General features: G+C 68.7%; 48 protein-coding genes. 25 read left to right on the top strand and 23 right to left on the bottom strand.

From position 1 onward, the window contains the following. Positions 1 to 449 precede the first annotated feature (449 nt). The 6 genes from V7Q42_RS15985 to V7Q42_RS15960 all read right to left on the bottom strand — a co-directional run bounded on the left by V7Q42_RS15985 (position 450) and on the right by V7Q42_RS15960 (position 6,684). Positions 450 to 1,382 (bottom strand): DUF3108 domain-containing protein, encoded by a 933-nt coding sequence (locus tag V7Q42_RS15985; RefSeq protein WP_333825098.1) that lies wholly within the window; start codon positions 1,380 to 1,382, stop codon positions 450 to 452. Positions 1,383 to 1,518: 136 nt separating this feature from the next. Beyond that, positions 1,519 to 2,601, bottom strand: coding sequence for an esterase-like activity of phytase family protein (locus tag V7Q42_RS15980; RefSeq protein WP_333825097.1), 1,083 nt, complete (start codon positions 2,599 to 2,601; stop codon positions 1,519 to 1,521). Beyond that, positions 2,598 to 4,484: a cobaltochelatase subunit CobT gene (cobT, locus tag V7Q42_RS15975; RefSeq protein WP_333825096.1), complete on the bottom strand. Its 1,887-nt coding sequence runs from the start codon at positions 4,482 to 4,484 to the stop codon at positions 2,598 to 2,600. Before cobT ends, V7Q42_RS15980 begins: the two co-directional genes overlap by 4 nt. A 26-nt stretch (positions 4,485 to 4,510) precedes the next feature. Continuing rightward, positions 4,511 to 4,870, bottom strand: a complete 360-nt coding sequence (locus V7Q42_RS15970; protein WP_333825095.1) for a GFA family protein — start codon at positions 4,868 to 4,870, stop codon at positions 4,511 to 4,513. 11 nt (positions 4,871 to 4,881) lie between these two features. Further along, the gene (gene cobS, locus V7Q42_RS15965; protein ID WP_333825094.1) at positions 4,882 to 5,868 is read right to left on the bottom strand and encodes a cobaltochelatase subunit CobS; all 987 of its coding nucleotides are present in this window, start codon (positions 5,866 to 5,868) and stop codon (positions 4,882 to 4,884) included. 189 nt (positions 5,869 to 6,057) lie between these two features. Then, positions 6,058 to 6,684, bottom strand: coding sequence for a J domain-containing protein (locus V7Q42_RS15960; RefSeq protein WP_333825093.1), 627 nt, complete (start codon positions 6,682 to 6,684; stop codon positions 6,058 to 6,060). Positions 6,685 to 6,825: 141 nt separating this feature from the next. On the opposite strand from V7Q42_RS15960, the gene V7Q42_RS15955 reads away from it, so the two are divergent. The 3 genes from V7Q42_RS15955 to cysQ all read left to right on the top strand — a co-directional run bounded on the left by V7Q42_RS15955 (position 6,826) and on the right by cysQ (position 9,329). Next, on the top strand, positions 6,826 to 7,086 hold the full coding sequence (locus V7Q42_RS15955; RefSeq protein WP_333825092.1) for a BolA family protein: 261 nt from the start codon (positions 6,826 to 6,828) through the stop codon (positions 7,084 to 7,086). 138 nt (positions 7,087 to 7,224) lie between these two features. Further along, positions 7,225 to 8,415 (top strand): GGDEF domain-containing protein, encoded by a 1,191-nt coding sequence (locus V7Q42_RS15950; RefSeq protein WP_333825091.1) that lies wholly within the window; start codon positions 7,225 to 7,227, stop codon positions 8,413 to 8,415. A 56-nt stretch (positions 8,416 to 8,471) separates the two neighbouring features. Next, the gene (cysQ, locus tag V7Q42_RS15945; RefSeq protein WP_333825090.1) at positions 8,472 to 9,329 is read left to right on the top strand and encodes a 3'(2'),5'-bisphosphate nucleotidase CysQ; all 858 of its coding nucleotides are present in this window, start codon (positions 8,472 to 8,474) and stop codon (positions 9,327 to 9,329) included. 94 nt (positions 9,330 to 9,423) lie between these two features. Here cysQ and V7Q42_RS15940 read toward each other — a convergent pair whose 3' ends face one another. From V7Q42_RS15940 to V7Q42_RS15930, 3 genes are all read right to left on the bottom strand, one after another. After that, entirely contained in the window at positions 9,424 to 9,726 is a 303-nt protein-coding gene (locus tag V7Q42_RS15940; protein ID WP_333825089.1) for a hypothetical protein, read from the bottom strand. A gap of 138 nt (positions 9,727 to 9,864) precedes the next feature. Next, entirely contained in the window at positions 9,865 to 10,983 is a 1,119-nt protein-coding gene (gene aroB, locus V7Q42_RS15935) for a 3-dehydroquinate synthase (RefSeq protein ID WP_333825088.1), read from the bottom strand. Then, on the bottom strand, positions 10,980 to 11,606 hold the full coding sequence (locus V7Q42_RS15930; protein WP_333825087.1) for a shikimate kinase: 627 nt from the start codon (positions 11,604 to 11,606) through the stop codon (positions 10,980 to 10,982). Before V7Q42_RS15930 ends, aroB begins: the two co-directional genes overlap by 4 nt. A gap of 316 nt (positions 11,607 to 11,922) precedes the next feature. Between V7Q42_RS15930 and V7Q42_RS15925 the strand changes: the two genes are divergently transcribed. The 6 genes from V7Q42_RS15925 (at position 11,923) to V7Q42_RS15900 (ending at position 18,706) form a co-directional block, all read left to right on the top strand. After that, the gene (locus V7Q42_RS15925; RefSeq protein ID WP_333825086.1) at positions 11,923 to 12,069 is read left to right on the top strand and encodes a histidine kinase; all 147 of its coding nucleotides are present in this window, start codon (positions 11,923 to 11,925) and stop codon (positions 12,067 to 12,069) included. 4 nt (positions 12,070 to 12,073) lie between these two features. After that, a complete protein-coding gene (locus tag V7Q42_RS15920; protein WP_333825085.1) occupies positions 12,074 to 13,027 on the top strand; it encodes a site-specific tyrosine recombinase XerD in 954 nt (317 codons plus the stop codon). Positions 13,028 to 13,241: 214 nt separating this feature from the next. After that, the gene (locus tag V7Q42_RS15915) at positions 13,242 to 14,195 is read left to right on the top strand and encodes an acetyl-CoA carboxylase carboxyltransferase subunit alpha (protein WP_333825084.1); all 954 of its coding nucleotides are present in this window, start codon (positions 13,242 to 13,244) and stop codon (positions 14,193 to 14,195) included. Positions 14,196 to 14,535: 340 nt separating this feature from the next. Beyond that, positions 14,536 to 15,876: a murein L,D-transpeptidase family protein gene (locus V7Q42_RS15910; RefSeq protein WP_333825083.1), complete on the top strand. Its 1,341-nt coding sequence runs from the start codon at positions 14,536 to 14,538 to the stop codon at positions 15,874 to 15,876. A gap of 168 nt (positions 15,877 to 16,044) precedes the next feature. Next, the gene (locus V7Q42_RS15905) at positions 16,045 to 17,511 is read left to right on the top strand and encodes an oligosaccharide flippase family protein (protein ID WP_333825082.1); all 1,467 of its coding nucleotides are present in this window, start codon (positions 16,045 to 16,047) and stop codon (positions 17,509 to 17,511) included. 268 nt (positions 17,512 to 17,779) lie between these two features. Continuing rightward, positions 17,780 to 18,706 carry a glycosyltransferase family 2 protein gene (locus V7Q42_RS15900; protein WP_333825081.1) on the top strand — a complete coding sequence of 309 codons (927 nt, stop codon included), beginning with the start codon at positions 17,780 to 17,782 and terminating at the stop codon, positions 18,704 to 18,706. A gap of 254 nt (positions 18,707 to 18,960) precedes the next feature. Here V7Q42_RS15900 and secA read toward each other — a convergent pair whose 3' ends face one another. Continuing rightward, positions 18,961 to 21,711, bottom strand: a complete 2,751-nt coding sequence (secA, locus tag V7Q42_RS15895) for a preprotein translocase subunit SecA (protein ID WP_333825080.1) — start codon at positions 21,709 to 21,711, stop codon at positions 18,961 to 18,963. 487 nt (positions 21,712 to 22,198) lie between these two features. On the opposite strand from secA, the gene V7Q42_RS15890 reads away from it, so the two are divergent. Next, positions 22,199 to 23,023: a peptidylprolyl isomerase gene (locus tag V7Q42_RS15890; RefSeq protein WP_333825079.1), complete on the top strand. Its 825-nt coding sequence runs from the start codon at positions 22,199 to 22,201 to the stop codon at positions 23,021 to 23,023. A gap of 60 nt (positions 23,024 to 23,083) precedes the next feature. On the opposite strand, the gene V7Q42_RS15885 is transcribed toward V7Q42_RS15890, so the two are convergent. Beyond that, positions 23,084 to 23,707 (bottom strand): TetR/AcrR family transcriptional regulator, encoded by a 624-nt coding sequence (locus tag V7Q42_RS15885; protein WP_333825078.1) that lies wholly within the window; start codon positions 23,705 to 23,707, stop codon positions 23,084 to 23,086. A gap of 125 nt (positions 23,708 to 23,832) precedes the next feature. Here V7Q42_RS15885 and V7Q42_RS15880 point away from each other — a divergent pair, with 125 nt between their 5' ends. From V7Q42_RS15880 to V7Q42_RS15865, 4 genes are all read left to right on the top strand, one after another. Continuing rightward, a complete protein-coding gene (locus tag V7Q42_RS15880; RefSeq protein WP_333825077.1) occupies positions 23,833 to 24,831 on the top strand; it encodes a DMT family transporter in 999 nt (332 codons plus the stop codon). A gap of 140 nt (positions 24,832 to 24,971) precedes the next feature. After that, on the top strand, positions 24,972 to 26,213 hold the full coding sequence (argJ, locus tag V7Q42_RS15875; RefSeq protein WP_333825076.1) for a bifunctional glutamate N-acetyltransferase/amino-acid acetyltransferase ArgJ: 1,242 nt from the start codon (positions 24,972 to 24,974) through the stop codon (positions 26,211 to 26,213). A gap of 2 nt (positions 26,214 to 26,215) precedes the next feature. Beyond that, positions 26,216 to 26,614 carry a (deoxy)nucleoside triphosphate pyrophosphohydrolase gene (locus tag V7Q42_RS15870; RefSeq protein ID WP_333825075.1) on the top strand — a complete coding sequence of 133 codons (399 nt, stop codon included), beginning with the start codon at positions 26,216 to 26,218 and terminating at the stop codon, positions 26,612 to 26,614. Positions 26,615 to 26,642: 28 nt separating this feature from the next. Continuing rightward, positions 26,643 to 26,846, top strand: coding sequence for a Flp family type IVb pilin (locus tag V7Q42_RS15865; RefSeq protein WP_333825074.1), 204 nt, complete (start codon positions 26,643 to 26,645; stop codon positions 26,844 to 26,846). Positions 26,847 to 26,862: 16 nt separating this feature from the next. Here V7Q42_RS15865 and V7Q42_RS15860 read toward each other — a convergent pair whose 3' ends face one another. Then, entirely contained in the window at positions 26,863 to 27,792 is a 930-nt protein-coding gene (locus V7Q42_RS15860; protein ID WP_333825073.1) for a class I SAM-dependent methyltransferase, read from the bottom strand. A 116-nt stretch (positions 27,793 to 27,908) separates the two neighbouring features. Here V7Q42_RS15860 and V7Q42_RS15855 point away from each other — a divergent pair, with 116 nt between their 5' ends. Genes V7Q42_RS15855 through queG form a run of 5 tightly spaced genes read left to right on the top strand, consistent with a single transcriptional unit; the run spans position 27,909 to position 31,594 of the window. Beyond that, complete coding sequence (locus V7Q42_RS15855) at positions 27,909 to 28,718, top strand: ComF family protein (RefSeq protein ID WP_333825072.1); 810 nt, start codon at positions 27,909 to 27,911, stop codon at positions 28,716 to 28,718. A 50-nt stretch (positions 28,719 to 28,768) separates the two neighbouring features. After that, positions 28,769 to 29,038 (top strand): glutaredoxin 3, encoded by a 270-nt coding sequence (gene grxC, locus V7Q42_RS15850; protein ID WP_333825071.1) that lies wholly within the window; start codon positions 28,769 to 28,771, stop codon positions 29,036 to 29,038. Between the two features lie 31 nt (positions 29,039 to 29,069). After that, complete coding sequence (locus V7Q42_RS15845; RefSeq protein ID WP_333825070.1) at positions 29,070 to 29,918, top strand: carbon-nitrogen hydrolase family protein; 849 nt, start codon at positions 29,070 to 29,072, stop codon at positions 29,916 to 29,918. After that, the gene (locus V7Q42_RS15840) at positions 29,915 to 30,364 is read left to right on the top strand and encodes a DUF1178 family protein (protein WP_333825069.1); all 450 of its coding nucleotides are present in this window, start codon (positions 29,915 to 29,917) and stop codon (positions 30,362 to 30,364) included. The genes V7Q42_RS15845 and V7Q42_RS15840 overlap by 4 nt, the downstream gene beginning before the upstream one ends. 54 nt (positions 30,365 to 30,418) lie before the next feature. Next, positions 30,419 to 31,594 (top strand): tRNA epoxyqueuosine(34) reductase QueG, encoded by a 1,176-nt coding sequence (queG, locus tag V7Q42_RS15835; protein WP_333825068.1) that lies wholly within the window; start codon positions 30,419 to 30,421, stop codon positions 31,592 to 31,594. A 22-nt stretch (positions 31,595 to 31,616) separates the two neighbouring features. Here queG and V7Q42_RS15830 read toward each other — a convergent pair whose 3' ends face one another. The 9 genes from V7Q42_RS15830 to V7Q42_RS15790 all read right to left on the bottom strand — a co-directional run bounded on the left by V7Q42_RS15830 (position 31,617) and on the right by V7Q42_RS15790 (position 41,207). After that, on the bottom strand, positions 31,617 to 31,958 hold the full coding sequence (locus V7Q42_RS15830) for a hypothetical protein (protein WP_333825067.1): 342 nt from the start codon (positions 31,956 to 31,958) through the stop codon (positions 31,617 to 31,619). A gap of 142 nt (positions 31,959 to 32,100) precedes the next feature. After that, positions 32,101 to 33,582, bottom strand: coding sequence for a methyl-accepting chemotaxis protein (locus V7Q42_RS15825; protein WP_333825066.1), 1,482 nt, complete (start codon positions 33,580 to 33,582; stop codon positions 32,101 to 32,103). A 272-nt stretch (positions 33,583 to 33,854) separates the two neighbouring features. Next, on the bottom strand, positions 33,855 to 34,463 hold the full coding sequence (locus tag V7Q42_RS15820; RefSeq protein WP_333825065.1) for a 2-hydroxychromene-2-carboxylate isomerase: 609 nt from the start codon (positions 34,461 to 34,463) through the stop codon (positions 33,855 to 33,857). Between the two features lie 35 nt (positions 34,464 to 34,498). After that, on the bottom strand, positions 34,499 to 35,881 hold the full coding sequence (locus V7Q42_RS15815; protein ID WP_333825064.1) for an MATE family efflux transporter: 1,383 nt from the start codon (positions 35,879 to 35,881) through the stop codon (positions 34,499 to 34,501). A 116-nt stretch (positions 35,882 to 35,997) separates the two neighbouring features. Next, entirely contained in the window at positions 35,998 to 36,819 is an 822-nt protein-coding gene (locus V7Q42_RS15810) for an anti-sigma factor family protein (protein WP_333825063.1), read from the bottom strand. Further along, positions 36,816 to 37,328: a sigma-70 family RNA polymerase sigma factor gene (locus V7Q42_RS15805; RefSeq protein WP_333825062.1), complete on the bottom strand. Its 513-nt coding sequence runs from the start codon at positions 37,326 to 37,328 to the stop codon at positions 36,816 to 36,818. The genes V7Q42_RS15810 and V7Q42_RS15805 overlap by 4 nt, the downstream gene beginning before the upstream one ends. Before the next feature lie 135 nt (positions 37,329 to 37,463). Then, on the bottom strand, positions 37,464 to 37,811 hold the full coding sequence (locus V7Q42_RS15800) for a hypothetical protein (RefSeq protein WP_333825061.1): 348 nt from the start codon (positions 37,809 to 37,811) through the stop codon (positions 37,464 to 37,466). A gap of 23 nt (positions 37,812 to 37,834) precedes the next feature. Further along, the gene (gene gyrB, locus V7Q42_RS15795; RefSeq protein ID WP_333825060.1) at positions 37,835 to 40,273 is read right to left on the bottom strand and encodes a DNA topoisomerase (ATP-hydrolyzing) subunit B; all 2,439 of its coding nucleotides are present in this window, start codon (positions 40,271 to 40,273) and stop codon (positions 37,835 to 37,837) included. Between the two features lie 316 nt (positions 40,274 to 40,589). Continuing rightward, positions 40,590 to 41,207 (bottom strand): LysE family translocator, encoded by a 618-nt coding sequence (locus V7Q42_RS15790; protein ID WP_333825059.1) that lies wholly within the window; start codon positions 41,205 to 41,207, stop codon positions 40,590 to 40,592. A gap of 189 nt (positions 41,208 to 41,396) precedes the next feature. Here V7Q42_RS15790 and V7Q42_RS15785 point away from each other — a divergent pair, with 189 nt between their 5' ends. Beyond that, positions 41,397 to 41,843, top strand: coding sequence for a DUF1036 domain-containing protein (locus tag V7Q42_RS15785; RefSeq protein ID WP_333825058.1), 447 nt, complete (start codon positions 41,397 to 41,399; stop codon positions 41,841 to 41,843). Between the two features lie 60 nt (positions 41,844 to 41,903). Here the strand turns inward: V7Q42_RS15785 and recF are convergent, their stop codons facing one another. Together recF and V7Q42_RS15775 are read right to left on the bottom strand one after the other, a co-directional pair. After that, on the bottom strand, positions 41,904 to 43,052 hold the full coding sequence (gene recF, locus V7Q42_RS15780) for a DNA replication/repair protein RecF (RefSeq protein ID WP_442958217.1): 1,149 nt from the start codon (positions 43,050 to 43,052) through the stop codon (positions 41,904 to 41,906). Positions 43,053 to 43,111: 59 nt separating this feature from the next. Then, positions 43,112 to 43,303, bottom strand: coding sequence for a DUF1192 domain-containing protein (locus tag V7Q42_RS15775; protein WP_333825056.1), 192 nt, complete (start codon positions 43,301 to 43,303; stop codon positions 43,112 to 43,114). Between the two features lie 127 nt (positions 43,304 to 43,430). On the opposite strand from V7Q42_RS15775, the gene V7Q42_RS15770 reads away from it, so the two are divergent. The 5 genes from V7Q42_RS15770 to V7Q42_RS15750 all read left to right on the top strand — a co-directional run bounded on the left by V7Q42_RS15770 (position 43,431) and on the right by V7Q42_RS15750 (position 47,419). Beyond that, entirely contained in the window at positions 43,431 to 43,961 is a 531-nt protein-coding gene (locus V7Q42_RS15770) for a dihydrofolate reductase family protein (protein ID WP_333825055.1), read from the top strand. 89 nt (positions 43,962 to 44,050) lie between these two features. Next, the gene (locus tag V7Q42_RS15765; protein ID WP_333825054.1) at positions 44,051 to 44,527 is read left to right on the top strand and encodes a cupin domain-containing protein; all 477 of its coding nucleotides are present in this window, start codon (positions 44,051 to 44,053) and stop codon (positions 44,525 to 44,527) included. Positions 44,528 to 44,550: 23 nt separating this feature from the next. Beyond that, the gene (locus tag V7Q42_RS15760) at positions 44,551 to 45,549 is read left to right on the top strand and encodes an NAD(P)H-quinone oxidoreductase (protein WP_333825053.1); all 999 of its coding nucleotides are present in this window, start codon (positions 44,551 to 44,553) and stop codon (positions 45,547 to 45,549) included. A 137-nt stretch (positions 45,550 to 45,686) separates the two neighbouring features. Further along, complete coding sequence (locus tag V7Q42_RS15755; protein WP_333825052.1) at positions 45,687 to 46,409, top strand: DUF1013 domain-containing protein; 723 nt, start codon at positions 45,687 to 45,689, stop codon at positions 46,407 to 46,409. Between the two features lie 182 nt (positions 46,410 to 46,591). Next, positions 46,592 to 47,419, top strand: coding sequence for a transglutaminase family protein (locus V7Q42_RS15750; protein ID WP_333825051.1), 828 nt, complete (start codon positions 46,592 to 46,594; stop codon positions 47,417 to 47,419). Positions 47,420 to 47,480 lie beyond the last annotated feature (61 nt).

The raw sequence follows: 47,480 nt of genomic DNA, 5'->3' as shown, positions 1-47,480 counted from the left end.
TAAACGCATCAAATCAACATGATGGTCCAACCGCGCACAGGTCTCATGATACCAGTCTTGCGAAGTTCTGACCGTTTTCCGGGCGGTTCGGTTTCGAAGGTCGGTGCTCCGACGTCCCCTCTCCCCTCGTGGGGGAGGGAGAGGGAGAGGGAGAGGGAGAGGGGTATACGACCTGTCCTCGAACTCTTGCACTTGCGGAGTCTTCCGGAGTGACCGCTCTCTCCGTCTCTCCCCCACAAGGGGGGAGAGGACCGGATGCGAGGGCCTTCGGTGGGCCCACGCCGATCGAGTCGAAAATTCGTGAGCGCGGTATGAGAAATTCGCGGGACGGCTCCCGCGAGACACACGAGAACCGACCCCGCCGAAAGCGAGAAGAGCCGCGGAGCGATCCGCGGCTCTTTTCGCTTTCGGGAGCGGACGAGCAACCCGGAGGGGCTGCCCCGCAATCTTCACTGGGTCCGATCGGCGCCGGCTTCGGCGCGCAGGGCGGCGCGACGCTTCTTGCGAACCGAGCCGGTGGTGGCCGGTTCGGTCGGCGCTTCGGCGGTGCGCAGGCCCTTGACGTCGAACTGGTGGGCGTAGACCTGGAGCAGGCCGACGGGCGTGCCGACGACGACCTTGTAGGGGATCATCACATTCGACCCGCCGGCCGGCACGAACCAGATCGAGAATTCGAGATTGCGCTCGAACTTCTCCTCCTGCGGCGACAGCGGCCGATAGCCGGCGATCGGGCGGTAGTTCACCGCGCAGACCAGCGCCGGGCCGGAATAACCTTCGCGACCCTGCACCTCCATGCGCGAGCCGTAGACCATGCGCAGGTCGTAGCGGACGCGGCCGTCGAAGACGCGGGCGGTGTGGTTGCAGTTGGACGGGTTCATCGCGTCCTTGCCCGGGGGCACGGCGATGACGAAGGCGGCGAGCGGGTCGATGACGCCGCGCTTGTGTTCCGGCTTCAGCGGCACGCGGCGATCCCAACCGGGGAAGCGCAGTTCGGTGGCCGAGACCTGGGTGACGGTGCCGCCGGAGAAGCCCATGTCGACGTGATTGGGCCAGGAGCCGCCGTCGATGGCGAGGCTGTAGCCGCGCGAGGCGATGCCGTCGCCCTGGGCGCGGCCGCTGGCGGAGGCCGAGGCGGTGCGATTGGCGACCACCGTGGCGAGGCCGCTGATGCGGGCGTCGACGGAGGCGCGATAGGAGCCGCCGTCGTCGATGGCGAAATCGAGGCTGCCGCTGCCGACCGGGAAGCCCGCCAGGGTCGCGGAATATCTCGCCTGAACGGTCGCCTCGCCGGCGCCGGCGGTTCCCGGAAGCGCCGCGGCGGCCAGGGCGCCGAGACCGGCCATCACCACACCGCGGCGGAAGGTCCTGCGTTTCGCCGTCATACGCGCGTCTCCACTCCACGACAGACATCGGGCCGCTTTCCCTGGTCGGGAGCATGCGCGGCCCGTCCCTTCCTTCATGATCCGTCAAGCTTAACGAAGAGTTGAGCCGCCGTCGAATTCGAAGTCGAAAGCGGGCTCAGGGCGTGGCCGGATCGCCGGCGCCGAGCAGGCGGAAACGCAGCAGGACGGTACGCTGGAACCAGTTGCCGTTGTCGTCGGAGACGAGGGTCAGGATGGTCGATCCGTCGGGTGCGGTGTCGACGGCGAGACCCTCCATGTTGTCGATCTCCCAGCTCCAGTCGGCCTCGAGCAGGATCTTCGGCACGATGGTGCGGCCGGGGCGGATCTCGGCGGCGGGAACGCGCACCAGACGCATGCCGAGGCCGATCCTCAGGCCGAAGCGGCGCTGGAGGACGAGGAGGTCGCCGTCGGGCAGGAAGGCGGCATCGGTGTTGGCGAAATGGTCGCGGCGAGCGAGGTGGAAGAGGCCCGGGCGTGGGCCGCCGACGATCCACACCGGCTGGTCCGCCTCGCCGGGGCGGGGTTCCTCGGCGACGAGCAGCAGGCTGCCGGCGAGCGGCGTCTTCGGCGGCGCGACGGCCAGCCCCTCGAGCCCGCGATTGCCGCGCAAGTTCCGGATCTCGCGGGGAATGCCGGCCGCCGGGCGGCCGGGTGCGTCGAAAGCGCTGGTCGGATCGTCGCCGGTGAGGGCGTAGGAGGCGACGCGATGACGGCCCTCGTAGCCGACCAGGAGTTCCGATCCGGTCGCGGTGCGGCGGAAGGCCAGGCTCTCGGCGTCGCGCTCCCACTTGGTGCGGAACGGTCTGCCCTCGTCGTCGAGGAGCGGGGCGATGCGCACGTTCTCGACGGAGAGTGGCCGGCCGGCGTCGTCGGTCTTCAGGCGGAAGCCGATCCACATGCCCTCGTCGCTGACCGAGATCAGCTCGCGGCCCGAGTCGCGGCTCAGGAGGGCGGAGAGCGATTGGAAGTCGGGGGTGCGGCTGGTGAGCGCCAACCCGCCGAGGAACTCGAGGTCGCCGAAGCGCCGACGACTCGGTTCGGAGGGGTGGAAGGCGACGATCGGGCGGGCGGAAACGGTCGCGGTTCCGCCGGCGCCCGGGGTCGAGCCGGCGAAGGCGTCGGCGGTGAGCGGCAGGACGACGAGAAGTGCGGCGAAGAGGTGAAGGGCGCGGCCGATCGGGCCGCGCGGCTCGCTCATGCGCTCGCCCGGCGACGCGGGCCGCGCCGGGCTCCACGGAGATCTTCGGCGCCGCGTTCGTCGAAGAGCGAGGCGAGCTGATCGGTCATGGCGCCGGCCAGTTCCTCGGCATCGACGATGGTCACGGCGCGTTTGTAGTAGCGGGTGACGTCGTGGCCGATGCCGATGGCGATGAGTTCGACCGGCGAACGGGTCTCGATCTCCTCGATCACCCGACGCAGGTGGCGCTCGAGGTAGTTGCCGGGGTTGACCGACAGGGTCGAGTCGTCGACGGGCGCGCCGTCGGAGATCATCATCAGGATGCGCCGGCTCTCCGGGCGGCCGAGCAGGCGCTCGTGGGCCCAGGTCAGCGCCTCGCCGTCGATGTTCTCCTTCAGAAGCCCCTCGCGCATCATCAGGCCGAGGTTGCGGCGCGAGCGCCGCCACGGGGCGTCGGCCGCCTTGTAGACGATGTGGCGCAGGTCGTTGAGGCGGCCGGGAGTGACCGGCTTGCCGGCCTGCATCCAGGCCTCGCGCGATTGGCCGCCCTTCCAGGCGCGGGTGGTGAAGCCGAGGATCTCGACTTTGACGCCGCAGCGCTCGAGGGTGCGGGCGAGGATGTCGACGCAGGTCGCCGCCACGGTGATCGGCCGGCCGCGCATCGAACCGGAATTGTCGATCAGCAGGGTGACGATGGTGTCGCGGAAGTCGGTGTCGCGTTCGCGCTTGAACGATAGGGGCGACATCGGGTCGATGACGACGCGGGTGAGCCGCGCCGTGTCGAGCACGCCCTCTTCCAGGTCGAACATCCAGGAGCGGTTCTGCTGCGCCATCAGTTTGCGCTGCAAGCGGTTGGCGAGGCGCGCCACCGCGCCCTGGAGCGGTGCCAGCTGCTTGTCGAGATAGGCGCGCAGGCGCTCGAGCTCGGGGATGTCACAGAGATCTTCGGCGTGGATCACCTCGTCGAACCGGGTGGTGAAGACCTTGTAGTCGTCGACCGGCGGGCGGTTGGAGAAGGGCTGCTCGGGGCGGCTCGCTTCGGCCGTCGTCTCGGTCTCGGTGACCTCGTCGTCGGAGAGTTCGTCGGAATAGCCGTCGTGGGCCTCGACCTCGCCTTCGTGCGGCTCCTCGCCGGAGCTGTCGGAGGCTGAGCTCTCGGCCTGTTCCGAGCCCTCCTCGCCCTCGGGTTCGCCGGCGGTCTCCTCGTCCTGGCCCTGCTCTTCGTCGCCGCCCTGGTCCTGATCCTGCTCGTCGGGGTCCTCGCCGAGTTCGTCGGCCATGTCGAGGTCGGCGATGAGATCGCGGACGAGATGGGAGAAGGCGCGCTGGTCGCCGATCGAGGTTTCGAGCGTGTCGAGGCGGGCGCCGGCCTTCAGCTCGATCCAGTCGCGCCACATCGACACGAGGTTGGTCGCCGAGGGCGGCGGCGCCATGCCGGTGAGGCGCTCGCGCACCATGAGGGCGAGGGCGTCGGAGAGCGGCGCCTGGGCCTTCTCGGTCACCTCGGCGGCGCGCGCCTTGACGTAGCGCTCCTCCAGCATGGCGGCGAGATTGCCCTTGACGCCGTCCATGCGGCGGGCGCCGACCGCCTCGCAGCGGGCCTGCTCGACCGCCTCGTAGATGGCGCGGGCCTCGTGACCTTCGGGCATGTAGTGTCGGTGGACGCTCGCGTCGTGGACGGCGAGGCGCAAGGCCAGACTGTCCGACTGGCCGCGCAGCACCATGGCTTCGGCGCGCGACAGTTTCCGCGTCGGCTCGGGCAGGCGCACGGTGTGGCCGGTGAGCGCCGCCCGATCGGTGCCGTAGGTCACTTCGAGATCGGGAACCCGCGCGATCGCCCGCACACAGGCGGCGAGAGCCTGCTTGAAGGGTTCGTTGGGCGGGGTCTTGTCCTTCGGGGCCATTCCGCTCGAACTCGCGTCCGCAATTCTCAGAGGGACCGGCCGTCGAAGCGACGGACGGGATGGGCTTCGAGATCGATGCCGTCGATGCAGCGGACGTTGATCGCCACCATCTCGCTACCGTCGGGCTTGGCGCCACGGCCGAAGCTCTCGGTTCCGCAGTCGGTGCAGAAGAGGTGGGCGATGCGCTTCTTGGCGAAGCGATAGTCCTTCAGCTTGTCCGCGCCGGAGAGCAGACGGAAGTCCGCCGCCGGCGCGAAGGCGAGGAGCGACCCGCGCACGGTGCAGATCGAGCAGTTGCAGGAGATCACCTCGTCGATGGCCGCATCGACCTCGAAGCGCACCGCGCCGCAGTGACAGCCGCCACGATGGGTGAGTCGCTCCGCCATCGCTCTCTCCGTCAGCTCAACACGACGTTCAGCGCGCTCTCCGGCAGGTCCTTGCCGAAGCAGCGCTGGTAGAACTCGGCGACCTTCGGCCGCTCGGTCTCGTCGCACTTGTTGAGGAAGGTGACGCGCAGGGCGAAACCGACGTCGCCGAAGATCTCGGCGTTCTCGGCCCAGGTGATGACGGTGCGCGGGCTCATGACCGTCGACAGCTCTCCTTGCACGAAGGCGTTGCGGGTCATGTCGGCGACGCGGACCATCTTGGCGACGATGTCGCGGCCCTCGTCGTTCTGGTAGTGCTTCGCCTTGGACAGGACGATGCCCACCTCCTCGTCGTGCGGCAGATAGTTCAGGGTCGTGACGATCGACCAGCGATCCATCTGCGCCTGATTGATCTGCTGGGTGCCGTGGTAGAGGCCGGAGGTGTCGCCGAGGCCGATGGTGTTGGCCGTCGCGAACAGGCGGAAGGCCGGATGCGGGCGGATGACGCGGTTCTGATCGAGCAGCGTCAGGCGGCCGGACGACTCCAGCACGCGCTGGATGACGAACATCACGTCCGGGCGGCCGGCGTCGTATTCGTCGAAGACCAGGGCGACGTTGTGCTGGTAGGCCCAGGGCAGGATGCCGTCGCGGAATTCGGTCACCTGCATGCCGTCCTTCACGACGATGGCGTCCTTGCCGATCAGGTCGATACGGGAGATGTGGCTGTCGAGGTTGACGCGCACGCAGGGCCAGTTGAGGCGGGCGGCGACCTGCTCGATGTGGGTCGATTTGCCGGTGCCGTGGAAGCCGGTGACCATGACGCGGCGGTTCTTGGCGAAGCCGGCGAGAATGGCGAGGGTGGTGTCGCGATCGAAGAGGTAATCGGGATCGACGTCGGGAACATGGTCCTCGGCGGTGGAATAGGCCGGCACCATCAGATCGCTTTCGAAGCCGAAAGTGTCCTTCACGGAAATCATCCGATCCGGCAGGCCGGCCACGGTCTTCTCGGTCTCGCTCATCTTTCCTCCGTCCCCGCCGGTGGCACGCGGGTACGCGCGCTCCTCATGGACCCGTAGACCGGCGGAGGTCATCGTTTCGAACCGGCGCACACTAGCGGAGCGCACGCCGCCGCACCAGCGGGACGACACCGATCCGGTGATCGACGCACGGCGGCCATGGCGTGGGCGCATGGGTGGTTCGACGGCGGATCAACACAGGCCGGCGGTGCGCAGCAGCTTGTAGGCCTGGATGATCTCCTGGAGGCGTCCCTCGGAGGAGCGATCTCCGCCGTTGGCGTCGGGGTGGTGACGCTTGACCAGGTCCTTGTAACGGGCGCGGATCGCCTGGGCGTCGGCCGCCTCGGGCAGGCCGAGGGTGTCGAGCGCCTTCTTCTCCAGCGGCTTGCGGCGCACCGGTTGGGCGCGGAACTCGGCGCGGAAGCGGGCGGCGCGGCCGAACTGGATGCGCGGGTCGCCGGAGCGGCGGGACCAGTTGCGCGGGATCTCGAAATCCTCGGCGCGGGTCCGCGGTCCGCTCGCGTCCGGGTTCGATCCCATCGCCCAGGTCGGCCGGTGGCCGGTCATCGCATCCTTGTGGAAGGCGGCGACGGTGTCGTCGGCGAGGCCGGAGAAGTAGTTGTAGGCCTTGTTGTAGAGGCGGACGTGGTCGATGCAGAAGTGATGGTACTCGCCCTCGCGGGCGCGGCCCTTCGGTGCCGGATGGGTTCCCGCCGCATCGCAGCCTTCCCAGTCGCAGGTCGGGAAGGTGCGCTTGGCCAGGAGCTCCGGGTCCGGCTTGATGCGAATGCGCTCGAAGATGTCGTTGTCGAACTTCATCGGCGGATAATGGTGTGTGTGAGGTCGCGCCACAAGGCTGGTGCGACGAGGATCGGCTCGGCGCCGAGGATGGTTCCGAAACGCCGAGCGGAGGGTTAATATGAATTCCGATCCCGACCACCACGGAGTTCGAAGCGGCCGATGACCTATTGCCAGCGCATGATCGACAAGCTCACCGCCGCCTTCCAACCGAGCTTCCTCGAGGTGATCGACGAATCCGACCGCCATCACGGTCACGCCGGCCATCACGCCCAGGGCGAGACCCATTTCGTCGTCCAGATCGCTTCGCCGGCCTTCCGCGACACGACCCGCCTGCAGCGCCATCGGATGATCAACGAGGTGCTGAAGCAGGAACTGGCCGAGCGGGTGCACGCGCTCACCATCGAAGCGGATCCCGCCTGAGAACGCGATTTCTCGGGGCAGGACCTCGGTCGGAATCCCCATCCCCACTTAACCTCTCGTTGGGGAAGGGGGTGGCATGTTACCGATCCGATGGACGCGATCGTCGATTCGCCTCCCCCCCCGAGGGCCGAGTTCGTGATGCCGAGAATCGATCTGCCGACGCTGCTGACGGTGTCGACGGCTCTGTTCATCCTGATGGCGGTGATGTTCCTCATCACCTGGCGTCAGGATCGGCGGGCCAACCGCGCGATGCTCCACTGGGCCGGTGCGCACCTGCTCGGCGCGCCGGCTTGCGCGCTTCTGGCGCTGCGCGGCGAGATCTCGAACACTTGGTCGATCGGCGTGGCCAATGCCCTGGTGCTGGCCGCTTTCGGCTCGCTCCTGGCCGGCGCGCTCGCCTTCGAAGAGCGCCGCTTCCGGGTCTTCGCGATCTTCGCGGCGCCGGCGATCTGGATCGCGGCGACGCAGTCGTCGCTGGTCTGGGGGAGCTTCCCGGTTCGGGTGGTCCTGGTCTCGAGCCTCATCTTCCTGCTCGTCGCCGCCTCGGCGGTGGTGATCTGGCATGGGCAGAAGCGTGAGGCGTTGCCGACCCGGCCGATCGTCGCGGTGCTGCTCGCCTTTCTCGCCGTCGGCCATCTGGCGCGACTGATCCTGACGGTCGACAGGCCGGCTTCGGAGAGCTTCGCATCTCTGGGCAGCGGCTGGATCGCCTTCATCGCCATGCAGATCCTGCTCCAGGAAGTGGTGCTCGGCTACGCCCTGCTGTCGATGGTCAAAGAGCGCGGCGAGGCACGCCAACGCGCCGCCGCGGAAATCGATTCGCTCACCCGGGCATTCACCCGCCGCGCCTTCTTCGATCGCGCCACCGCACGGCTGGCGACCGATTCGACGCGTGGGGCGGTGCTGATCTTCGATCTCGATCGCTTCAAGACGATCAACGACACCCACGGCCATCTCGTCGGCGATCGGGTGCTCGCCGATTTCGCCGGCGTGGTGTCGGCGCGGATCGGGCCGAAGGACGTCTTCGGACGGTTCGGTGGCGAGGAGTTCGTGCTGTTCCTCGCCGAGGCCGATTTCGCCGCCGCGTGGCGGGTGGCGGAGGCGGTGCGTCACGATTTCGGCGAGATGAAGATCCGCAACGGCGTTCGCGTCGTCGACGCCACCGTCAGCGTCGGTGTCGCGGCGGTGCCGCTGATCGAGCCGGATCTCGATCGCCTCGTCGCCTCCGCCGACGCCGGCCTCTATGCGGCGAAGCAATCGGGGCGCGATCGGGTCGAGACGGTCGCAGAACCGGTGCGCCGGGTACCGCGGGCCGGACGGGCGGTTTGAAACAGCCGCCGACGGCGTGCTACCGGAGGTCTCCCTCTTCTCGACCGGCCGGCTCCATGACCCTCGATCGCTCTCTCCTCGATTCCCTCGTCGAAACCGCGCTCACCGCCGGGCAGGTGGTGATGGAGGTCTACGCCGGCGATTTCGCCGTCACCACGAAGGGCGATGCGAGCCCGGTGACGGCGGCGGACGAGCGAGCGGAAAAGGTGATCCTCGCCGATCTCGCCCGCCTCCTGCCCGGCGTGCCGGTGGTGGCGGAGGAAGAGGCCGCGGCCGGGCGACTGCCGACGAATCTCGGCGACCGTTTCGTCCTGGTCGATCCGCTCGACGGCACCAGGGAATTCGTCTCGCGCAACGGCGAGTTCACGGTGAACATCGCGGTGGTGGACGCCGGGAAGCCGATCGCCGGGGTGGTCCTGGCGCCGGCGCTCGGCGAGATCTTCGTCGGGGCGCCCGGCGCCGGCGCGCGCGCCGGACGCATCGATGCCGAGGGGCGGATCGTCTGGCGCGACATCGCGGTTCGCACCCCGTCGGCGGACGGGTTGGGGGTGCTCGCCAGCCGCTCTCATGCCGGGCCGGAGACCGAGGAACTGCTGGCGCGTCTGGCGGTGGCGCGGCGCGTCTCGGCCGGATCGTCGCTCAAGTTCTGCCGGGTGGCGGCGGGCGAGGCCGATCTCTATCCGCGCCTCGGCCGGACCATGGAATGGGACACGGCGGCGGGCGACGCGGTGCTGCGCGCCGCCGGCGGTGCGGTCGTCGGTCTCGACGGGCGGCCGCTTCTCTACGGCAAGCGCAACCAGGCGAACGACGTCGACTTCGCCAACCCGTGGTTTCTGGCGGGCGGATCGGCGGCGACGCTGTCGGCGGCAGTGGCCGCAGCGGCGGGCCTCGCGGTGCCGTCGGGCCGGGGGTGAAGCCCGACGGTGGTTTCCTCACGGCCGAGGGAGCCGCCGTTCGATCGGCCGATGCAGGCCGGCGGTTCGAGCTTCCGAAGGTCGTCGGCGCGGGTCAGTCGCAGACGATGTCGTAGCGATAGGTCCGCAGGACCGAGCGCGTCGTCGAGGGGAACGACACCAGACGGCCGCTCCATTTCGCCGGAACTGTGAGGGTCTGGTCGATGTGCTGGGCGCGGATCTTGCCGTCTTCCATATATTCGAGATCGTATTTCGTCCTGCACTGGTAGGCGCGATCTTCCGAATTTCTGACGTCGAGCGTATATCCCGACTCGTTGTAGAAATGATTGAAGAACGGCATCGCGACCGCAGTCGTCGGCAGCAATGCGATCGCGCCGAAAACGAGGAATCTGTTCATCTTCCCCTCCGTCAGACGGTATCTCGGACAAGTGAATTCTTTCGTCTATGGTGATATTTACCATGACGACAGGAGACTCGTAAGTGACAAGGTGTCAGAACCGGTGCGACACCGCATCCGCCGAAAGTCGCTCGGTGGTCACCGCCCGGCGAGTTTCTCGGTGAGGAAGTCGCGGACCTGATCGGGGACGACGTCGTCGGCGACGAAAGCTTCGCCGATGCCGCGGGTGAGGATGAAGGTCAGGCGGCCGCGCTTGACCTTCTTGTCCTGGAAGATCGCCCGCAGCAGCTCGTCGGCCGAGCCGACGCCGCCGGGGATCTCGCCGATCGTGGTCGGCAGGCCGACCGCGGCGAGGTGGGCCTTCACCCGGGCCGCGTCGTCGGGCGAGGCGAGATTCATGCGGGCGGAGAATTCGTGGGCGAGCACCAATCCGATCGCCACCGCCTCGCCGTGGACGAGGCGGTCGGCGTCGTAGTCGCAGGCGGTCTCGAAGGCATGACCGAAGGTGTGGCCGAGATTGAGGAGGGCGCGCGGGCCCTGTTCGGTCTCGTCGATCTTCACCACGTGCGCCTTGGCGCGGCAGGAGGTGGCGATGGCGCCGATGCGCGCCGCGCCGCCGGCGAAGATCTCGGCCGAGGCGGTCTCCAGCCAATGGAAGAACTCGGCGTCGTCGATGAGGCCGTACTTCACCACCTCGGCGTAGCCGGCGCGCAGGTGACGCGGATCGAGCGTGTCGAGGGTGGCGGTGTCGGCGATCACCAGCGAGGGCTGGTGGAACAGGCCGACGAGGTTCTTGCCGTGGCGGGTGTTGATGCCGGTCTTGCCACCGACCGAGCTGTCGACCTGAGAGAGAAGCGTCGTCGGCACCTGGACGAAGCGCATGCCGCGGCGCACGAGCCCGGCGGCGAGGCCGACGAGGTCGCCGATGACGCCGCCGCCGAGGGCGATCAGCAGGTCGCCGCGCTCGAGCCGCGCCGAGAGCACGCCGTCGACGACGCTCTCCAGGGTCTCGAAGCTCTTCGAGCCCTCACCGGGAGTGACGACGATCGAGGAGAAGGCGAGATCGGCATCGGTGAGCGAGCCGGCGAGGGCGTCGAGGTGGTGCTCGGCGACCGTCTCGTCGGTGATCACGCAATAGCGCGCGCCGGGGAAGCGGGCCTTCAGCTCGGCGCCGGCGGAGGCGACGAGACCGGGACCGATGAGGATGTCGTAGGCGCGGCCGGCGAGGTCCACGGGCACCACGGTGGGGGCGGTCATGTCGGGTCTCCGATGACGGCTCGAGTCACGCCGGCGGGGGCCGGCACGGCGGTGAAGTGACGATCGATCGCGGCGAGGATCTCCTCGGCCATGACGTCCTTGGAGACGTCGCGGGAGTTCACGGTCAGATCGGCGAGGGCGTAGACGGGATAGCGCTCGGCGACGAGGCGGCGCAGGGTGCCTTCCGGGTCGGGAGTGTGCAGCATCGGTCGATTGGACTTGGCGCGGACGCGGGTCCACAGCACGTCGGGGTCGGCGGCGATCCACACCGAGACGGCGCGGGAGGCGATGGCCGCGCGGGTCTCGGCGTTCATGAAGGCGCCGCCGCCGGTCGCCAGCACCTGAGGGCCGTCGCCGAGCAGGCGGGCGATGACGCGGCGCTCGCCGTCGCGGAAATAGGTCTCGCCGTGTTCGGCGAAGATCTCCGGGATGGTCTTGGCGGCCGCCTTCTCGATCTCGACGTCGACGTCGGCGAAGGGGATGTCGAGGCGGGCGGCGACACGGCGGCCGATGGTGGTCTTGCCGGCGCCCATCATGCCGACGAAGACGATCGAGCGCGGGCCCAACGCGGAGAGGATCCTCCGGTTGCGGGCGGCTTCGCCGCGTTTCGCCTCGTTCGACATCGATCCGCTTCCATCCTGCGATCCGGTTCCGATCGTCGTCGGCCGGAGCCCGGTTTCCGCCGCGACCCGGCCGAAGTCCCCACCGTGCGTGCGCGGGCCGACCTTTGGCCGAAGCATCCGCCGTCCGTCAAGCATTCCGCGCAAGAATTCGAGGAAACGGGCGAGGGATCGGGCGCGTGCCGACCCGTCGTGCTTGCGCGGCGCGCCGGATCGGGGAAAGGTCTCGGCTCGGCGCCCGTGCTCGCGCGGGCGATTCGTCGAGAGGTCCGCCTCGGTCCGTCGCGGCGGCGACGCACCCACGGAGGTGCCGGAGTTCATGCCGAGCCTGTTCCGTTTCCTCATCGCTCTGGTGGTTCTGGCCGGGCTCGGCTTCGCGGCGATGTACGTCCTCGCCACCTTCGTCGAGCCGAAGCCGCGCGAGATGACCATCCGCGTGCCCCAGGACCGTCTCGATCCGAGGTGAAGCCATGGGCGCGGCGCGGGTCGAGGCCTTCCTCGAGATGATGGCGGCGGAACGGGGCGCCTCGCCGGCGACCCTCGACGGTTACGGCCGCGATCTCGGCGATTTCGCCGCCTTCCTGAAGGCGCGCGGCAAAGCGGTCGAGGCGGCGGATGCGGCCGACGTCGCCGATCACATGGCCGATCTCGCGGCTCGCGGCATGGCGGCCTCGACCCAGGCGCGCCACCTCTCGGCGATCCGCCAGTTCCACCGTTTCCTCTACGGCGAAGGGTTCCGCTCCGACGATCCGACCGGGACGATCGATGCACCGAAGAAGAGGCGGCCTCTGCCGAAGGTGCTCTCCGAGCGCGACGTCGACCTGCTGATCGAGATGGCGAAGCGGGAGGCGGAGGCGAGCCACGACGGCCAGGGCCGGGTGCTGTCGGCGGCGGTGCGGGGGCGGCGGTTGCGGCTCCACGCGTTGCTCGAGACGGTCTATGCGACCGGATTGCGGGTCTCCGAACTGGTGGCGCTGCCGGCGAGCGCGGTGCGCGGCGAGGCGCCGTTCCTGACGGTGCGCGGCAAGGGCTCGAAGGAGCGGCTGGTGCCGCTGTCGACGAAAGCGAGGGCGGCGATGGATGCCCACGTCGCGCACCTGAAGGCGCACGGGCGCTGGACGGCGGGCGAGCGTTGGCTCTTTCCCTCGTGGAGCGAGAGCGGCCACACCACGCGCCAGGCCTTCGCCCGCGATCTCAAGGCGCTGGCGTCGCGGCTGGGACTCCCGGCGGCGGCGGTGAGCCCGCACGTGCTGCGTCACGCCTTCGCCAGTCACATCCTCGCCCACGGCGCCGATCTGCGCGTCGTGCAGCAACTGCTCGGCCACGCCGACATCTCGACGACGCAGATCTACACCCACGTCCTCGACGAGCGGCTGCGCGAGTTGGTCGAGACCCACCACCCGCTCGCCGACACCTCCTCGTGACGGGGGCGGCTCGGGCGGCGCGACGGGGCGTTCGCTTGACATTCGGGGTCGGGCATGGCGATTTGCGCGCGACGAAGCCGGCGCGTCCCGGCGCGACGGACGGCGCGCGTTCCAGGACGGGCGCGAGGTCCGGGCGGGCGGGACGACGAGGCGGAGGAGCCCCATCCCGCGTCGAAGACGGCGAGCGGCCTTCTCCCCGAGGACATCCTGAGACATGCACAGCTATCTCGAATTCGAAAAGCCGGTCGCCGACCTCGAGGGTCAGATCCAGGAACTGCGCGCGCTGGCGGAGAAGGGCGAGGCGGTCGACGTCAAGGACGAGATCGAGAAGCTCGAGGCGAAGTCGGCGCAGGCGCTGACCGACCTCTATCAGAAGCTGACGCCTTGGCAGAAGACGCAAGTCGCCCGCCATCCCGACCGGCCGCATTTCGTCGACTACGTCACCCGACTGGTCGAGGACTTCACGCCGCTCGCCGGCGATCGCGCCTTCGGCGAGGACGCGGCGATCGTCGGCGGCTTCGGGCGCATCGCCGGTCGCCCGGTCGCCGTCATCGGTCACGAGAAGGGGTCCGACACGGCCTCGCGTCTCAAGCACAATTTCGGCATGGCGAAGCCCGAGGGCTATCGCAAGGCGGTGCGCATCATGGAACTGGCCGAGCGCTTCGGCCTGCCGGTCGTCAGTCTGGTCGACACCGCCGGCGCCTATCCGGGCATCGGTGCGGAAGAGCGCGGTCAGGCGGAAGCGATCGCCCGCTCCACAGACGCCTGCCTCGGCCTCGGCGTGCCCAACGTGGCGCTGATCATCGGCGAGGGTGGATCGGGCGGCGCCATCGCCATCGCCGCGACCAACCGCGTCTACATGCTCGAACACGCGATCTATTCGGTGATCTCGCCGGAGGGTGCGGCCTCGATCCTGTGGCGCGACAGCGCCCGGGCCCAGGACGCGGCGACGGGGATGAAGATCACCGCCCAGGATCTCCTCAAGTTCAAGGTGATCGACGGCATCGTGCCGGAACCGGTGGGTGGTGCCCATCGCGCCGTGGAGACGGTGATCGACGCGGCCGGCGAGGTGATCGCCAAGGCGCTCGGCGAACTGGCGCCGCTGTCGGCGGACGAGCTGCGCAACGCGCGTTGGGAGAAGTTCCTGGCGATCGGCCGCACCTTGTGAGGTGCGGAAACGCCGTTGCGGTGCCGATCGTGCCGTTTCGGAGCAGTCGGTCAAGATTTCGGCAACCCGGATACGGCGACCACTACGTAGTGGACGCGGTTTTGCCGCAATGGTCGATTTGAGCTAAATTGAACAGACAGATCCACGCGCCACCTACCTCCGATCGTTCGCCATTCGGTAACCATCGGGCAAGGAGGTTGGAGTAGCGTCGAGAGACGACAGACCGCCGGCGGAGCCGAATTCGCCGGTCGGATGGGGTTCGGATGCTCGCTTCGCCGTCCGGTGAGACCGGATGGACGGAGAAGAGTGGTGACGATCGCGCTTTCACTCGGGTGAGTTCATGGCGTCGAAGACGATGTTGCGGGTCGCGGCGATCACCGGTTTCGGTCTCGCCCTCGCCTCCTGTCAGGACGAGATGCAGTCCACGCTGGGTCCCGGCAAGGCCACGCGTGCGTTGAAGCCGGAAGTGCTGGCGCTCATGCAGGAAAAGGGCATGCGCAAGGAGGATCCGATCCTCGTGCGGGCCTTCAAGCAGGAGAAGCAGCTCGAGATCTGGAAGCGCGACAAGACCGGCCGCTACGCCCTGCTCAAGAGCTATCCCCTGTGCACCACCGGCGGTGGGCCGGGGCCGAAGATCAAGGAAGGCGACAAGCAGTCGCCCGAGGGTTTCTACACGGTCACGCCGGGGCGGATGAACCCGAACTCGCAGTACCACCTGTCCTACGACGTCGGTTACCCCAACGCCTTCGATCGCGCCTGGGGGCGTACCGGCGCGGCGATCATGGTGCACGGCGGCTGCACCGCGTCGGCGGGTTGCTTCATCGGCACCAACGAGCAGATCGAAGAGATCTACGGTCTGGCGCGCGAGGCCTTCGCCGGCGGCCAGAAGTCGTTCCAGGTGCAGGCCTATCCGTTCCGCATGACGGCGGAGAACCTGGCGAAGAACCGCCGCAGCCCGAACATGGCGTTCTGGAAGAACATCAAGCAGGGCTACGACCATTTCGAGGTGACGAAGCTCGAGCCGAAGGTCGACGTCTGCGAGAAGCGCTACGTCTTCGACGCGCAGCCGAAGGATCCGAACTCGACCACCTTCAACCCCTCCGGCGCCTGCCCGACCTTCGAGGTGCCGTCCGACATCACCACCCGGGTGGCGGCGAAGCAGGTCGAGGACGACAAGGCCTTCAAGGTGGCGGCGGCCGAACTCGACGACGCCGATCGCAAGGAGACCGAGCGGCTCGTCGCCGAGAAGCTTGAGAAGTCGAAGCCGCCGCAGAAGCCGGCGGGTACGGCGGTCGCGACGTGGTTCGGCGGTGGCGCGGAGGAGACGGCGGTGGCGGTGGCGGCGACACCGATCGCCGTTCCGGTTCCGCGCGCTTCGCCGTTGACGGTGACGACCCGCATGGCGCTGGTGGACGAAGCGGCCTCGACCGAGGCGAGTTTCGCCGACCGCTTCCTCTCCTTCGGTGCGTTCTCCGGCAATGCCGCTCCGGCGGCGCAGCCGGCGCCGGTGGCCGAAGCCGCCTCGCCGGCGAAGCCGGTCGCCGTGCCGGTCCCGGCGTCGCGTCCCGAGCCGCAGGCGGCGACGTTGTCGACGGCGAGCATGCCGGCCGCTGCTCCGGCGAGCCCGGCGCCGGCGGCCGAGGCGCCGCTGTGGAAGCGCCTCAACCCGTTCGGCGGTTGACGGATCTCGTGCGCGTGGATCGGATGGAGCGGACGGGCGTCCTTTCCGGCGCGCGCCGCTCACGGCCGTCGGTCCGAGTTCTCTTCGGCGAAGGCGGAGATCACCCGGTGAGGCCGGAAGACTTCTTTCGCCGTCTGCACGAACCGACCCTGCAGGAACGGAGCCGCCATGCGTGAAACCCCGCCGTCGATCGGCAGACTGGCGGTGGCGGGGGTGGCCTGGTCGGTCGTGCAGTCGTGGGGCGGCCGGCTCGTCACCTTTCTGCTCTTCGTTCTTCTGGCGCGGCTCCTCGAGCCGGCGGTGTTCGGCGTCGCGTCCGTCGCGGTGATCGTGCTCGGGTTGATCACGCTGACGGCGGAGTTCGGCTTCGGCGACGCCATCGTCCAGCGCCGTGACCTCGAAGCGGCGGACATGGATCTGCCCTTCTACGCCTCGCTCGCGGTTTCGGTCGGTCTCGCGGCGGTCGGTACCCTCGGCGCCGGCGAAGTCGAACGGCGCCTCGGGGTGCCGGGATTGGCGCCGGTGTTGCAGGTGATGGTGTGGGCCGGGCCGGCGACGATCGTCGCTCGCTACCAGGAGTTCGCCTATCGCCGGGCGCTCGGGTTCCGGGCCCTGGCGTTCCGGGTGTTGATCGCCAATCTGGTGGCGGGCGGGACGGCGGTCGTCTTCGCCTATTCGGGGGCGGGGGTGTGGAGCCTCGTCGCCCAGGCCTACGTGTCGGCGGCGGTCGGAATCGTCTGGCTGTGGAGCCGGCCGGTGTGGAAGCCGACCTTCACGCCGCGTCGCGAGAGTTTCGTCGCACTCGCGCGCTTCGGCCTGCCGCTGACGGCGCTGCGGCTCGCCGATTTCGCTTCGGTGCGGTTCTACGAGGCGGTGCTCATCGGCCGCCACGGCATCGCCGCCTACGGCATCTACGCGGTCGCCGGCCGTCTCTACGAGACCCTGCTGAACCTGCTCCAGGGAGCGCTCGCCGAGGTCTCGCTGACCATCCTGTCGCGCTTCTCGGACGATCGCGAGCGCTTGGCCGAGGCCTATCTCCGGACGTTGATCCTGGCGGCCTTCCTCACCGCGCCGGTCTTCGTCGCGGTGGCGGCGCTCGTTCCCGAGATCACGGCGGTTCTGTTCGGCGGCAAATGGACGGGGGTCGACGCGGTGGCGCGCCCGCTCCTGCTGCTCGGCGCTTTCCAGGCGCTCTACTACTTCAACGCCTCGTTCCTGGCGGCGCGCGGGCGGACGTCGGCGGTGATGGTGGCGTCGCTGACCAAGAGTGTCGTCATCCCGATCGCCGTGCTGGCGATGCCGACGGCCGACCTCGTCACCCTCGTCCAGGTCTTCGTCCTGGCACAGCTGATCGAGGCGCCGGTCTCCTTCACCGTGACCCTACGCGAGCTGCGGCTGTCGCCGCTGCGGCTCTTCGCCAACCTCGCGCCGGCGGTGCTCGCCTGTGCGGCGGGATACGGCGCCGTCGTCTGGGCCCGGCCGGCGATCGCCGAGGCGCTCGGGGCGCCGCTGCCGACGGGGCTGGCACTCGGGGTGACGTTCGCCGTGGCCCATGCGGCCGTCGCCGGGACCGTCGGCTTCCGGCAGATCCTGGTCATCGTCGACTTCGTCCGCAGCCGATTGCGCTCGGCCTGAGCATCGCTCTCCGTTTCGGGTCGACGGCCGACGACCGTCCTCGCTTCGCCGGCCATACGGGAGTTTCCGGTCCGCCGACCGCCGTGCCGGAGATCGTCGAATTCTGCGTGTAAAGCATGTTCACACATTACCATTGCTGGAACACCGCGTCCGTGGGCACATGTCGTCGGCGAATGCACAACCGGAAGATTGTCCGGGTCGCGCCGCCGGTTCGGGAAGACCGGATCCGGCAGTCTGGCAAAAAGTCGATCGACATCAGGAGGTTCCGATGGTCGCCGTCAGCATCGTCATGCCGGCCCACAATGCGCGTGCGACCATCGATCGTGCGATCGACAGCGCCCTCGTCCAGACCTTCGGCGACTTCGAACTGATCATCGTCGACGATCTGTCGTCGGACGATACGGTGGATCTGGTGGAGCGGCGTGCGGCGAACGATCCGCGGATCCGACTGATGCGTCTGTCGAAGAACGGCGGTCCGGCCTCGGCACGCAACGCCGCGCTCGAAGTCGCGCAGGGAAAGTGGATCGCGCTTCTCGATGCCGACGACGCGTGGCGTCCGGATCGTCTGGAGATGTTGACGCGAAGCGACGATCACGACTTCCTGGCCGACCAGATCATCGGCTACGACGCGGTCGCCGGGATCGAGACGGGTCGGTTCATGCGCCGGACCCAGACCGGGGAAGTCGATCTCGTCCGGATGTTGAGAACCGGCTACGGCTACGACTTCGGTTTCCTCAAACCGATGATGCGGCGCGCCTTCCTCGAGCGGGCCGGCCTGCGCTATTCGCCGGCGCTGCGTCACGGCGAGGATTTCGTGCTCTATGTCCGGGCGGTGGCGGCGGGCGCGCGTTTCGGCGTGCTGTCCTATCCCGGCTACGTCTACACGACGCCGCGGGGTCGGAGTTCCGCGGTCGCCTCGCCCCACACTCAGACGCGACCCACCAACGACACCCTGGCCGCGGCGCTGGAGGCGGTCGGTGAAGAGTTCGCCGCGACGCTGACGCCGGCGGAACGCGCCGCCATCGTCTGGCGGGCGGATTTCTATCGGACGCGGATTCCCTTCGACGGTTTCGTCGGGGCCTGCCGTCGACGCGATCCGGCGGCCGCGATCAGGAATTTCGTCAAGGCTCCGATCTCCGTTTCGCGCCACCTCTCGCAGGAGCTGTGGGTGCGCTACGTGCGGGAGACGGCCTGATACGAGATCCGGCGGATCGCTTCGCGAGGCCGGGTCGAACTCATCCGAAAATCCTTGTGTGGACGGGGTTCGCGGATGAGCGGAATGCGAAGTCCGGATGAATCCATCCGGGCTTCGTATGACAGCGGAGGCCGGAGGCGCCGACGCGCCCGATCTCCGGAGACACGCGAATTTCTCATCCGTATCGAAACGACGAAGGCCGCCCCGGGGCGGCCTTCTCTGGTTCGGCGACGTCGCGTTCCCTTCGGGTGTCCTCAGGCGAAGGCGCCGTGGCAGTGCTTGTACTTCTTGCCCGAGCCGCAGGGGCAGGGGGCATTGCGCGACACCCGGCCCCAGGTCGTCGGATCGTTCGGGTCGACGGCCTGACCGAGCGGCGCGTCGCCGGTGATCTGATCGAGGCCGGACGAGGCGTCGAAGTGATGCGCCTCCATCGGCGGCAGCTCGGTCGGCTCCTGCGGCACCAGTTCGATGCGCATCATCTGCGAGGTGACGGCGCGGCGCAGGTTGGTGAGCAGAGCTTCGAACAGGGTGAAAGCCTCGGTCTTGTACTCGTTCAGCGGGTCGCGCTGGGCATAACCGCGGAAGCCGATGACCTGGCGCAGGTGGTCGAGGGTGACCAGATGCTCGCGCCACAGATGGTCGAGGGTCTGCAGCAGCACCGCCTTCTCGACGTAGCGCATGGTCTCCTCGCCGAAGCGGGCGCGCTTGTCGGCCATGACGGCGTCGGTCGCCTCGGTGATGCGGTGGATCACCTCTTCCTCGGCGATGCCCTCTTCCTTGGCCCAGTCGGGAACCGGCAGGTCGAGGCCGGTGACCTCGACGATCTCGGCCTCGAGGCCGGTGACGTCCCACTGCTCCGGATAGGCGTTCTCCGGGATGTGCTTCTTGACGGTGTCGTGGATGACGTCCTGGCGCATCGCCGTCACCGTCTCGCCGACATCCTCGCCGGTCATCAGGTCGACGCGCTGCTCGAAGACCACCTTGCGCTGGTCGTTCATGACGTCGTCGAACTTGAGGATGTTCTTGCGGATGTCGAAGTTGCGGGCTTCGACCTTCTGCTGCGCCTTCTCCAGCGCCTTGTTGATCCAGGGATGGACGATCGCCTCGTCCTCCTTGAGACCGAGCTTCTGCAGCATGCCGTCCATACGGTCGGTGCCGAAGATGCGCATCAGATCGTCCTGGAGCGACAGGAAGAACTTGGAATGGCCGGGGTCGCCCTGGCGGCCGGAGCGACCGCGCAACTGGTTGTCGATGCGGCGGCTCTCGTGGCGCTCGGTGCCCAGCACGTAGAGGCCGCCGGCGGCGAGCGCCTTGGCCTTGAGCTCGGCGACGGAATGGCGGATCGCCAGGGCGGCGGCGTCGCGGCCGGGGCCCTCCGGCGTCTCCGACAGCTCGTAGCGGATGCGCATGTCGGCGTTGCCGCCGAGCTGGATGTCGGTGCCGCGGCCGGCCATGTTGGTGGCGATGGTGATGGCGCCGGGCAGGCCCGCCTGGGAGACGATCACGGCTTCCTGCTCATGGTAGCGGGCGTTCAGCACGGTGAAGACCTTGTCGCCCTCGGCGCCCTTGTAGAGGGTGGCGAGCGCCGACGGATCGGAGAGGTCGATCTGGCGGTAGCCTTCCTTCTTCAGGTATTCGGCGAGCAGCTCGGACTTCTCGATCGAGGTGGTGCCGACCAGGATCGGCTGGCCGCGCTCGTGGCAGTCCTTCACCAGCCGGATGATGGCGCGGTACTTCTCTTCGGCCGTGCGATAGACCTCGTCGTCCTCGTCGAGGCGGGCGATTTCCATGTTGGTCGGGATCTCGAGCACCTCGAGCCCGTAGATGTCGAGGAACTCGTCCGCTTCCGTCAGCGCCGTGCCGGTCATGCCGGCGAGCTTGTCGTACATGCGGAAGTAATTCTGGAAGGTGATCGAGGCGAGCGTCTGGTTCTCCGGCTGGATCGGCTGACGTTCCTTGGCCTCGAGCGCCTGATGCAGGCCTTCCGAATAGCGCCGACCGGGCATCATGCGGCCGGTGAACTCGTCGATGATGACGACCTCGCCGCCCTTGACGATGTAGTCCTTGTCGCGCTGGAACAGGGTGTGGGCGCGCAGCGCCTGATTGACGTGGTGGACGACGGTGACGTTCTCGATGTCGTAGAGATTGTCGCCCTTGAGCAGACCGGCGGCGCGCAGCGCCTGCTCGATCTTCTCGGTGCCGGCCTCGGTGAAGGAGGAGGTGCGCTGCTTCTCGTCGATCTCGAAGTCATCCTTCTCCTTCAGGGTCGGGATGAAGCGGTCGATGGTGTTGTAGAGCTCGGAGCGGTCGTCGAGCGGACCGGAGATGATGAGCGGCGTGCGCGCCTCGTCGATGAGGATCGAGTCGACTTCGTCGACGATGGCGTAGGCATGGCCACGCTGCACCATCTGGTCGAACTCGTACTTCATGTTGTCGCGCAGATAGTCGAAGCCGAGCTCGTTGTTGGTGCCGTAGGTGACGTCGCAGGCGTAGGCCGCCTTGCGCTCGGCGTCGTCGAGGCCGTGGACGATGACGCCGACGGAGAGGCCGAGGAAGCGGTAGATCTGACCCATCCACTCGGCGTCGCGCGAGGCGAGGTAGTCGTTGACGGTGACGACGTGGACGCCCTTGGCGGGGAGCGCGTTGAGGTAGACCGCGAGGGTGGCGACCAGCGTCTTGCCTTCGCCGGTCTTCATCTCGGAGATCTTGCCCTCGTGGAGGACCATGCCGCCGATCATCTGCACGTCGTAGTGACGCTGGCCGATGACGCGCTTGGCCGCTTCGCGCACCGTGGCGAAGGCGGGGACGAGGAGGTCGTCGAGGTCGGTGCCGGCGGCGAGCTGCTCGCGGAATTGACGCGTGCGGTCGCGCAGCTCCTCGTCGGAGAGGGCGGCGACTTCGGGCTCGAGCGCGGCGATGGCGGCGACGCGCGGGCGGTAGGCCTTGATCTTGCGGTCGTTGGAGGAACCGAAGAGCTTCTTGGCGAGAGATGCGAGGCCGATCATGGAGGCCCTTCCTCGAGGTCGTGCGTGGTGTCGCGGTTTCCGGCTCCCGAGGGGCGCGAGAGATGTCGCAGGCACCCGGCTGGAGGCGGATCACCGACGGAGCGGACCTCGACTGGACCGGACCGGCGACGATCTGATGACGGCGGGCCGCCGCGCACTCGAGGTCGGCGGGCGCGCACGCGTGAAGGCGCACGAAACCGATCGACGCCCGCGCAGGCGAGGCGGCTCGGGACAGATAAGAGTGGGTCCGGCGGTTGTCAACGGCGGCGGAAGGGGCCAAAGTCGCGCGCGATTCCGCGCGAGGCCGAAACACTCGCGCGCGATTCCGCGCGAAGGGAGGACGGCCCGCTCGCGACGGTCACAGCTTCGCCACAAGCGGCGGTCTACCTGTCGGCCGCCCGACCGCCCCTCGCGCGAGGAGGTTCGGTTCGGGTTCCGCGCCGATCCGGTCGATCGCCGTTACTCCCGTAGAAGGACGCATTCGCACATGAACGGACACCGCAGGATCGCCGCGACCGTCGCTCTCCTCGTCGGGCTCGCCGCCCCCTTCGCGGCGCAGGCCGAGGACAAGGTTCTCGCTCGGGTCGGCGGCCAGCCGATCACCGACAAGGATGTCGCCGCCGCCTCCACCGCGCTCGCCGCGCAGCTGGCGCAGCTCCCCGAAGAGGCGCGCAAGCGGGCCGTGCTCGATCGGCTGATCGACATGCGGATCGTCGCCGCCGCGGCCGCCAAGGCCGGCCTCGATCAGGGCGAGGCCTTCAAGTCGCGGCTGGAGCAGGTGCGTTCGCAGTTGCTGATCGCCGAGTACCTCAAGGCCAAGGTCGAGCCGGCGGTCACCGAGGACGCCATCAAGGCGCGTTACGACCACGACGCCAAGTCCTTCGATCCGCCGGAAGAGACCCGCGCGCGTCACATCCTGGTGAAGACCGAGGACGAGGCCAAGGCGATCATCGCCGATCTCGCCAAGGGCGGTGACTTCGCCGCCATCGCCAAGGAGAAGTCGCAGGATCCGGGTTCGGGCGCCCAGGGTGGCGATCTCGGCTTCTTCGGCGCCGGCGAGATGGTTCCCGAGTTCGAGACGGCGGTGAAGGCGCTGGCGGTCGGCGAAACGACCAAGACGCCGGTGAAGAGCCAGTTCGGCTACCACGTCATCAAGGTCGAGGAGAAGCGCAAGCAGCCGATCCCGTCGCTCGACGACGTGCGCGATCAGGTCAAGCAGGCGCTGATCGGCGAGACCTTCTCCAAGATGCTCGCCGAACTGAAGGCGGCCACCAAGGTCGAGATCGACGAGGCCGCGCTCAAGGCGAAGTGAGCCGGGAGGCGATCGAGCCGGAAAAGGATGCGAGGGGCGGGCCGATGGTCCGCCCCTTCGTCATTCTCGGCACGCCGACAGGCCGTCGACCAGCAGGTCGACCGCCGGGACGACCCGATCGTCGTCGAGCCGGTCACACAGCAGGTGGAACCAGTTCACCGCCATGATCGCCTCGCGCACCCGCCGAACGTCGCTGCCGGGGGGGAGTTGACCCCGGTCGATCGCCCTCTCGATCGCCTGATCGAGGACATTGCGCGCGCTGCGACCTTCATCGGCGAAGTGGTCGGCGAGGCTGCGCCGGGTCTCGGGCGAGGACTGGGCCTCGGCGATGATGGCGGCGAAGGCGGCTCCCGCCGGCGAACCGCGCCAGAAAGACCACAGGCTGCGGGTGAGGTCGACGAGGTCGGCGCGGAAGTCGCCGTGGTTCGGGGCGACGATCACCCGGTCCTTGTGGCGGTCGTAGAGCTCGAGCAGCAGGGCGATCTTGTTCGGCCACCAGCGATAGAGCGTCGGCTTGCCGGCCTTGGCGCGGCGGGCGACCGCCTCGAAGGTGACACCGGCCGGACCCGACTCGGCGAGCAATTCGTCGGCGGCGGCGAGGATCGCTTCGTGACTCGCGGTCGAGCGCTGCGGACCGGCCGATCGGCGTCTCGGGGTGGTGGGGTCGGCGTCGCGGTCGATCATCTTCGAGGGCTCGAGGGAAAGCGGATTCGTCTCGGGTGACGAATTCTATCCGAGGTCCGTTGACATGACGATGGTGTCACCTTAAACAAAACGAAACGTCACGTTTCATTTGAGGATCGACACCGATGAAGATGTCGCAGGCCGCCGACGGCGCCACCCCGACCGTCCCTCCGTCGCCGACCGCACAGGCGACCGAGGAGAGGCCCGCGACGATCGCCCCGGAGGCGGAGGTGGTGTCCGGGGCCGCCATGACGCTCGGGGCTCGGCTGGCGCCGTTGGCGGTGATGGCTCCCTTGGCCACCGTCTGCCTGTGGGCGGGCAACACCATCGTCACCCGTAGCGCGGCCGGCGTCGTCGAACCGGCGTCGATGGCCTTCTATCGATGGCTCCTCGCCTTCGCCGTGCTGACGCCGTTTCTCCTCCCGGCGGTGTGGCGACGACGCGAGACGGTGCGCGACAACTGGACGAAGTTGGCGGCGCTCGGGGTTCTCGGCATGGCGCTCTATCAGGGGCTCGCCTACGAGGCGGCGAAGACGACGACGGCGATCAACATGGGCGTCATCGTTTCGACGATGCCGTTGATGGCGGTGTTGCTGGCGGGGCTCCTCGCGGGTGAGGCGCCGACGGCGCGGCGGATCGCCGGGGTGGGCGTATCGGCGGTCGGGCTGATGGTGCTGGTGACCTCGGGCGATCCGTCCCGGCTGCTCGAGGCGGGCATCGGCTACGGTGACGGGCTGATGCTGGTCGCCGTCTTCTCGAACGCGCTCTATGGCGTCCTGATCAAGCGTTGGACGACGCCGCTGACCTCCTGGCAGCAGCTCTATGTCCAGATCGGCTTCGGGACGCTCTTCATCCTGCCGTTCTGGATCGCCTCGCCGGTGTCACCGCCGACCTGGGCGAACCTGCCGCTGATCCTCTATGCGGCGATCGCGGCATCGTTGCTGGCGCCGGTGTTCTGGATCGTCGGCATCCGGCGGCTCGGGGCGGCGCGGGCGACGCTGTTCCTCAATCTCCTGCCGGTGATCGTCGCCGGTCTCGCCTGGGGGCTGCTCGGTGAGGAGATCAGAGCCTTCCATCTCGTCGGCGGCGCGGTGGCTCTGGTCGGCGTGGCGATCGTTCTGTGAGGGGCGGAGGCCGCGGGCGTCCGACGTCGGTCGCGCCGACGTCCCGCTCGTGGGCGGGTCGCGGAGCGGTCGCGCCTTGAGTGGTCCGGAAAAGGAAGCTAAAGCCTCGGGCGTCGATCGAACGCCCTTCGGAGGCTCGTATGTCCCACGCGGTCTCGCCGCTCGCGCCCAAGTCCCATCCCGCGACCCCGGTGGTGCCCGGTGTTCGCTTCGCCACGGCGGAAGCCGGGATCAAGTACAAGAACCGCACCGACGTGTTCCTCGCCCTGTTCGACGAGGGCACGCGGGTCGCCGGCGTCTTCACCACCTCGAAGTGCCCGTCGGCGCCGGTCGACTGGTGCCGGGCCAACCTGGCGCAGGGTCGGGCGCGGGCGCTGGTGGTCAACTCCGGCAACGCCAACGCCTTCACCGGAAAGAAGGGCGTCGAGACGGTTCGCGTCACCGCCGACATCGCGGCGAAGGTCGCGGGATGTGCGCCGTCCGAGGTCTTCCTCGCCTCGACCGGGGTCATCGGCGAGCCGCTCGACCCGCGCAAGTTCGAAGGTGTGCTCGACGAGACGGCGACGCGGGTGGCCGAGGGGCCGTGGATCGACGCGGCGCGCGCCATCATGACCACCGACACCTTCCCGAAGGTGGCGACCCGCACGGCGAAGATCGGCGGCGTCGAGGTGATGTTGGTCGGCATCGCCAAGGGCGCCGGCATGATCGCCCCCGACATGGCGACCATGCTCTCCTTCCTCTTCACCGACGCGGCGATCGAGGCGTCGGCGCTGCAGGCCCTGATCTCCGCGGCGGTGGTCGACAGCTACAACGCCACCACCATCGACGGCGACACCTCGACCTCGGACACGGTGCTGCTGTTCGCGACGGCCAAGGCGGCCGAGCGCGGCCAGACGCCGGTGACGGTGGCCGAGGATCCGGCGCTCGTCGATTTCCGGGCGGCGCTGGAGAGCCTCACGCTGGAACTCGCCCAGTGGGTCGCCAAGGATGGCGAGGGGGCGCGCAAGTTCGTCGAGGTGAGGGTCGAAGGCGCGGTCTCCAAGGCGTCGGCGCGGCGCATCGCCATGTCGATCGCCAATTCGCCGCTGGTGAAGACCGCCTGCGCCGGCGAGGACGCCAACTGGGGCCGCATCGTCATGGCGGTGGGCAAGGCGGGCGAGCCGGCGGAGCGCGATCGGCTGGCGATCTGGTTCGGCGACACTCGCGTCGCGGTCGAAGGTGAACGCGATCCGGCCTATTCGGAAGCGGTCGCGTCGGACTACATGAAGCGCGATCACATCGTCGTGAAGGTCGAGATCGGCCTCGGGACGGCGTCCGACACCGTCTACACCTGCGATCTCACCAAGGAATACGTGGCGATCAACGGCGATTACCGGAGCTGAGGATGAAGATCGTCCTGGTCGCCGCCGTCGCCCTGATCGACACCGACGGGCGGGTGCTGCTGGCGCAGCGCCCGGAGGGCAAGTCCATGGCGGGATTGTGGGAATTCCCCGGTGGCAAGATCGAGCCGGGGGAGAGCCCGGAGGCGACGCTGATCCGTGAACTCCACGAAGAACTCGGGATCGACGTCAAGGAACCGTGCTTGGCACCGCTCACCTTCGCCAGTCATCGTTATGAAGATTTTCATCTCCTGATGCCACTCTACGTCTGCCGTAGGTGGACGGGAACGGTTCGCGGACGCGAAGGACAGGCCCTCAAATGGGTCCGCCCGACGAAACTGCGAGACTTTCCGATGCCACCGGCGGACGAACCTTTGATACCTCATCTGATCGATCTCATCTGATCGGATCGACCGAGAGAGACCACGAGGCATGGGCATCACGACCAGGATCGAGAGGCTTCGCGCCACGACCCGCGCCCTGATGAGCGACGATGCCGGTTCCACGTCGATGGAATACGGGCTCGTCGGCACGCTCGTCTCGCTCGCCATCATCGCGTCGCTGTCGGCGACCGGAACCGGCGTCGCCGACAAGTGGAACGCCTTCGCCAACACGATCAATTCCTATCTGCGCTGATCGCGCCGGGACACCGTCATCCGGCACCGCCGCCCTCGTCGGGCGGCGTCTTCGTCACCGCGACATCGTCGGGGAAGCTGCGTGCCTTCAGGGCGTCGGCGAGGCGGACGGTGGCGCTGCCCGGTTTCGCCGGCTTCTGCTGGCTCTCGTGCGGCGCCCAGCCGGAGGCCGAGACGATCTCGAAGGTGGCGCGCAGGCGACCATCGGGGTCGGAGAAGCGTTCGGCATAGATCTCGGCGGCGCGCAGGAAGAGGCGGCGCGACGTCGGGCGGCGCGAGCGGTCGACGAGCGGATTGGTGGCGCCCATGGCGCGCAGATCGGCGATCAGGTCGAACATCGAGCGATAGCGCACGGTGAAGCGGTCCGAGTCGGTGACCGGCAGGGCGAAGCCGGCGCGTTGCAGCAGAGAGCCGAGATCGCGGACGCCGACGAAGGGGATCACCCGCGGCGACAGGCCGCCGGTCAGTTCCACCTCGGCATCGGAGAGCGCTTCGCGCAGTTCGCGCAAGGTTTCGCCGCCGAGGAGAGCGGCGAGCAGAAGGCCGTCGGGGGCCAGGGCGCGGCGGATCTGGATCAGCGTACCGGGCAGATCGTCGACGAACTGCAACGACAGCATCGAGATCACCAGGTCGAGGCTCGCCGGCGGGAAAGGCAGCGCCTCCTCGTCGACGACGAGATCGGCGTGGCCGCCGGGATCGAGCGCGGCGACCCGCACCTCGTCGGCCTTGTCGAGACGGCGTACGGCCTCGGCGGCGCGGCCCGCGGCGAGGCCGAGGTCGACGGCGCGGGGAAAGCGGCGCAGGACGGGAAGCAGGCGGTCGTCGAGATCGTCGATGGCGCGGGTGAGAAGGAAGTCGGCGCCGTCGCGCGGTCGCGCTCGGGCGCGGGCACGGCGTGCGGCGAGCAGGGCGCGGTCGAAGAGGCGGGGGGCGGCGGTTCCGGTCATCGCCGCTCCCTTCGCACGCGACGCGGTCGAGGTCAAAGGTGTGGCCGAGATCGAAGGTGCTCCCTCGTGTATCGCGTGTGGAGAGAGTATCGTCACGCGGACGAGTGGAGCGGACGATGCGCGACGGCGAGGTCGAGAGCGAGAGCGTAGGGGCGCTGCGGCGGCTCTTCGCCGGCTCGCGCGACCTCGGCCGCGAGGTCGTCCGGCGCCTCGTCGATCTGGCGTTACCGCCGGTGTGCATGGCCTGCCGCGAGCCGGTGGCGACACCACACGGGCTCTGCGCCGGCTGTTGGTCGCGGCTCCGGCCGATCGAGCGGCCCTATTGCGAGCGCCTCGGCATTCCTTTCGGCTACGACATCGGCGAGGGGGCGCTGTCGGCGGAGGCGATCGCCGATCCACCGGTCTTCGATCGGGCGCGCGCCGCGGTTCTCTACGACGAGGTGGCACGAGAGATCGTGCAAGGGCTCAAGTATCACGACCGCACCGAACTCGCCCGGCTCATCGGCCGCATGACGGCGCGGGCGGGGCGGGACCTGACGGGGGAGGCGGAGGTGATCGTGCCGATGCCGCTGCATCGGCGTCGCCTGTGGACGCGGCGGTTCAACCAGGCGGCGGCGATCGCGCTCGAGGTCGGCCGGATCACCGGCGTGCCGGTGGCGCTCACGGCCCTCCTCCGCGTGCGGGCGACGCGGCCGCAGGTCGGGCTCGGCGAGCGCGAGCGCGAGGAGAACGTGCGCGGCGCCTTCCGGGTGGCGCCGGCGCAGCGCGGTGCGGTCGAGGGGCGAAGGGTGGTATTGGTCGACGACGTGCTGACCACCGGCGCGACGGCGACCGCCGCGACCCGGGCATTGAAGCGGGCCGGGGCGTCCCGCGTCGACGTGCTCACCTTCGCGCGGGTTGCTCCGGGCGGTCCGATCACGATATGAACGGCCGGAACCGACGGCGCGCCGTCGCGCGCGTGCTGAACGAGGACCTCATGGCCGATCCCCGTGTGTTGATCTACACCCGCGACTACTGCGGCTACTGCACCGCCGCCAAGGCGCTGCTGCGCGAGAAGGGCGTCGCCTTCGAAGAGCGCAACGCCAGCGTCGACCCGTCCTATCGCGCCGAGATGATGAAGGTCTCGGGACGCAGCACCTTCCCGCAGATCTTCGTCGGCGAGACCCATGTCGGCGGCTGCGACGACCTGCACGATCTCGACGACGCCGGCGGGCTCGATCCGCTGCTCGCCGGTCGGGCCGGTTGAGCTTCGGCGAACCCGCGCTATCGGAGGATCGATGTCCAAGTTCCGCGCCGCTCTGGTCCAGATGACCTCTTCGCGTTCCGTCGCCGACAACATCGCGACGATGGACCAGCTGGTGCGCGCGGCGGCGGCGGGCGGGGCGGTCTACGTCCAGACGCCGGAGACCACCGGGATCATGGACGAGGACCCGCAGCGGCTGTTCGCGACGCTGACCGACGAGGCGGGCGACGCGACGCTGGCGCACGGCCGGGCCCTGGCACGCGAGCTCGGCATCCATCTCCACATCGGCAGTCTGGCGATCAAGGTCGGCGACGGCGCCAAGGCGGCGAACCGCGCCTTCGTGATCGCGCCGACCGGCGAGATCGCGGCGCGCTACGACAAGATCCATCTCTTCGACGTGCAACTGGCGAACGGCGAGGTCTATCGCGAGAGCGCGCGTTACGTCGCCGGCGACGAGGCGGTGACCGTCGATCTGCCCTTCGCGCGGTTCGGCATCGCGATCTGCTACGACCTGCGCTTCCCGCATCTCTTCCGCAGCCTCGCCAAGGACGGCGGCGCCGAGGTGCTGACCGTGCCGGCGGCCTTCACCCGGCCGACGGGCGAGGCGCACTGGCACACGCTGCTGCGCGCCCGCGCCATCGAGAACGGCTCATGGGTGCTCGCGGCGGCGCAGACGGGACTGCACGAGAACGGCCGGGAGACCTTCGGCCATTCGTTGATCATCGACCCGTGGGGCAGGATCGTCGCCGAGGGCGGGGTGGAGCCGGGGCTGATCTTCGCCGAGATCGACACCGACGAAGTGGCGGCGGTGCGCGGCCGGGTTCCGGCACTCTCGCACGATCGGCCCTATCGGCTCACCAGCGTCGGGAGGGCCGAGTCGTGATCCACTACACGCTGGTCTGCGAGGCCGAGCACACGTTCGAGGGCTGGTTCCGCTCCTCCGGCGACTTCGACGGCCAGGCGGCGCGGGGCTTCGTCTCCTGTCCCGTCTGCGGTTCGACCTCGGTGTCGCGCGGGTTGATGGCGCCGAACGTCCAGTCGGCCAAGGCCAAGGACGAGCGCGAGGAAGCCTCGAAGCGTCAGGCGGTGATGATGCCCGACCCGGCGCAGAAGATGATGCTGGAGGCGATGCGCGAGATCCGCAAGAAGGTGACGGAGAACGCCACCTACGTCGGCGACAAGTTCGCGGAAGAAGCCCGGAAGATGCACCACGGCGAGGTCGAGCATCAGGGCATATACGGCGAGGCGACGAAAGAGGAAGTGACCGAGCTCACCGAAGAGGGCGTCGAGTTCCAGCCGCTGCCGGTGCTGCCGGAAGAGCGAAACTGAGCCGGCGAACTTTTCCGTCTCGCCGCGCGGTCTTTCCTGGGAGGACGCGTCCCGATGACCGCCGAGGCCTGCGCCCCATCCGATCGCATCGCCGCCCGTCTGCGTCGTCGGCTCGACGCGGAAGCGGCGCGGCTCGGCTTCTCGGCGCTCGGGGTGACGACACCGGAGCGGGTTCCCGATCTCGCCGGCGATCTCCAGGGCTTTCTGGCGGCGGGCCATCACGCCTCGATGGGCTGGATGGCGGAGCGGACCGAGTGGCGTGCGGCCCCTCGCGGGCTGTGGCCCGAGGTTCGCTCGATCGTCGTCGTCGCCTTCGACTACGGGCCGCAAGGAGACGCGCTCGCCGGGCCGGCATCACCGGAGCGCGGTGTGATCTCGGCCTATGCCCGCAATCGCGACTACCACGACGTGGTCAAGGGCAAGCTCAAGGAACTCGCCGGCGGCCTCGTCGGCGAGGCGCGGCGGGCCGGCGTCGACGGTGACGTCAAGGTCTTCGTCGATACCGCGCCGGTGATGGAGAAACCGCTCGCCGCTGCGGCCGGCATCGCCTGGCAGGGCAAGAACACGCTGGCGGTGTCGCGGCGGATCGGCGGCTGGTTCTTCCTCGGGGTGATCTACACGACGCTCGGTCTGACGGCGGACGCGGCGGAGCGGTCGCATTGCGGCTCGTGCCGGGCCTGTCTCGACGCCTGCCCGACCGACGCCTTTCCCGTCCCCCACCAGCTCGATGCGCGGCGCTGCATCTCCTATCTGACGATCGAGCACGCCGGACCGATCCCGGTCGAGTTCCGCGCCGCCATGGCCAACCGGATCTACGGCTGCGACGATTGCCTCGCCGTCTGTCCGTGGAACAAGTTCGCGGTGGCGGCGCGCGAGGCCAAGCTGGTGGCGCGGCCGGATCTCGTCGATCCGCCGCTCGCCGATCTCGTCGAACTGGACGATGCGGCGTTCCGGGTGCGCTTCGCCGGGTCGCCGATCAAGCGCACCGGGCGTGATCGCTTCGTCCGCAACGTGCTGATCGCCATCGGTAATTCCGGAGATCCGGGGTTGCTGCCGGCGGTCGAACGGCGGCTCTGCGACGAGGCGGCCGTGGTGCGCGGCGCGGCCGTATGGGCGGCCGGACGGCTCGCCGGCGCGGACGCGGCACGGCTCTTCGAGGCCCACGGGCGTGCCGAGACCGACCCGGAGGTTCTGGCCGAGTGGGCGGCGGTCGGCTTCGATCGCCGCTGATCCCGGAGGCCGGAACGGCCGATCAACGGCAGCGCCGCAGGTCCTGGATGTTCGCGCCCGAGCCATGGAAGAAGATCGTGAGGCTGCGGTCCGGATGGAGAGTGGCGACCACCGTCTCCTTGCGCGGCGGTTCCTCGCGGACGAAGCAGCGGCCCTTCCAGGTCACGACGTCGCCGACGCGCGAGACGTCGGTGAACTCGCAGGACATTTCCTCCGACGACAATCCCATCGGCTTCACGTCGACGGCCATGGCGCCGGAGCACACTTCACGGCTTTCGCCCCAGCGTCCGACGATGGTTTCGGCGGCGACCGCCGGTGTGGCCGAGACCACGAGCAGAAGAACGGTGCGAACGGTGAAGCGCATGACGTGACCCCCTCGCCGACGTGGCGAGGCGGAATGTTAGAGCATGTTGCGATCGGGGTGGAACGGCCGATCGAACTTGGAGACCAGACGACCGCCGTCCCGGCGAGGACGGCGGTCGCCGAACAATCGTCTTCGAACGGCGTCAGGCCAGGGCGCGCGAGGCTTCCTTGACCTTGCGGGTGGCGTCGTCGACGCGACGTGTGGCGGTGGCGATCTCGTTCATGCCGCGGGTGATGGTCTCAACGCCTTCCGCCGCCACCTGCATGTTGGCGGACATGTCGCGGGTCACCGCTTCCTGCTCCTCGACCGCGGAGGCGATGCTGGTGGAGATCTCGTTGATTCGGCCGATGGTCTGGGAGATGCCGGAGATGGCGCCGACCGCTTCCTTGGTGGTCGACTGAACCTCGGCGATCTGGGCGCCGATCTCCTCGGTCGCCTTGGAGGTCTGGGTGGCGAGGTTCTTCACCTCCGATGCGACCACGGCGAAACCGCGTCCGGCCTCGCCGGCGCGCGCCGCCTCGATGGTGGCGTTGAGGGCGAGAAGATTGGTCTGCGCCGCGATCGAATTGATCAGGTCGACCACCTCGCCGATCTTCTGGGTGGCGGCGAGCAGCGTGGTGATGGTGGTGTTGGTGTGCTCGGCCTGGCTCACCGCGCCGTTGGTGATCTCGAGAGCGTGGACCACCTGACGGCTGATCTCGGAGACCGAATGGGCGAGTTCTTCGGCGCCCGAGGCGACGGCCTGGACATTCGACGAGGTCTGGGTGGACGCCGAGGCGGCGCTCGTCGCCTGCTCGCTCGCCTGGGAGACGGAGGTGGTGATCGCTCCGAGTTCGGCGTCGATGCCCTTCTGCATTTCGATACGGTGTTGGCGGTCCTTCACCTGTGCAGTGATGTCGGTGGCGAACTTCACCACTTTGAAGGGGCGCCCCGACATGTCCAAGATCGGGTTGTAGGAGGCCTGGATCCAGATCTCCCGGCCGTCCTTGCCGATACGTTTGTATTCGGCGGCGCGATATTCACCGCGACGCAAGGCGTCCCAGAAGGCGCGATAGTCGGCGCTCTCGCGATGAGCGGGCTCGATGAACATGCGGTGATGCTGGCCACGGATCTCTTCGATCCGATAGCCGACCGCGTTCAGGAAATTCTGGTTGGCGTCGAGGATGGTGCCGTCGAGTTCGAAGGAGATGACCGCCTGAGCCTTGTCGATGGCGGCGATCTGGCCCTGGTACTCGGCGCTCTTCAGCTTCTCGGCGGTGATGTCGGTGGCGAATTTCACCACCTTGAACGGCTTGCCGTCGCGGCCGAGGAGCGGATTGTAGGAGGCCTGGATCCAGATCTCCTTGCCGCCTTTGCCGATGCGCTTGTATTCGGCGGCGCGATAGGTGCCGCGACGAAGATCTTCCCAGAAGGCGCGGTATTCGGCGCTGTCACGATGGGACGGCTCGACGAACATCGAATGATGTTTGCCGCGGATCTCTTCCAGCGAATAGCCCAAGGCACCGAGGAAGTTCTTGTTGGCGGTGACGATCGTCCCGTCCATCTCGAACTCGATGATCGCCTGCGACTTGTCGAGCGCGGCGAGCTTGGCACGGGTCTCTCGGGTTGAAGAGAAGAAGCTCATGATCGAAACCTCGACGGACAGTTCTTCGGATGGTGTGACGAACTGCACTGATCTTTGCGAGCTTCCGAACGGGAGGATATCCAGGCTCATACGGCAAGACTGTGGGATGAAAGTTAACAGCAGCCTAAATCAATTGTTATATTCTTAATTCAACTACGTATCGTCCGATATGCCAGATCGTGTAGGAGTGGTCGCCCTCGTTCGAGACCAATGCACACAGAAAGTACGGGGACGCGCGGGAATGTCGTAGCGTCAACGTAGCCTTCGAAGAACTAATTTGCGGACGGCCCGGAAACCGTGTCGGCGAGGGCTGCTTCCAGCCGGTCGTCTCCCCAGTAGAGTTCGCCGTCGGCGGTGACGAAGCTCGGCGCGCCGAAGATGCCGAGGCGTTCGGCGGTCGCGGTCTCGGTGCGCAGGCGGTTCTTGATCTCGGGTGAGCCGGCGGCGGCGAAGGCGGCGGTGGGGTCGATGCCGATGTCGGCGAGAAGGTCGGCGAGGACGGCTTCGTCGGAGATGTCGCGTCCGTCGGCGAATTCGGCGGTGTAGACGGCGCGGACGAAGGGGGCGACCCAGCCGTCGCGGGCGCCGACGGTGGCGAGGCGGGCGGCGGCGAGGCCGTTCTGCGGGAAGGTCTCGGGCATGCGGAAGGACAGGCCGCGGGCGGCGGCGATGCGCCCGATGTCGCGCACCATGTAGCGGCCCTTGGCCGGGTAGATATTGAAGGGCGAGGTCTCCCAACCCTGGGCACGGAAGATCGGGCCGAGCAGGAAGGGATGCCAATCGATCGCGACGCCCTTTTCCGCCGCCATGGCCTCGATGCGCAGGGCGGAGAGGTAGGAATAGGTCGAGGCGAATTCGAACCAGAACGACAACCGCGGCATCGGCCCCTCCGTCCGTAGCGGACGGCGATGATCGATCATCGCGCCGCGGGCGTCGAGAGGGGGCTCGGGCGGCGGGACAGGACGATCCAGCGCAAGGTCAGCAGGATCGCCACGGCGCCGAGGCCGAGGGCGAGGCCGAGCCAGACGCCGACGCCTTCGAGGCCGAGAGGGAAGGCGAGGACGATCGAGCCGGTCAGGCCGACGCCCCAGTAGCCGGCGAGCGCCATGATCATCGGCACGCGGGTGTCGTGACGGCCGCGCAGCATGCCGGCGGCGGTCGCCTGGATGCCGTCGACGATCTGGAACAGGGCGGCGACCGCGAGATAGGCCCGGCCGAGGGCCAAGGTCTCGGCGTTCTTCGGGTCGGCGCGGTCGAGGAAGGCGCCGAGCAGCAGATCGGGGGCGAGGGTGAAGAGCGCGGCGGTGCCGCACATGATCGCCACCGTCAGCCACCACGAGGTCCAGCCGGCGAGCGCCATGGCTCGGTCGTCGCCGCGGCCGTAGGCGAGGCCGACGCGGACGGTGACCGCCTGGGCGAGGCCGAAGGGCACCATGAAGGCGGTGGCGGCGATCTGCAGGGTGACGGCGTGGGCGGCGAGCGGCGCGGTGCCGATCAGGCCGACGAGGAAGCCGGCGGCGTTGAAGATCGAGGTCTCGAAGACGATCATCAGCGCGATCGGCAGGCCGAGACGCCAGACGTCGCGCCAACGTTGCCAATCGGCGCGGAAGAGGTCGCCGAACAGCCGGTAGCGGCGGAAGCGGCGCTCGGTGACGAGGACGACGACGAGGCCGGCGAAGAGGAAGCCCATGGTGAGGGCGGTGGCGAAGGCGGCGCCGTTCGCCCCGAGCGTCGGCAGGCCGAAGCGGCCGTGGATCAGCGCCCAACCGAGGACGGCGTTGATCGGGACGGCCGAGACGCCGACGATCAGCGTCCAGGCCGGCCGTTCCAGCGCGGCGATGAAGGAGCGGAGGGCGACGAAGCCGAAGAACGGCAGGAGCCCCCACATCATGATGCGCAGGAACGCCGCGCCGCGGCGCGACAGTTCGGGATCCTGGCCGAGCAGGTGGAAGATCGCCTCGCCGTTCCACAGGACCGCCCACATCGGCAGGGCGATCGACACCGCCACCCACAGCGCCTGCTGCACGGTGCGGCGCAGATCCTTGACCGAATGGCGCATGTGCCCACGCTGGCGGGCGACCATCGGCACCGTGGCCGACATGATGCCGACGCCGAAGAGCATGAAGGTGTTGTAGAGGTTGACCGCGAGGGCGCCCGAGGCCACCGCCTCCGGTCCGAGGCCACCGAGCAACAGAATGTCGGTCGTCGGCAGCGCCATCTGGGCGAGCTGCGCGACGATCATCGGCCAAGCGAGACGGAACGTCTCGTAGGTTTCGCGACGCCAGAGGGCGGAGGACATCGAAGGAGCCGGGCGGAGGTCGGCGGCGGGGCGCGGGCCGCCCGGTCCGTGTGCCGCGCCGCCTCACACCCGGTTAGGCGGTAACCGCGATCCGAGCAAGCCCTTCCACGCGCGGCTCACCCGCGGCCGCTCGCCGGTGCGGGTGTCTCCTCGAAACCGTGATAGACCGCTTCGGCCACGGGAAGCAGGCGTTCGCGGTCGGCGGCGGCGGTGACGGCGAAGCCGAAGCCGCGGTCGATCCAGGCGAAGGTCGAGGTTTCGCCGTCGCGGCGGAAGCGGAAGGCGGTCTCCTCGCCGATACTCGCCCGGACGAAGACGGTCAGCCGGCGGCCGTCCGTATCCTCGTACATGAGCTGCGCCGCGGCGCCCGTCTCCACCGACAACAGGCGTCCGCCCATCAGCCGCCAGCCGAAGCGGGAGAGGTCGGGGGCGGCGAGTTTGCGGCCGAGGCGTTTCGACAGCCACTGCATCAGATGCGCCTCGTGCGAGGCGTCGACCTCGACCGGATGGGCGACCTCGACGACGAAGGTGCGATGGGCGGCGCCGGCATCGGCGGCGACGCCGACCGCCGGGGCGGAGACGTGCGCGACGACGTCGGGCGTCGGCGCGAGGGTGCGGGTGGCGAGCGCGCCGGCGCCGGCGCCGGTGACGAAGAGGACGAGGGCCGCGGCGATCGTCCGGGCATGCGCGAGGAGGCGGGCACGGCGGGCGGCGCGCAGGGTGGCGATACGCAGGCGGGCGGGGATCGGCTCGGCATGTTTCGCCGCCAAGCGGGCGCGCAGAACGTCGCGCAGACGGATGTCGTCGGCGACCCGTTCGGCGACGTCGGGGTGATCGGCGAGGAAGGCGTCGACCGCGGCGCGGCGCTCCGGCGTCAGGCGGCCGTCGATCGCCGCTTGCAGGTCGTCTTCGCCGACGGGAATCTCGGTCCCGGTCATTTCACTCTCCGCAGGAACGAGGGACGTCCGGTCTCCAGGATCGAACGCAGGCGTTTGCGACCGCGGGCGAGCCGCGACATGACGGTGCCGACCGGCAGATCGAGGACGCGCGCCGCTTCCTGGTAGGAGAGGTCCTCGACGCCGACGAGCAGCAGCAGGGTCTTCTGCTCCTCCGGCAGGAGGTCGAGGGCGGCGAGCGTGTCGCGCAGCTCGAGAGTGCCGTCGACGCCGTCGGTGGTCGCCACGTCGGTGTCCTCGTTCCACTCCACCTCGGCGCCGCGCCCGTGCCGGCGGCGCAGCCCGTCGACGTGGAGATTGCGCAGGATGGTGAAGAGCCAGGGGCGCGGATCGACGTCGGGACGGCGCAGCGACCAGCGGGTCAGCGCCCGCTCGAGGCAGTCCTGGACGAGATCGTCGGCCGCTTCGTCGTCGCGGGTCAGCGCCCAGGCGAAGCGACGCAGCGCCGGGATCTGCCGTTCGAGGAGGGCGGTGGTGTCGTCCGACGCCATGGGGGCCTCGTCGGGAACAGGAAAAACGTTCGGCGGAGACGGAGACCGCCGATCCGTGTCTGTCGATACATACGCGAAAACCCGCAGGATCATTCCCGCGGGCTCGAGAAAATCCATCGGCGATGGAGGATCATGTCAGCGGCGGCACACGAAGGCGGCGAGGTCGCCTTTGCTGGAGCCGGGCACCAGTTCGAACCAGTGGCCCGGCGACTCGCGGATCGCCTCCGGAGAGTCCTCGCTGTAGCCGAGTTCACGCATCTTCATCGATGCGCAATCGGTCTCGGCCTTCGTATAGCCGGTGGCATCGACGCCGACCCGCTTGTGCAGGGTGCGGACGATGGTGCCGATCTTCTCGGAGCGCAGGAGGTAATACTTACCCTTGTCGCCGGCCATGCTGCGTGGGATGGGGATCTCGACGGTCCCCGCCGCCTTCGCCGGAGCCACGGCGAGCAGCGGGACAGCGACGAGAAGAGCACGGATCATCGTTCGTCTCACGGTGCTCGGTCTCACGCGTCGAGGTTGGCGGCGAGGGCGTTCTCCTGGATGAAGTCGCGGCGCGGTTCGACCTCGTCGCCCATCAGGCGGGCGAAGATCTCGCCGGCGTCGTCGGCCTCGCGGATCTTGACCTGGAGGAGCGAACGGATGTCCGGGTCGAGGGTGGTCTCCCACAGCTGGCCGGGGTTCATCTCGCCGAGGCCCTTGTAGCGCTGCATGGCGATGCCCTTGCGGCCCTGGGCGTAGACCGCGTCGAGCAGGTCGTTCGGCCCGTGGACGATGGTCGCGGTCTCCTTGCGGCGCAGGGTGGCGGCGGAGGCGAAGATCTCCTCGAGCCGGTCGCCATGGGCGTCGATCTTGCGGGCGTCGGCGGAGGCGATGAGGCCGGCATCGAGGATGCGGGTCTCGGTGACGCCGCGCAGCGTCCGCTTCATCACGATGCCGCCGTCCTCGCCGACATGGCCGCTCCAGCCCTTCTCGAACTCGTCGGCGAGGGCGTCGAGACGGATGGCGAGCGCCGCGGCGACCTTCTCGGCGCGTTCGGCGTCGTCGAGGATCTCCTTGTCGAGGGCGCCGCAGATGGCGGCCTGCTCGACGATGCGCGGCAGGTAGCGGTGGTGGAGGTTGTCGAGCGAGGCGCGGATGATGCGCGCCTCCTCGACGATGGCCTTCAGGTCGGCGCCGGCGAGTTCCTCGCCGTTGCCGAGGACGAGGCGGGTGTCCTCGAGGCCCTGGTCGACGAGGTAGTCCTCGAAGGCCTTCTGGTCCTTGAGATACTGCTCGGACTTGCCGCGGGTCACTTTGTAGAGCGGCGGCTGGGCGATGTAGAGATAGCCGCGCTCGATCAGCTCCGGCATCTGCCGATAGAAGAAGGTCAGGAGCAGGGTGCGGATGTGGGCGCCGTCGACGTCGGCGTCGGTCATGATGATGATCTTGTGGTAGCGGATCTTGTCGATGTTGAACTCGTCGGTGCCGATGCCGGTGCCGAGTGCGGTGATCAACGTGCCGATCTGCTCCGAGGACAGCATCTTGTCGAAGCGGGCGCGCTCGACGTTGAGGATCTTGCCGCGCAGCGGCAGCACCGCCTGGTTCTCGCGGTTGCGGCCCTGCTTGGCGGAGCCGCCGGCCGAGTCACCCTCGACGATGAAGAGTTCCGACTTCGCGGGATCCTTCTCCGAACAGTCGGCGAGCTTGCCGGGTAGCGAGGCGACGTCGAGGACGCCCTTGCGGCGGGTCAGTTCGCGGGCGCGGCGGGCGGCCTCACGGGCGGCGGCGGCCTCGACCACCTTGCCGACGACGCTCTTGGCTTCGCTCGGATGTTCCTCGAGCCAGGTGCCGAGCGCCTCGTTCAAGGTGTTCTCGACGACCGGGCGAACCTCTGAGGAGACCAGCTTGTCCTTGGTCTGGGAGGAGAACTTGGGGTCGGGCACCTTGACCGAGAGGACGCAGGTCAGGCCTTCGCGGCAATCTTCGCCGGAGAGCGTCACCTTCTCCTTCTTCATCAGGCCGGAGGAATCCGCATAGCCGGTGATCTGGCGGGTCAACGCGCCGCGGAAGCCGGCGAGATGGGTGCCGCCGTCACGCTGCGGGATGTTGTTGGTGAAGCAGAGCGTCTGCTCGTGATAGCTGTCGTTCCACCACAGAGCGCATTCGACGGTGATGCCGTCCTTCTCCGCCTTCATGTAGACCGGTTCGGCGAGCGCCTGCTTCTTCATCCGGTCGAGATACTTCACGAACTCGATGAGGCCGCCCTCGTAGTGCATCTTCACCACGTGGGGCTCGACGCCGCGGCGGTCTTCGAGGGTGATGTTGACGCCCGAGTTGAGGAAGGCGAGCTCGCGCAGGCGGTGCTCCAGCGTGGCGAAATCGAAGTCGGTCTTGGTGAAGGTCTCGGGCGAGGGCAGGAAGGTCACTTCCGTGCCGCGCTTGCCCGGGGCCGGGCCGACGAGCTTCAGGTCCTCGTCCGGCACGCCGTGACGGAAGCGCATGGTGTGCTCCTTGTCGTCGCGCCAGATCGTCAGATCGAGCGTCGTCGACAGGGCGTTCACCACGGAGACGCCGACGCCGTGCAGGCCGCCGGAGACCTTGTAGGAGTTCTGGTCGAACTTACCGCCGGCGTGGAGCTGGGTCATGATGACGTTGGCTGCCGACACGCCCTCTTCCGGGTGGATGTCGGTGGGGATACCGCGGCCGTCGTCGCGTACCGTGACCGAGCCATCGGCGTTGAGCCGTACGAAGACCTCGCTCGCCCAGCCGGCCAGCGCCTCGTCGATGGCGTTGTCGACGACCTCGTAGACCATGTGATGCAGGCCCGAGCCGTCGTCGGTGTCGCCGATGTACATGCCCGGCCGCTTGCGGACCGCGTCGAGGCCCTTCAGCACCTTGATCGAGTCGGCGCCGTAGCCGTCCGCGCCGTTCCTCGGGGTGCCTTCGTCGTGGATGTCGCTCATGGGCCGGGGGTCGCTTTCCATCGTCTGTCGCGCATATCGCGAGGCCGTCTACATACAGGCGCGCGCGCGTGGGCGCAAAGCTTCCCGGACGGGCCAAAAAGAGGCTTTTCAATCAGTGGGTTGCAGCCTGCGCGAAATGGGCCGCGGAGCGTCGGTGAGGGCGATTCGCGCCATTCGGCCAGCCGAAGCGCTGCGGGTGAGCGGCGAGGGGCCGCATTTCGGCGGGTGCGTCCCGCGAAACCTCGCTTCACCGCGCCGCCACGGCCACCGCCGCTCGATCCTGCGGTTTCGGCGCGGCGGGGCGCGATGCTCGTGTCTACCGCGCCGCCACGGCTACCGCCGCGCCGGCCATCATCGTTCCCGCCGTGCGGTCGAGCAGGCGGCGGGCCTTGGGATCGCGGAAGAAGCGGCGGGCGCGCGCCGCCATGGCGGCATAGGCGGCGCCGACGACCAGCAGGTCGAGGAAGACGATCACCGCCATCTCGACGAAGCCGAGCGGGGTCAGCGCCGCGAGGTCCACGACGGTCGGCAGAAGGGCCATGTAGAAGACGATGGTCTTGGGATTGCCGAGGGTGAGGGTCAGGCCGGCGAGCGCCACCCGCCACGCCGAGTGTTCGGGACGGCGCGACGCTTCGACCACGTCGGCATGGGGCGTCGCCGTCCACAGCTGCCATGCGAGCCAGATGAGATAGGCGGCGCCGGCGAACTTCACCACGGTGAAGACGGTCGAGAAGGTGGCGGCGAGCGCGGCGAGGCCGAGGGCGGCGCAGGTGAGGAAGATCATATCGCCCATGATCAGGCCGAGCACCATCGGCATTGTGCCCCAGAACCCCACTGCCAACGCACGGGCGACGAGCGCCGTCATGCCCGGACCGGGCACGATCGCGGCGATGGTCAGGGCGACGGTGAAGGCGAGGAGCGTGGCGGGTTCCATGGGGCTCGGGTCCAGAGGTGGGGAGGCGACATCCTGAGCGAACGGGGCGGGGAAGGCAAGATGACGATGGTGGCGGCCGGGCATCCGTCGAATCGACAGGGATGGCCGGCGATCGAGACTTCGTTATTCTACTTAGGTGCGGGTGCTCGAACCGAGATCCGCTTTCGTCTCGTCGGGGGGGAGAGAACGATGAAATCGGTCGAAATGTGGTTGGCGGCGTCGTTCGTCGCGGGCGTGTTGCTGTCGGGTGAGGCGTCGGCCTTGGAACCGGAGGCGGCCGGGACGGGCGAGAGCATGTTCGCCTTCAGCGTCTGCAATCGCGCGCCCCGCGAGGCGTCGGTGGCGGTCTCGTCGCGGCTCGCGCCGGGGTCGAAGGAATTCGTCGTTTCCGGCTGGTGGCGGGTCGCCGCGGGTCGCTGCCGAAAGATCGGCACCTATCCGCGCGGGCACTTCTACATGCACGCCACCGCGGGCGGGACGCGTTGGGGCAAGGGCGACGTCAACCTCTGCGTCGAGAGCCCCGGCCCGTTCAAGCGCATCAATCTGACGAACTACCGGTGCACCGCCGACCTGCTGCGCAAGTTCAGCCATCAGGACATCCGTACCGCCAATTGGCAGTGGACGCTCAATCCGTGAGGTGAAGGCTTCCGGCGGGTGGCGAACCTCGCTGATCGTGTCGAGCGGCCCGAACGCGTCTCACGCCGCCGGTCCGCCACGTCGCACCGCGCCTCCCGTCACCTCGAACAGCTCCGCCCGCTCGCCGAGTGCGGCGAAGGCGGAGGCATCGGTGCCGGTCATCCAGCACTGCGAGCCGAGCGCCTCGACGACGTCGAAGAGCTCGGCGCGGCGGCGCGGGTCGAGATGGGCGGCGACCTCGTCGAGGAGGAGGAGGGGCGCGCGACCGCAGGTCTCGCCGACGAGGCGGGCATGCGCCAGGACGAGGCCGAGAAGCAGCGCCTTCTGCTCGCCGGTCGAGGAGAGGTGGGCCGGCATGGCCTTCGGCCCATGATGGACGACGAGGTCGGCGCGGTGCGGCCCGTCGAGGGTGCGGCCGGCGGCTTTGTCGCGGCGGCGGCCGTCACGCAGTCGGGCGCGGTAGACGTCTTCGGCGTCGGCCGCGGGTCCGCCGGCGGCGACGAGCGCCTCGATCTCGCCCTCGAGCGCCAATTCGGCGTGCGGGAAGGGGGCATCGGCGCGGGTGGCGGCGATGAGGCGCTCGAGGCAGGCGACGGTCTCGACCCGCGACAGCGAGATCGCCACGCCGAGTTCGGCCATCTGCGCTTCGATCGCCTCCAACCAGTCGAGATCGAGCCGGTCGTCCTCGAGCAGCCGGTTGCGGCCGCGCATCGCCTTCTCGAAGGCGCTCACATGGGCGCCGTGGGCGGGCGAGAGGGCGAGGACCAGGCGGTCGAGGAAGCGCCGCCGCTCGGCGGCCGGGCCGGTGAAGAGCCCGTCCATCGCCGGGGTGAGCCACAGCACCCGGACGTGATCGAGCAGATCGTCGGCGGAGCGCGCCGGCTCGCCGTCGATGCGGACGCGGCGGACGAGAGCCTCCTCGTCACCGCGCGCCTCGCTACCGGTGCCGATCCGTATCGCGCCGTCGGGGCCGTCGAGGCGGGCGAACACCGTCCAGGCGCCGGGGCTGCCGAGGCGGGCCATCTCGTCGAGGCGGGCGCGGCGCAGGCCGCGGCCGGGGGAGAGCAGCGACAGCGCCTCGAGCACGTTGGTCTTGCCGGCACCGTTCTCGCCGGCGAGCACGACGTGGCGGCCGTCGGTGGCGACGGAAAGGCCGGCGTAGTTGCGGAATTCGCCGAGTTTCAGTTCGGTCACCGCGACGCGCGGCACGGCACGGCCGGCCTGGGCGGCGGGCGGCGTTTCGGGCGCGGTCGCGGCGAGCGGCGGCGTCACAGTTTGAAGACCGCGTCGGCGGCGGAGCGCGAGGCGCGACGCTTGGCGACCTCGCCACGCAGGCGCTCGATCTCGCCCTGGAGCAGCGCGATGCGCTCCTCGAGTTCGCCTTCGGAGACGAGCGAGACGTCCTGGCCGATCTCGTGGGCGAGCTTCTTCTTCGGGCGGTCGTCGTCGACGAAGACCATGGCGGTGCATCCGATCGTTTCGCGACCATCGTCGGTCGCCATGATTCGAGTATAGAACCGGTGGAGCCGGCGGCATAGGAGCGCCGACGACGGCCGTCGTGGAGCCGTCGCGAGGGGGAGGAAGCCGATGCCCGAGGTCGCCGTCTACATCGCCCATTCGCTCGACGGTTGCATCGCCGACGCCGAGGGCTCGATCGGCTGGCTCGCGCCGTACGATGCCTGCGACTACGGCTACGACACCTTCTACGGGCGTATCGATGCGCTGGTGATGGGGGCGGCCACCTATCGGGAGTGCCGGCGCGCGGCCGAGTGGCCCTATCGCGGCAAGGCGACGATGGTCATGACGAAATCGGGACGGATCGACGACGACGGGCTCGCCGTCTTCGACGACCGCACGGCGGTGGAGATCGCCTACGACCTGGAGCGCGCCGGGCTCCGGCGGATCTGGGTGGTGGGCGGCGGCGGACCGATCCGCGCCTTTCTCGACGCAGGGTTGGTTCGCCGGCTCACGACCTTCGTGATCCCGGTGATTCTGGGGTCGGGGACGCCGCTGTGGAAGTCGGGGACACGGCGGTGGGCGGCGACGCTGGAGCGGTCGGTCACCCATGCAAACGGCGTGGTCGAGATGGTCCACACCGTCACGCCGGCGCATGGCTGACGTGGCCGCGGCGCCTCGAACGAGGCGGTGACAGGTCGGCGACGGCGCGTTAGCCTCGCCGTCCGATCCCTCACCGGGAGGTTCCCGCCATGGCCGCTCCGAAGTCGCCCGCCTTCGATCCCTTCGACGTCGCCGAGACCAACGCCACACGCTATCCCGAGCCCTTCGCCGCGTTGGTGACGAAGCGCTGGAACCGGCGGCTCGGCGATCACGCCGGCCTCACCAACTTCGGCGTCGTCCTCACCCGGATCGAGCCGGGCGGGCAGTCGTCGGTGCGCCATTCGCATCTGAAGCAGGACGAATTCGTCTACGTGCTGGAGGGAGAGGCGGTGATGGTGACCGACGCCGGGCGTCAGATGATGCCGGCGGGCACCTGTGCCGGCTTTCCGGCCGGTTCGACCGACGCCCATCATTTCTTCAACGAGAGCGACGCCGACGTGCTGCTTCTCGTCGTCGGCGATCGTACGCCGGGAGAGGTGGCGACCTATCCGGACGACGACCTCGCGGGCCGCATGCTCGACGACGGCCGCTACGTCTTCACCCACAAGGACGGGTCGCCGTACTGACGGCGGCCGCAGGAGATCGCATCATGACCGCCCTTCCCGCCACCATGACCGTCATCGCCATCCCCGCGCCGGGCGGGCCGGAGGCGCTCGTCGCCGAGACCCGGCCGCTGCCGGTGCCCGGTCCCGGCGAGATCCTGGTGAAGGTCGCGGCGGCCGGGGTCAATCGGCCCGACGTGCTGCAGCGCCAGGGCGGTTATCCGCCGCCGAAGGGCGCCTCCGACATCCCCGGCCTCGAATTCGCCGGCGAAGTGGTCGGGCTCGGCGAGGGAGCGTCGCGGTTTTCGCTCGGGGCGAAGGTCACGGCGCTGGTGCCGGGCGGTGGTTATGCCGAATATGCCGTCGTCGCGGAAGCCAACGCGCTGCCGGTGCCGAAGGGTCTGAGCCCGATCGAAGCGGCGGCGATCCCGGAGACGTTCTTCACGGTGTGGTCGAACGTCTTCGATCGCGGCGGGCTGAAGCCGGGCGACGTCTTCCTCGTCCACGGTGGCACATCCGGCATCGGCGTCACGGCGATCCAACTCGCCAAGACCTTCGGCGCGACGGTGATCGCCACCGCCGGTGGGGCGGAGAAATGCGCGCGGTGCCGCGAGCTCGGCGCGGACCTCGCCATCGACTATCGCGAACAGGACTTCGTCAAGGAGGTCAAGGATTTCACGAAGGGCCACGGCGCCGATGTGATCCTCGACATGGTCGGCGGCGACTACATCGAGCGCAATCACGAGGCGGCAGCGGTCGAGGGCCGAATCGTCCAGATCGCCTTCCTGCGCGGGCCGAAGGCGACGGTGAACTTCGGCCGCATCATGATGAAGCGGCTGGTCCACACCGGCTCGACTTTGCGTGCCCGCGACGTCGGCTTCAAGGCGGCGATCGCCGAGGCGCTGGTCGAGAAGGTCTGGCCGGCGATCGAAGCGGGAAAGGTGAAGATCGTGGTCGATTCGACCTTCCAGTTGAGGGAAGCGGCGCAGGCCCATGCCCGTATGGAGACCAACGCGCACATCGGCAAGATCGTGCTGACGGTGTGAGGGCGCGGTCGGTTCCACGGCGGAATTGCGACGCACGGCCCGATCTGCTATGAGGCGTCATCTCCGTTTCATGTCGCGTACGACACGCCCTCTCCCGCGCCCGCCGGCCGAGAGAGGCCACGAGGAAGGTCCATCTCATGGCGACGCCGACCAATACGCCCCTGATGCCCAAGGCCACCGCCGTCTGGCTGGTGGAGAACACCGCGCTGTCCTTCGACCAGATCGCCGCCTTCTGCCGGCTGCATCCGCTCGAGGTGAAGGCGATCGCCGACGGTGAAGCGGCGCAGGGCATCAAGGGTCTCGACCCGATCATGACCGGCCAGCTGACCCGCGACGAGATCGACAAGGCCGTCAAGGATCCGGCGCATCGCCTCAAGCTCGCCGACCCGAAGGTGCGGGTGCCGGAGGCCAAGCGTCGCGGTCCGCGCTACACGCCGGTGTCGCGCCGCCACGATCGGCCGAACGCCATCCTGTGGCTGCTGCGCAACCACCCCGAACTCAAGGACGCGGCGATCATGCGTCTGGTCGGCACGACCAAGACGACGATCCAGCAGATCCGCGAGCGTACCCACTGGAACGCCGCCAACCTCGCGCCGATGGACCCGGTGACGCTGGGTCTGACCTCGCAGCTCGAGCTCGACCTCGAGGTGGAGAAGGCGGCGAAGGGCATGCCGGTCCGCGAGGCGGGCGAGCCGGGTGCGGCGACGCTGCTGCCGGTCGAGGAGAGCGTGCGTCCGCTCGACGAACACGGCGCCTACGGTTCCGGCGGTCGTACCCAGGAAGACGAACTCGATGCCGACAAGATCTTCGCCAAGCTCAAGAGCCTCAAGGGGCCGGAGCCGGCGGAAGACGAAGAGTGATCTTCGCTTCGGCGGGAAACACGGAACGGGCGGGGGGCGACCCCGCCCGTTTCCGTTTCCGAGAGACGCGCCCAGCATTCGGGCAGCCGAGGGCTGGACCGGAGGACCCGATCGCGGTCTCCTGGGGGGACACGATCTCGACGAGCGGGACGTGGTGAGCAGGGGCGGGGGACGTCGACGCGATGCGGTTCTCGGTCCGTCACGAGACGATCTATCGGTATTCCGCTCCGGTCGGGCTGGGCGATCATCTTCTGCGTCTGGCGCCGCGGCCCGAGGGCGTGGTGATGCGGCGGCAGGTGATCGGCGTCGAGCCGCATCCGACGACGCGGACGGAGACACACGACGCCTTCGGCAACCTCGTCACCCACCTCACTTTCGATCGCCCGACCGACCTCTTCCGCATCGTGAGCCGTTTCGATCTCGAAACGACCACGGTGTCGCCGCGGATCGCGGCCGATACGCCGGCTCTGCCGTGGTCGACCGACGGGGACGCGGTGACGGCGCCCTTCGTGGTCGATCACGGCATCGACGACGAGGTCCGCGCCTTCGCCGCGGCGCTCGCCGCGGCGAGCGGCTGGCGGGCGGAGGCGTTTCTGGAGCGCCTCACGCGGACGCTCTTCACCCGCACCGATCGTCACATCCGGCCGGACGGGCACGCCCAGAGTGCGGCCTACACGTTGGCGGTCGGGCGTGGCGCGTGTCGCGACGTGACGGTGTTGTTCATGGCGGCGGCGCGGGCGCTGGGCATTCCGGCGCGCTTCGTCTCGGGCTATCAGGCGCGCGCCGAGACACCGGACGGGCGACGCCACCTGCACGCCTGGCCGGAGGTGTACGTGCCGGGATCGGGTTGGCACGGCTTCGATCCGACCCACGGGGTGGCGGTCGGCGACGGCCACGTGGCGCTGTCGGCGGCGCCCGATCAGATCGGCACGATGCCGATCGAAGGCGGCTTCTTCGGCGACGGGGTGACGTCGACGCTCGACTACACGGTCGAGATCGAGGCGAGCTGAGAGCCTGTCTCATGAGACCTGTGCGCGGTTGGACCATCATGTTGATTTGATGCGTTTAATG

The organism is Pinisolibacter sp., assembly GCF_036782435.1.
Lineage (GTDB): Bacteria > Pseudomonadota > Alphaproteobacteria > Rhizobiales > Ancalomicrobiaceae > CALBKH01.
This window is presented reverse-complemented; position numbering and strand designations above follow the sequence as displayed.

Coding starts and splice junctions, on each gene's coding strand:
- grxC (WP_333825071.1), top strand. CDS start 28,769: ATGGCCGATCCCCGTGTGTTGATCTACACCCGCGACTACTGCGGCTAC.
- aroB (WP_333825088.1), bottom strand. CDS start 10,983: ATGACCGCCCCCACCGTGGTGCCCGTGGACCTCGCCGGCCGCGCCTAC.
- V7Q42_RS15885 (WP_333825078.1), bottom strand. CDS start 23,707: ATGATCGACCGCGACGCCGACCCCACCACCCCGAGACGCCGATCGGCC.
- V7Q42_RS15910 (WP_333825083.1), top strand. CDS start 14,536: ATGGCGTCGAAGACGATGTTGCGGGTCGCGGCGATCACCGGTTTCGGT.
- V7Q42_RS15865 (WP_333825074.1), top strand. CDS start 26,643: ATGGGCATCACGACCAGGATCGAGAGGCTTCGCGCCACGACCCGCGCC.
- V7Q42_RS15785 (WP_333825058.1), top strand. CDS start 41,397: ATGAAATCGGTCGAAATGTGGTTGGCGGCGTCGTTCGTCGCGGGCGTG.
- V7Q42_RS15820 (WP_333825065.1), bottom strand. CDS start 34,463: ATGCCGCGGTTGTCGTTCTGGTTCGAATTCGCCTCGACCTATTCCTAC.
- argJ (WP_333825076.1), top strand. CDS start 24,972: ATGTCCCACGCGGTCTCGCCGCTCGCGCCCAAGTCCCATCCCGCGACC.
- cysQ (WP_333825090.1), top strand. CDS start 8,472: ATGACCCTCGATCGCTCTCTCCTCGATTCCCTCGTCGAAACCGCGCTC.
- V7Q42_RS15955 (WP_333825092.1), top strand. CDS start 6,826: ATGACCTATTGCCAGCGCATGATCGACAAGCTCACCGCCGCCTTCCAA.
- V7Q42_RS15775 (WP_333825056.1), bottom strand. CDS start 43,303: ATGGTCTTCGTCGACGACGACCGCCCGAAGAAGAAGCTCGCCCACGAG.
- V7Q42_RS15980 (WP_333825097.1), bottom strand. CDS start 2,601: ATGAGCGAGCCGCGCGGCCCGATCGGCCGCGCCCTTCACCTCTTCGCC.
- V7Q42_RS15750 (WP_333825051.1), top strand. CDS start 46,592: ATGCGGTTCTCGGTCCGTCACGAGACGATCTATCGGTATTCCGCTCCG.
- V7Q42_RS15765 (WP_333825054.1), top strand. CDS start 44,051: ATGGCCGCTCCGAAGTCGCCCGCCTTCGATCCCTTCGACGTCGCCGAG.
- gyrB (WP_333825060.1), bottom strand. CDS start 40,273: ATGAGCGACATCCACGACGAAGGCACCCCGAGGAACGGCGCGGACGGC.
- V7Q42_RS15815 (WP_333825064.1), bottom strand. CDS start 35,881: ATGTCCTCCGCCCTCTGGCGTCGCGAAACCTACGAGACGTTCCGTCTC.
- V7Q42_RS15870 (WP_333825075.1), top strand. CDS start 26,216: ATGAAGATCGTCCTGGTCGCCGCCGTCGCCCTGATCGACACCGACGGG.
- V7Q42_RS15755 (WP_333825052.1), top strand. CDS start 45,687: ATGGCGACGCCGACCAATACGCCCCTGATGCCCAAGGCCACCGCCGTC.
- V7Q42_RS15985 (WP_333825098.1), bottom strand. CDS start 1,382: ATGACGGCGAAACGCAGGACCTTCCGCCGCGGTGTGGTGATGGCCGGT.
- V7Q42_RS15915 (WP_333825084.1), top strand. CDS start 13,242: ATGCACAGCTATCTCGAATTCGAAAAGCCGGTCGCCGACCTCGAGGGT.
- V7Q42_RS15855 (WP_333825072.1), top strand. CDS start 27,909: ATGCGCGACGGCGAGGTCGAGAGCGAGAGCGTAGGGGCGCTGCGGCGG.
- V7Q42_RS15890 (WP_333825079.1), top strand. CDS start 22,199: ATGAACGGACACCGCAGGATCGCCGCGACCGTCGCTCTCCTCGTCGGG.
- V7Q42_RS15920 (WP_333825085.1), top strand. CDS start 12,074: ATGGGCGCGGCGCGGGTCGAGGCCTTCCTCGAGATGATGGCGGCGGAA.
- V7Q42_RS15760 (WP_333825053.1), top strand. CDS start 44,551: ATGACCGCCCTTCCCGCCACCATGACCGTCATCGCCATCCCCGCGCCG.
- V7Q42_RS15825 (WP_333825066.1), bottom strand. CDS start 33,582: ATGAGCTTCTTCTCTTCAACCCGAGAGACCCGTGCCAAGCTCGCCGCG.
- cobS (WP_333825094.1), bottom strand. CDS start 5,868: ATGAGCGAGACCGAGAAGACCGTGGCCGGCCTGCCGGATCGGATGATT.
- V7Q42_RS15940 (WP_333825089.1), bottom strand. CDS start 9,726: ATGAACAGATTCCTCGTTTTCGGCGCGATCGCATTGCTGCCGACGACT.
- V7Q42_RS15860 (WP_333825073.1), bottom strand. CDS start 27,792: ATGACCGGAACCGCCGCCCCCCGCCTCTTCGACCGCGCCCTGCTCGCC.
- V7Q42_RS15905 (WP_333825082.1), top strand. CDS start 16,045: ATGCGTGAAACCCCGCCGTCGATCGGCAGACTGGCGGTGGCGGGGGTG.
- V7Q42_RS15810 (WP_333825063.1), bottom strand. CDS start 36,819: ATGACCGGGACCGAGATTCCCGTCGGCGAAGACGACCTGCAAGCGGCG.
- V7Q42_RS15830 (WP_333825067.1), bottom strand. CDS start 31,958: ATGCGCTTCACCGTTCGCACCGTTCTTCTGCTCGTGGTCTCGGCCACA.
- V7Q42_RS15950 (WP_333825091.1), top strand. CDS start 7,225: ATGCCGAGAATCGATCTGCCGACGCTGCTGACGGTGTCGACGGCTCTG.
- V7Q42_RS15930 (WP_333825087.1), bottom strand. CDS start 11,606: ATGTCGAACGAGGCGAAACGCGGCGAAGCCGCCCGCAACCGGAGGATC.
- secA (WP_333825080.1), bottom strand. CDS start 21,711: ATGATCGGCCTCGCATCTCTCGCCAAGAAGCTCTTCGGTTCCTCCAAC.
- V7Q42_RS15880 (WP_333825077.1), top strand. CDS start 23,833: ATGAAGATGTCGCAGGCCGCCGACGGCGCCACCCCGACCGTCCCTCCG.
- queG (WP_333825068.1), top strand. CDS start 30,419: ATGACCGCCGAGGCCTGCGCCCCATCCGATCGCATCGCCGCCCGTCTG.
- V7Q42_RS15770 (WP_333825055.1), top strand. CDS start 43,431: ATGCCCGAGGTCGCCGTCTACATCGCCCATTCGCTCGACGGTTGCATC.
- V7Q42_RS15970 (WP_333825095.1), bottom strand. CDS start 4,870: ATGGCGGAGCGACTCACCCATCGTGGCGGCTGTCACTGCGGCGCGGTG.
- V7Q42_RS15960 (WP_333825093.1), bottom strand. CDS start 6,684: ATGAAGTTCGACAACGACATCTTCGAGCGCATTCGCATCAAGCCGGAC.
- V7Q42_RS15800 (WP_333825061.1), bottom strand. CDS start 37,811: ATGATCCGTGCTCTTCTCGTCGCTGTCCCGCTGCTCGCCGTGGCTCCG.
- V7Q42_RS15790 (WP_333825059.1), bottom strand. CDS start 41,207: ATGGAACCCGCCACGCTCCTCGCCTTCACCGTCGCCCTGACCATCGCC.
- V7Q42_RS15845 (WP_333825070.1), top strand. CDS start 29,070: ATGTCCAAGTTCCGCGCCGCTCTGGTCCAGATGACCTCTTCGCGTTCC.
- V7Q42_RS15925 (WP_333825086.1), top strand. CDS start 11,923: ATGCCGAGCCTGTTCCGTTTCCTCATCGCTCTGGTGGTTCTGGCCGGG.
- V7Q42_RS15805 (WP_333825062.1), bottom strand. CDS start 37,328: ATGGCGTCGGACGACACCACCGCCCTCCTCGAACGGCAGATCCCGGCG.
- V7Q42_RS15900 (WP_333825081.1), top strand. CDS start 17,780: ATGGTCGCCGTCAGCATCGTCATGCCGGCCCACAATGCGCGTGCGACC.
- cobT (WP_333825096.1), bottom strand. CDS start 4,484: ATGGCCCCGAAGGACAAGACCCCGCCCAACGAACCCTTCAAGCAGGCT.